Origin of the sequence: Citrobacter sp. U14242 (assembly GCF_046555775.1) — a bacterium.
GTDB lineage: Bacteria > Pseudomonadota > Gammaproteobacteria > Enterobacterales > Enterobacteriaceae > Citrobacter.
In genome coordinates, this window is the sequence record NZ_JBKGLW010000004.1 from 115344 (window position 1) to 172308 (window position 56965).

The 56965-nt window shown below is 51.1% G+C and carries 56 protein-coding genes, 1 pseudogene and 1 riboswitch (1 of these 58 running past the window's edge); of the genes and pseudogenes, 36 read left to right on the plus strand and 21 right to left on the minus strand.

The genetic code is table 11. The features are described from left to right. Both pntB and pntA read right to left on the minus strand, forming a co-directional pair. Positions 1-393, minus strand: the 5' end (the start) of a protein-coding gene (gene pntB, locus ACLJXE_RS07640; protein WP_286630329.1) for a Re/Si-specific NAD(P)(+) transhydrogenase subunit beta. The gene continues 996 nt to the left of window position 1, outside the view; the window shows 393 of its 1389 coding nt (coding positions 1-393); it begins with the start codon at positions 391-393; the stop codon falls past the left edge of the window. A gap of 10 nt (positions 394-403) precedes the next feature. Beyond that, on the minus strand, positions 404-1933 hold the full coding sequence (pntA, locus tag ACLJXE_RS07645) for a Re/Si-specific NAD(P)(+) transhydrogenase subunit alpha (protein ID WP_286630330.1): 1530 nt from the start codon (positions 1931-1933) through the stop codon (positions 404-406). A 525-nt stretch (positions 1934-2458) separates the two neighbouring features. On the opposite strand from pntA, the gene ydgH reads away from it, so the two are divergent. From ydgH to folM, 3 genes are all read left to right on the plus strand, one after another. Next, a complete protein-coding gene (ydgH, locus tag ACLJXE_RS07650; RefSeq protein ID WP_005121175.1) occupies positions 2459-3403 on the plus strand; it encodes a DUF1471 family protein YdgH in 945 nt (314 codons plus the stop codon). Positions 3404-3589: 186 nt separating this feature from the next. Beyond that, positions 3590-4972, plus strand: a complete 1383-nt coding sequence (locus ACLJXE_RS07655; protein WP_286630331.1) for an amino acid permease — start codon at positions 3590-3592, stop codon at positions 4970-4972. A gap of 37 nt (positions 4973-5009) precedes the next feature. Then, positions 5010-5732: a dihydromonapterin reductase gene (gene folM, locus ACLJXE_RS07660; RefSeq protein WP_410750543.1), complete on the plus strand. Its 723-nt coding sequence runs from the start codon at positions 5010-5012 to the stop codon at positions 5730-5732. On the opposite strand, the gene ACLJXE_RS07665 is transcribed toward folM, so the two are convergent. Further along, the gene (locus tag ACLJXE_RS07665) at positions 5729-6064 is read right to left on the minus strand and encodes a GlpM family protein (RefSeq protein ID WP_005121178.1); all 336 of its coding nucleotides are present in this window, start codon (positions 6062-6064) and stop codon (positions 5729-5731) included. The genes folM and ACLJXE_RS07665 overlap by 4 nt on opposite strands. A gap of 126 nt (positions 6065-6190) precedes the next feature. On the opposite strand from ACLJXE_RS07665, the gene rstA reads away from it, so the two are divergent. Further along, a complete protein-coding gene (gene rstA / locus ACLJXE_RS07670) occupies positions 6191-6925 on the plus strand; it encodes a two-component system response regulator RstA (protein WP_410750544.1) in 735 nt (244 codons plus the stop codon). A gap of 234 nt (positions 6926-7159) precedes the next feature. Next, a complete protein-coding gene (locus ACLJXE_RS07675; protein ID WP_410750720.1) occupies positions 7160-8515 on the plus strand; it encodes a cation:dicarboxylate symporter family transporter in 1356 nt (451 codons plus the stop codon). 40 nt (positions 8516-8555) lie between these two features. Here ACLJXE_RS07675 and ACLJXE_RS07680 read toward each other — a convergent pair whose 3' ends face one another. Both ACLJXE_RS07680 and ACLJXE_RS07685 read right to left on the minus strand, forming a co-directional pair. Beyond that, positions 8556-9584, minus strand: a complete 1029-nt coding sequence (locus tag ACLJXE_RS07680) for a HoxN/HupN/NixA family nickel/cobalt transporter (RefSeq protein ID WP_410750545.1) — start codon at positions 9582-9584, stop codon at positions 8556-8558. 121 nt (positions 9585-9705) lie between these two features. Further along, positions 9706-10536: an aminoglycoside phosphotransferase family protein gene (locus tag ACLJXE_RS07685; protein ID WP_410750546.1), complete on the minus strand. Its 831-nt coding sequence runs from the start codon at positions 10534-10536 to the stop codon at positions 9706-9708. A 76-nt stretch (positions 10537-10612) separates the two neighbouring features. Continuing rightward, positions 10613-10674: riboswitch (Fluoride riboswitch) on the plus strand. Positions 10675-10761: 87 nt separating this feature from the next. Here ACLJXE_RS07685 and ACLJXE_RS07690 point away from each other — a divergent pair. The 3 genes from ACLJXE_RS07690 (at position 10762) to tus (ending at position 14736) form a co-directional block, all read left to right on the plus strand. Next, on the plus strand, positions 10762-12054 hold the full coding sequence (locus ACLJXE_RS07690; protein ID WP_410750721.1) for a voltage-gated chloride channel family protein: 1293 nt from the start codon (positions 10762-10764) through the stop codon (positions 12052-12054). A gap of 377 nt (positions 12055-12431) precedes the next feature. Next, a complete protein-coding gene (gene rstB, locus ACLJXE_RS07695; RefSeq protein WP_410750547.1) occupies positions 12432-13733 on the plus strand; it encodes a two-component system sensor histidine kinase RstB in 1302 nt (433 codons plus the stop codon). A gap of 73 nt (positions 13734-13806) precedes the next feature. Then, positions 13807-14736, plus strand: coding sequence for a DNA replication terminus site-binding protein (gene tus / locus ACLJXE_RS07700; RefSeq protein WP_410750548.1), 930 nt, complete (start codon positions 13807-13809; stop codon positions 14734-14736). Here tus and fumC read toward each other — a convergent pair. Both fumC and fumB read right to left on the minus strand, forming a co-directional pair. After that, positions 14733-16136, minus strand: coding sequence for a class II fumarate hydratase (gene fumC / locus ACLJXE_RS07705; protein ID WP_410750549.1), 1404 nt, complete (start codon positions 16134-16136; stop codon positions 14733-14735). The genes tus and fumC overlap by 4 nt on opposite strands. 141 nt (positions 16137-16277) lie before the next feature. After that, positions 16278-17924 carry a class I fumarate hydratase gene (fumB, locus tag ACLJXE_RS07710; RefSeq protein ID WP_410750550.1) on the minus strand — a complete coding sequence of 549 codons (1647 nt, stop codon included), beginning with the start codon at positions 17922-17924 and terminating at the stop codon, positions 16278-16280. A 263-nt stretch (positions 17925-18187) separates the two neighbouring features. Here fumB and manA point away from each other — a divergent pair, with 263 nt between their 5' ends. Both manA and ACLJXE_RS07720 read left to right on the plus strand, forming a co-directional pair. Next, a complete protein-coding gene (gene manA / locus ACLJXE_RS07715; RefSeq protein ID WP_410750551.1) occupies positions 18188-19363 on the plus strand; it encodes a mannose-6-phosphate isomerase in 1176 nt (391 codons plus the stop codon). A gap of 107 nt (positions 19364-19470) precedes the next feature. Further along, the gene (locus ACLJXE_RS07720; RefSeq protein WP_410750552.1) at positions 19471-20979 is read left to right on the plus strand and encodes a YdgA family protein; all 1509 of its coding nucleotides are present in this window, start codon (positions 19471-19473) and stop codon (positions 20977-20979) included. A 57-nt stretch (positions 20980-21036) separates the two neighbouring features. Here the strand turns inward: ACLJXE_RS07720 and ACLJXE_RS07725 are convergent, their stop codons facing one another. Next, a complete protein-coding gene (locus ACLJXE_RS07725) occupies positions 21037-22065 on the minus strand; it encodes a Mal regulon transcriptional regulator MalI (RefSeq protein WP_410750553.1) in 1029 nt (342 codons plus the stop codon). A 169-nt stretch (positions 22066-22234) separates the two neighbouring features. Between ACLJXE_RS07725 and malX the strand changes: the two genes are divergently transcribed. The 3 genes from malX (at position 22235) to add (ending at position 26112) form a co-directional block, all read left to right on the plus strand. Next, positions 22235-23827, plus strand: coding sequence for a maltose/glucose-specific PTS transporter subunit IIBC (malX, locus tag ACLJXE_RS07730; RefSeq protein WP_410750554.1), 1593 nt, complete (start codon positions 22235-22237; stop codon positions 23825-23827). A 10-nt stretch (positions 23828-23837) separates the two neighbouring features. Then, positions 23838-25010, plus strand: a complete 1173-nt coding sequence (locus ACLJXE_RS07735; RefSeq protein ID WP_410750555.1) for a MalY/PatB family protein — start codon at positions 23838-23840, stop codon at positions 25008-25010. A gap of 100 nt (positions 25011-25110) precedes the next feature. Next, positions 25111-26112, plus strand: a complete 1002-nt coding sequence (add, locus tag ACLJXE_RS07740; protein WP_410750556.1) for an adenosine deaminase — start codon at positions 25111-25113, stop codon at positions 26110-26112. Positions 26113-26202: 90 nt separating this feature from the next. Here the strand turns inward: add and ACLJXE_RS07745 are convergent, their stop codons facing one another. Then, complete coding sequence (locus tag ACLJXE_RS07745) at positions 26203-27243, minus strand: oxidoreductase (protein ID WP_286630345.1); 1041 nt, start codon at positions 27241-27243, stop codon at positions 26203-26205. Between the two features lie 241 nt (positions 27244-27484). On the opposite strand from ACLJXE_RS07745, the gene blr reads away from it, so the two are divergent. From blr to gstA, 12 genes are all read left to right on the plus strand, one after another. Then, complete coding sequence (blr, locus tag ACLJXE_RS07750) at positions 27485-27610, plus strand: division septum protein Blr (RefSeq protein ID WP_040233850.1); 126 nt, start codon at positions 27485-27487, stop codon at positions 27608-27610. 298 nt (positions 27611-27908) lie between these two features. Next, on the plus strand, positions 27909-28124 hold the full coding sequence (gene ydgT / locus ACLJXE_RS07755) for a transcription modulator YdgT (RefSeq protein WP_003832804.1): 216 nt from the start codon (positions 27909-27911) through the stop codon (positions 28122-28124). 91 nt (positions 28125-28215) lie between these two features. Next, on the plus strand, positions 28216-28656 hold the full coding sequence (locus ACLJXE_RS07760; protein WP_410750557.1) for a DUF2569 domain-containing protein: 441 nt from the start codon (positions 28216-28218) through the stop codon (positions 28654-28656). A gap of 76 nt (positions 28657-28732) precedes the next feature. Further along, positions 28733-29314 carry an electron transport complex subunit RsxA gene (rsxA, locus tag ACLJXE_RS07765; protein WP_005121199.1) on the plus strand — a complete coding sequence of 194 codons (582 nt, stop codon included), beginning with the start codon at positions 28733-28735 and terminating at the stop codon, positions 29312-29314. Next, complete coding sequence (rsxB, locus tag ACLJXE_RS07770) at positions 29314-29892, plus strand: electron transport complex subunit RsxB (RefSeq protein WP_005121200.1); 579 nt, start codon at positions 29314-29316, stop codon at positions 29890-29892. The genes rsxA and rsxB overlap by 1 nt, the downstream gene beginning before the upstream one ends. Then, positions 29885-31909 (plus strand): electron transport complex subunit RsxC, encoded by a 2025-nt coding sequence (gene rsxC / locus ACLJXE_RS07775; protein WP_410750558.1) that lies wholly within the window; start codon positions 29885-29887, stop codon positions 31907-31909. The genes rsxB and rsxC overlap by 8 nt, the downstream gene beginning before the upstream one ends. Next, complete coding sequence (gene rsxD / locus ACLJXE_RS07780) at positions 31910-32962, plus strand: electron transport complex subunit RsxD (RefSeq protein ID WP_410750559.1); 1053 nt, start codon at positions 31910-31912, stop codon at positions 32960-32962. 9 nt (positions 32963-32971) lie between these two features. Then, positions 32972-33592 carry an electron transport complex subunit RsxG gene (gene rsxG, locus ACLJXE_RS07785; RefSeq protein WP_286630348.1) on the plus strand — a complete coding sequence of 207 codons (621 nt, stop codon included), beginning with the start codon at positions 32972-32974 and terminating at the stop codon, positions 33590-33592. A 2-nt stretch (positions 33593-33594) separates the two neighbouring features. Beyond that, positions 33595-34287, plus strand: coding sequence for an electron transport complex subunit E (locus ACLJXE_RS07790; RefSeq protein WP_410750560.1), 693 nt, complete (start codon positions 33595-33597; stop codon positions 34285-34287). Next, positions 34287-34922, plus strand: coding sequence for an endonuclease III (gene nth / locus ACLJXE_RS07795; protein WP_410750561.1), 636 nt, complete (start codon positions 34287-34289; stop codon positions 34920-34922). The genes ACLJXE_RS07790 and nth overlap by 1 nt, the downstream gene beginning before the upstream one ends. Before the next feature lie 611 nt (positions 34923-35533). Continuing rightward, positions 35534-37039, plus strand: a complete 1506-nt coding sequence (gene dtpA, locus ACLJXE_RS07800) for a dipeptide/tripeptide permease DtpA (protein WP_410750562.1) — start codon at positions 35534-35536, stop codon at positions 37037-37039. 104 nt (positions 37040-37143) lie between these two features. After that, positions 37144-37749, plus strand: a complete 606-nt coding sequence (gene gstA, locus ACLJXE_RS07805; RefSeq protein ID WP_202038721.1) for a glutathione transferase GstA — start codon at positions 37144-37146, stop codon at positions 37747-37749. An 83-nt stretch (positions 37750-37832) separates the two neighbouring features. On the opposite strand, the gene pdxY is transcribed toward gstA, so the two are convergent. The 5 genes from pdxY to anmK form a co-directional block, all read right to left on the minus strand. Further along, a complete protein-coding gene (pdxY, locus tag ACLJXE_RS07810; RefSeq protein ID WP_410750563.1) occupies positions 37833-38693 on the minus strand; it encodes a pyridoxal kinase PdxY in 861 nt (286 codons plus the stop codon). A gap of 63 nt (positions 38694-38756) precedes the next feature. Then, positions 38757-40031: a tyrosine--tRNA ligase gene (gene tyrS / locus ACLJXE_RS07815; RefSeq protein WP_286630353.1), complete on the minus strand. Its 1275-nt coding sequence runs from the start codon at positions 40029-40031 to the stop codon at positions 38757-38759. A 126-nt stretch (positions 40032-40157) separates the two neighbouring features. Beyond that, positions 40158-40814 (minus strand): pyridoxamine 5'-phosphate oxidase, encoded by a 657-nt coding sequence (gene pdxH, locus ACLJXE_RS07820; RefSeq protein ID WP_005127173.1) that lies wholly within the window; start codon positions 40812-40814, stop codon positions 40158-40160. A gap of 59 nt (positions 40815-40873) precedes the next feature. After that, on the minus strand, positions 40874-41203 hold the full coding sequence (mliC, locus tag ACLJXE_RS07825; protein WP_005127174.1) for a C-type lysozyme inhibitor: 330 nt from the start codon (positions 41201-41203) through the stop codon (positions 40874-40876). An 87-nt stretch (positions 41204-41290) separates the two neighbouring features. Next, a complete protein-coding gene (anmK, locus tag ACLJXE_RS07830; protein ID WP_410750564.1) occupies positions 41291-42412 on the minus strand; it encodes an anhydro-N-acetylmuramic acid kinase in 1122 nt (373 codons plus the stop codon). 274 nt (positions 42413-42686) lie between these two features. Between anmK and slyB the strand changes: the two genes are divergently transcribed. Then, positions 42687-43154, plus strand: coding sequence for an outer membrane lipoprotein SlyB (gene slyB, locus ACLJXE_RS07835; RefSeq protein ID WP_003029175.1), 468 nt, complete (start codon positions 42687-42689; stop codon positions 43152-43154). A gap of 48 nt (positions 43155-43202) precedes the next feature. Here the strand turns inward: slyB and slyA are convergent, their stop codons facing one another. Continuing rightward, the gene (gene slyA / locus ACLJXE_RS07840; protein WP_019076732.1) at positions 43203-43643 is read right to left on the minus strand and encodes a transcriptional regulator SlyA; all 441 of its coding nucleotides are present in this window, start codon (positions 43641-43643) and stop codon (positions 43203-43205) included. A 192-nt stretch (positions 43644-43835) separates the two neighbouring features. Between slyA and ACLJXE_RS07845 the strand changes: the two genes are divergently transcribed. The 3 genes and pseudogenes from ACLJXE_RS07845 to ACLJXE_RS07855 all read left to right on the plus strand — a co-directional run bounded on the left by ACLJXE_RS07845 (position 43836) and on the right by ACLJXE_RS07855 (position 46975). Beyond that, positions 43836-44072: a DUF1656 domain-containing protein gene (locus tag ACLJXE_RS07845; protein ID WP_286630355.1), complete on the plus strand. Its 237-nt coding sequence runs from the start codon at positions 43836-43838 to the stop codon at positions 44070-44072. Between the two features lie 2 nt (positions 44073-44074). Next, positions 44075-44938 carry an efflux RND transporter periplasmic adaptor subunit gene (locus ACLJXE_RS07850; protein WP_410750565.1) on the plus strand — a complete coding sequence of 288 codons (864 nt, stop codon included), beginning with the start codon at positions 44075-44077 and terminating at the stop codon, positions 44936-44938. Beyond that, a pseudogene (locus ACLJXE_RS07855) lies at positions 44935-46975 on the plus strand (FUSC family protein). The gene ACLJXE_RS07850 and the pseudogene ACLJXE_RS07855 overlap by 4 nt, the downstream one beginning before the upstream one ends. Here ACLJXE_RS07855 and sodC read toward each other — a convergent pair. From sodC to ACLJXE_RS07870, 3 genes are all read right to left on the minus strand, one after another. After that, positions 46951-47472, minus strand: a complete 522-nt coding sequence (sodC, locus tag ACLJXE_RS07860; protein ID WP_137381276.1) for a superoxide dismutase [Cu-Zn] SodC — start codon at positions 47470-47472, stop codon at positions 46951-46953. The pseudogene ACLJXE_RS07855 and the gene sodC sit on opposite strands and share 25 nt — an antisense overlap. Positions 47473-47553: 81 nt before the next feature. Then, a complete protein-coding gene (locus ACLJXE_RS07865) occupies positions 47554-48450 on the minus strand; it encodes an aldo/keto reductase family oxidoreductase (protein ID WP_202038726.1) in 897 nt (298 codons plus the stop codon). A gap of 49 nt (positions 48451-48499) precedes the next feature. Continuing rightward, a complete protein-coding gene (locus tag ACLJXE_RS07870) occupies positions 48500-48739 on the minus strand; it encodes a DUF1289 domain-containing protein (RefSeq protein ID WP_286630359.1) in 240 nt (79 codons plus the stop codon). A gap of 101 nt (positions 48740-48840) precedes the next feature. Between ACLJXE_RS07870 and ACLJXE_RS07875 the strand changes: the two genes are divergently transcribed. From ACLJXE_RS07875 to rnt, 4 genes are all read left to right on the plus strand, one after another. Beyond that, on the plus strand, positions 48841-49440 hold the full coding sequence (locus tag ACLJXE_RS07875) for a TetR/AcrR family transcriptional regulator (protein WP_410750566.1): 600 nt from the start codon (positions 48841-48843) through the stop codon (positions 49438-49440). 58 nt (positions 49441-49498) lie between these two features. Then, positions 49499-50596: an alkene reductase gene (locus ACLJXE_RS07880; protein ID WP_410750567.1), complete on the plus strand. Its 1098-nt coding sequence runs from the start codon at positions 49499-49501 to the stop codon at positions 50594-50596. A gap of 112 nt (positions 50597-50708) precedes the next feature. Next, positions 50709-51116 (plus strand): lactoylglutathione lyase, encoded by a 408-nt coding sequence (gloA, locus tag ACLJXE_RS07885; RefSeq protein WP_003029198.1) that lies wholly within the window; start codon positions 50709-50711, stop codon positions 51114-51116. Between the two features lie 94 nt (positions 51117-51210). Beyond that, entirely contained in the window at positions 51211-51858 is a 648-nt protein-coding gene (gene rnt / locus ACLJXE_RS07890) for a ribonuclease T (protein WP_137381280.1), read from the plus strand. A 51-nt stretch (positions 51859-51909) separates the two neighbouring features. Here the strand turns inward: rnt and grxD are convergent, their stop codons facing one another. After that, the gene (gene grxD / locus ACLJXE_RS07895) at positions 51910-52257 is read right to left on the minus strand and encodes a monothiol glutaredoxin 4 (RefSeq protein WP_003832760.1); all 348 of its coding nucleotides are present in this window, start codon (positions 52255-52257) and stop codon (positions 51910-51912) included. Positions 52258-52591: 334 nt separating this feature from the next. Between grxD and ACLJXE_RS07900 the strand changes: the two genes are divergently transcribed. Together ACLJXE_RS07900 and sodB are read left to right on the plus strand one after the other, a co-directional pair. Then, on the plus strand, positions 52592-53422 hold the full coding sequence (locus ACLJXE_RS07900) for a C40 family peptidase (protein WP_410750568.1): 831 nt from the start codon (positions 52592-52594) through the stop codon (positions 53420-53422). Positions 53423-53549: 127 nt separating this feature from the next. Then, positions 53550-54131 carry a superoxide dismutase [Fe] gene (gene sodB / locus ACLJXE_RS07905; RefSeq protein ID WP_048211764.1) on the plus strand — a complete coding sequence of 194 codons (582 nt, stop codon included), beginning with the start codon at positions 53550-53552 and terminating at the stop codon, positions 54129-54131. A 39-nt stretch (positions 54132-54170) separates the two neighbouring features. Here the strand turns inward: sodB and ACLJXE_RS07910 are convergent, their stop codons facing one another. Beyond that, a complete protein-coding gene (locus tag ACLJXE_RS07910) occupies positions 54171-55340 on the minus strand; it encodes an MFS transporter (protein WP_286630364.1) in 1170 nt (389 codons plus the stop codon). A gap of 178 nt (positions 55341-55518) precedes the next feature. Continuing rightward, positions 55519-55608, minus strand: a complete 90-nt coding sequence (cydH, locus tag ACLJXE_RS07915; RefSeq protein ID WP_003029209.1) for a cytochrome bd-I accessory subunit CydH — start codon at positions 55606-55608, stop codon at positions 55519-55521. A 297-nt stretch (positions 55609-55905) separates the two neighbouring features. Between cydH and purR the strand changes: the two genes are divergently transcribed. Next, positions 55906-56931: an HTH-type transcriptional repressor PurR gene (gene purR / locus ACLJXE_RS07920; RefSeq protein WP_286630365.1), complete on the plus strand. Its 1026-nt coding sequence runs from the start codon at positions 55906-55908 to the stop codon at positions 56929-56931. Positions 56932-56965: the final 34 nt, after the last annotated feature.

Sequence of the window (56965 nt, forward strand, 5' to 3'; positions counted from 1 at the left end):
GATAAAGATGCCGAGGAACACTTCTGTCAGGTGAATGTTCACCAGGATCGGTTCCAGACCGGTATCGTGATACAGATAGCTGTTGAAACCAACCAGTACGGCTGCCAGACCGACGAAGCTGTGCAGAATCGCCACCAGCTCCGGCATCTCGGTCATCTCGACTCTTTTCGCCAGACGAATACCAATTGCACCACCGATGATCATTGCGACCAGAATCCAGGCGACGTTACCGGTATCCGGGCCAAAAATCGTGGCAATCAGCGCAATCGCCATCCCGGCGATACCATAGTTGTTACCCTGTTGAGACGTTTCGTGTTTGGAAAGCCCCGCCAGACTAAAAATAAACAGGATTGCGGCAACAATGTATGCAGCTGTAACTAATCCTCCAGACATATGTTACCCCTTAGTTTTTCCGGAACATTTTCAGCATGCGCTGAGTCACGGTGAAGCCACCGAAAATATTAATGCTGGCAATAAGCACCGCGATAAAACTCAGGAAACTCACCCAGCCGCCCTGGCCAATTTGTAATAATGCCCCCACGACGATGATCCCGGAGATAGCGTTAGTCACGGACATCAGCGGGGTATGCAACGCATGCGAGACATTCCACACCACGTAGTAACCCACCACGCAGGAAAGTGCGAACACCGTAAAGTGTCCGAGGAACTCTTTTGGCGCGACATCGGCTAGCCAGCCAAACAGAATCACCACCAGCGCCATCAGGGCATATTTGCGCCATGGAGACGCAGGTTTTTTCTCTTCCTGCGGTGCAGGTGCAGCTTTAGGCGCCGCTTGTGGCTGAGCAGAAACCTGGATTGGTGGTGCAGGCCACGTAATTTCACCATCGCGAACCACTGTCACGCCGCGCACCACCACATCGTCAAAATCAACGGTGATGTTGCCGTCTTTCTCTTTGCACAACAGTTTGAGCAGGTTGACGAGGTTGGTGCCATACAATTGTGAAGACTGCGTCGGCAAACGACCCGGCAAATCGGTATAGCCGATAACCTTGACGCCGTTCTCGGTGGTGGTCACCTGATTGGCAACGGTATACTCGCAGTTACCTCCGTTTTGCGCGGCGAGATCGACAATGACACTGCCGGACTTCATCGAATCAACCATCTCTCGCGTGATCAGTTTCGGCGCGGGTTTCCCCGGGATCAGCGCGGTGGTAACGATGATGTCGACGTCTTTTGCCTGAGCGGCGAACAGCGCCATCTCCGCTTTAATAAACGCTTCGGACATCACTTTGGCGTAGCCATCGCCGCTGCCCGCTTCTTCTTTAAAGTCCAGTTCGAGGAACTCAGCGCCCATACTCTGAACTTGTTCTTTTACTTCCGGGCGTGTGTCAAAGGCGCGAACAATTGCCCCGAGGCTGTTTGCTGCACCGATTGCGGCCAATCCCGCCACTCCCGCACCGATCACCATCACCTTGGCAGGTGGAACTTTACCCGCCGCGGTAATTTGTCCGGTAAAGAACCGTCCGAACTCATGTGCAGCTTCAACAATTGCACGATACCCTGCAATGTTGGCCATCGAGCTTAAGGCATCCAGTGACTGCGCACGCGAAATACGTGGCACTGAATCCATGGCCATGACCGTCACATTTCTCTCAGCGAGTTTTTGCAGTAGCTCAGGGTTCTGCGCAGGCCAGAGAAAGCTCACCAGCGTTGTACCCGGATTAAGCAACGGAATCTCAAACGCTTCTGGCGCATTGACCTTCAGGATAATCTCTGACTGCCAGACCGCATTCCCGTCAACAATTTCTGCGCCTGCTTGCACAAACGCCTTATCGTCAAAACTAGCCAGTTGACCTGCGCCGCTTTCAACCGCGACGCTAAAACCCAGCTTCAGCAGCTGCTCAACCGTTTTCGGTGTGGCTGCAACACGGGTTTCATTGGTTAACCGTTCTTTTGGTATGCCAATTCGCATAATGTTCCCTTCCATCTGTATTTTTGATGATGGTTTATCAATGTTCGCAAGAGGCATGCGCACACTCCCGAGAGAGCTCAGTGTTACCTCAATAAAATAAAACAGTAACAAACTCTGTATAACCTACTGAAAATGACGCCTGTGATCTAGCGCCAAAAAACAGTATTTATTATGAAATTTGCAAAACAGGAATGAATTCACTCGCAAGCAGGGATAATGCCCTTTAAATAGCCCACAAAGGCTGATAATTCGCTCAAGCGAAGCGGCAAAACATGATTAAGCGCCACCGTAGAACAATTGATTAACATTAAATTAACTTATGAAATTCAACTGCTTTATCAGTTTTAGCCGCCAAACGCCGAATTTTTAGACATATCACTAAATGTTATCGATGTTGTTAGCATGGGTGGCACGATGAGTGAAAAATCACGCAGACACTGACACAATTTAAATGCAATAATCAGCCACGTTTCTAGTCAATAACAATACCAGTACCTGGTTTGCGCAAGGCGAAGGATTATTTTTATGAAGCTTAAGAACACTCTCCTGGCGTCCGCTCTTCTTTCTGCGACTGCTTTTTCTGTAAATGCAGCGACAGAATTGACGCCGGAGCAAGCAGCTGCCCTGAAACCCTATGACCGCATTGTGGTTACCGGTCGTTTTAATGCTATCGGTGATGCGGTAGACGCTGTATCCCGTCGTGCAGATAAAGACGGTGCAGCCTCCTTTTATGTTGTTGATACCTCAGATTTTGGCAGTGGCGGTAACTGGCGTGTTGTCGCCGATATCTATAAAGCCGACGCTGAAAAAGCAGAAGTCACCAAAAATCGCGTCATCAACGGCGTTATGGAATTACCGAAAGACCAGGCCGTTCTGATTGAACCTTTCGATACCGTTACGGTTCAGGGTTTCTACCGCAGCCAGCCTGAAGTCAATGATGCCATCACCAAAGTGGCGAAAGAAAAAGGGGCTTACTCTTTCTATATTGTACGCCAGGTTGATGCCAACCAGGGGGGTAACCAACGTATTACCGCATTCATCTACAAAGAAGATGCGAAAAAACGTGTTGTTCAAAGCCCTGATGCGATCCCGGCTGATTCTGATGCCGGACGTGCCGCGTTAGCAGCCGGTGGCGAAGCCGCGAAGAAAGTTGAAATTCCTGGTGTGGCAACAACCGCGTCTCCGAGTGCCGAAGTGGGTCGTTTCTTCGAAACGCAGTCAACTAAAGGCGGACGTTACACTGTCACCCTGCCTGACGGTACTAAAGTTGAAGAGCTGAACAAAGCTACCGCCGCGATGATGGTGCCATTCGACAGCATCAAGTTCACCGGTAACTATGGCAACATGACCGAAGTATCTTACCAGGTTGCTAAACGTGCAGCGAAAAAAGGGGCTAAGTACTACCACATCACCCGCCAGTGGTCGGAACGTGGTAACAACATGACCATCAGCGCCGACCTGTATAAGTAACAGACAATAGTAATAATAAAAGGCGGCTTTATGCCGCCTTTATCATTTTTAGTCACAAATCTGCCTATCCCCATTGCATGCGCTGTCTTCTCTCCGTAAAATCCCGCGCCTTAGTGGCTTTCACCATTTTTATGCGGTTTGCCAAAATAATTATTCTCTCACTCTCGTTTTTGTAACTGGATACAAATGGAAAAGAAATTGGGTCTGAGCGCACTGACAGCGCTGGTTTTAAGCTCAATGCTTGGCGCTGGTGTTTTCAGCCTGCCACAAAATATGGCTGCGGTAGCGAGCCCGGCAGCGTTATTGATTGGCTGGGCGATTACGGGGGCGGGGATCCTGCTGCTCGCGTTTGCCATGCTTATCCTGACACGTATCCGCCCGGAACTGGACGGTGGTATCTTTACCTACGCGCGTGAAGGTTTCGGAGAGCTGATCGGTTTCTGTTCCGCGTGGGGATATTGGCTGTGTGCCGTTATCGCTAACGTTTCCTATCTGGTTATCGTCTTTTCCGCACTTAGCTTCTTTACCGATACACCTGCGTTTCGTCTGTTTGGCGACGGAAATACCTGGCAGTCTATTGTTGGAGCATCGGTACTGCTGTGGATCGTGCATTTTCTGGTGTTACGTGGCGTACAGACAGCCGCCAGCATTAATCTGGTGGCGACGCTGGCGAAGCTACTGCCGCTTGGCCTGTTTATCGTTCTGGCATTCATGTTATTTAAGCTTGACACCTTTAGCCTCGATTTTACCGGTGTGAAACTGGGTGTTCCTGTTTGGGAGCAAGTCAAAAACACCATGCTTATCACCCTGTGGGTGTTTATCGGTGTGGAAGGCGCTGTCGTGGTTTCCGCACGGGCGAGGAACAAACGCGATGTCGGACGCGCAACGCTGCTGGCCGTACTTGCCGCGCTTGGCGTATACCTGTTGGTGACCCTGCTTTCTCTTGGCGTGGTCGCACGCCCGGAACTGGCTGAAATCCGCAACCCATCAATGGCTGGTCTGATGGTAAAAATGATGGGGCCGTGGGGCGAAATCATTATCGCCGCGGGTTTGATTGTCTCTGTCTGCGGCGCCTATTTGAGCTGGACGATTATGGCAGCGGAAGTCCCGTTTCTGGCATCCACGCACAAAGCATTCCCGCGTATTTTTGCCCGTCAGAATGCGCAAGGTGCACCATCTGCATCACTGTGGCTGACGAACATCTGCGTACAGGTCTGTCTGGTGCTGATCTGGCTCACAGGTTCTGACTACAATACGCTGCTGACTATTGCCTCAGAGATGATTCTGGTGCCCTATTTCCTCGTCGGCGCATTTTTACTGAAAATAGCGACCCGTCCAATTCATCAGGCTGTGGGTGTCGGTGCATGCATTTATGGCTTATGGTTACTGTACGCGTCAGGTCCGATGCACCTGCTGTTGTCCGTGGTGCTGTATGCTCCGGGGTTGCTGGTTTTCCTTTATGCCCGCAAAACTCACGCGCATGACAACGTATTAAAACGCCAGGAAATGGCTTTGATCGGCCTGCTTCTTGTAGCAGCTGTTCCAGCGACCTGGATGCTGATGGGTTAAATTTTTGACCCATCGTTTGCGACTCATGGAGATCTCGATGGGTAAAAAGCCCGCTTTGCCAATACTTATCACCGGAGGAGGCCGTCGCATCGGTCTCGCCATCGCGTGGCATTTTCTGAATCAAAAGCAGCCGGTGATCGTCAGCTACCGGACACACTACCCGGCGATTGATGGCCTGCAAGAGGCGGGTGCACTGTGTATTCAGGCTGACTTCGCGACCGACGAAGGTGTCCTCGCTTTTGCCAATGAAGTGAAAGCCCGTACAGAAGGTTTACGCGCTATTGTGCATAATGCCAGCGCCTGGGTTGCCGAAAAACCGGGGCTGCCGCTTTCTGACGTGCTGTCCAGTATGATGCAGATCCACGTGAATACCCCTTACCTGCTTAATCACGCGCTGGAAGGACTGCTGCGAGGACATGGGCATGCGGCCAGCGATATTATCCATTTTACTGATTACGTCGTAGAACGCGGCAGCGACAAGCATATTGCGTATGCTGCCAGTAAAGCTGCTCTGGATAATATGACCCGCTCATTCGCCCGCAAACTGGCCCCGGAAGTGAAAGTTAATGCAATCGCCCCCTCGCTAATCCTGTTTAACGAAGGTGACGATGCAGAATATCGCCAGCAGGCGCTGAATAAATCGTTGATGAAAACAGCGCCCGGTGAAAAAGAAGTCATTGATTTAATAGACTACCTGTTTACCAGTTGTTTTGTCACCGGCCGCAGCTTTGCCGTTGACGGTGGTCGCCACCTGCGCTAGTGCAGTTTTATCCAACAAAAGATCAGCAACCACGCGCTCAGGCTCCAGCAAACTACCGAGCCAATGAGCGCGACGGGTAAACGCATAAAACCGGTGAAGTACCACAGTGAAATGAGGTAGACAAAATAGGGAATAATCGACCACATGCTGAATACAATGGTTGTACGTAATGCCTCTATTCCACGCTCACTGGCCACAATATAGTGAGCTATCAGCGCAAAGGTCGGGAACAGTGGAATTAATCCCGCAATATAGTAATTCTTTGTTTTAGCCAGTAAACCAATCAGCACCACTACCAGCGCACCCAGCGCCGCTTTTACTACGAGTCCCATCGTTTTGCCTTAACACATCAATAACATCAGTCCCTAGCATAACGGAAGCGTTCTCGTTTAGAAAAGATTAATGGAAGGAAAAACGATGGCGGTGTATGTTGGCGTTTTATATTCAAAATGAATGATATGAACACCATCGTATTTGTTGAAGATGATCCCGAAGTAGGTTCGCTGATTGCGGCCTATCTGGCCCGGCATGATATTGAGGTTATCGTTGAACCTCGTGGTGATTTGGCCGAAGAGAAAATCCTGCAAGTGCAACCCGACCTGGTGTTGTTAGATATTATGCTTCCAGGTAAAGACGGTATGACTATTTGCCGTGATTTGCGTGGGCGCTGGCAAGGTCCAATTGTCCTGCTGACTTCGCTGGACAGTGACATGAACCATATTCTGGCCCTCGAAATGGGTGCCTGCGACTACATCCTGAAAACCACACCACCGGCAGTACTGCTGGCTCGCCTGCGCCTGCATTTACGCCAAAACGAACATTCAGCCCAGGCTAAAGGGATTCAGACTGCCACCATCACCCCACACACCACACTGCGTTTTGGCGCACTGACCATTGACCCAACGAATCGGTCTGTGCTGCTCGGCGGTGTACAAGTCGCCCTCTCTACGGCGGATTTTGAGTTACTTTGGGAACTGGCAACCCATGCCGGGCAGATTATGGATCGCGATGCCTTGCTGAAAAACCTGCGCGGCGTAAGTTACGACGGTATGGACCGCAGTGTCGATGTTGCGATCTCACGGTTGCGCAAAAAACTGCTTGATAACGCGACTGAACCCTATCGAATCAAAACGGTACGCAACAAAGGTTATCTGTTCGCTCCGCATGCCTGGGACGACGAGTCTCGTCAGTAATTTAACCGGGCTGGCTCCCCAACCAACCGTGTTAATCCGTTACATTGTCACAAAAGCTGTTTGCAGAATAAGCATAAGGATGCCGCTTGAATCAGTTCCACACTTTTTGTGTGGCTGTGAACGGCCTCCCTCCCTATAATCCCCCCGGTCCTGAAACCATGGGGGTTTTGGGGATAGTTCAGAAAACAACTCTTTCCGGCATTTCAGGTGCTGAATGAGGCAAGAGGCTACAATATGTTCGTTACTCTCGCGTATATCGCGATTTTTTTGGTTTGTTCATGGGCAATTTTCAGAATTCATCAAAAAAGCCATTCCCTTTCTAAAAGCGTCTTTATAGCCATTTTCTTGGGCGCTGTCATTGGCATGTCCCTACATCTGATTGCCGCCGACAAGAGTAAAATAGTCATCGACTGGTATAACATTATTGGCAATGGCTATGTGAACTTGCTGAAATTGGTTGCCGTTCCGCTGATTTTTATCTCGATTCTCTCCGCCATCAATAAACTCGAAAACAACGCAGGTATTGGTAAAATGTCGCTAACCATCGTTGGCTGCATGCTGTGTCTGGTGATGATTGCTGGGTTTATTGGGCTACTCACAGCGCATGTGTTAGGTCTCGATGCCAGTGCATTTAGTCATATGCAATCAACGCTGACAGCGGATGATGTGAGCAAAACCACGGCAATTTCCCTGCCTAAACTGATTACATCGTTAATCCCCACCAATGTTTTTCTCGATTTAACTGGAGCAAGAAGCGTCTCTGTTATTGGTATCGTGATCTTCACTCTTCTGGCCGGTATTGCATTATTAAAAGTTAAACAAGACGCGCCAGAAGACGGGAAGAAATTAAGCGTGGGAATTAACGCCATCCAGATTTGGGTGATGAAAATGGTGCGTATCGTTATTGCTCTCACACCCTACGGCGTGATGGCATTAATGGCCGGTGTCTTCTCCGCATATCGGTTGGAACAGTTCGCTAGCCTGTTAGGTTTTATTGCTGCCTGTTATATCGCGATCTTAATGATGTTTATCGTGCATGCGCTGATACTGGTATTCAGCGGCAATAATCCCATTAACTATTTTAAAACCGTCTGGCCAGTATTAACCTTTGCATTTGTGTCACGCAGCAGCGCTGCATCTATCCCGCTGGCTATTTCAGCACAGGAAAAAATGGGGGTACAAAGTACCATAGCCAACATCGCAGCTTCATTTGGCTCCAGCATGGGACAAAATGGTTGCGCCGGGATCTATCCTGCCATCATGGTGGCAATGATTGCGCCGACAATGGGCATTGACCCGCTTTCAATGCACTTTCTCCTCGCCATGTTACCTGCAATTGCGCTGGGGTCTATCGGTGTTGCCGGCGTTGGTGGAGGCGGCACATTTGCCGCGTTGATTGTTCTTTCAACCCTTAATTTCCCGGTGGCGCTGGTGGGGATTTTTATCGCCATTGAACCGATTGTCGATATGGCGCGAACGGCATTAAATGTGAACGGCTCTATGATGTCTGGCGTGGTGGCCAACCGGATGTTGAACAAGCGCATAGTGGGTTCACAATGTGCAAATTCAAATGAGTTAGTAGACCACTAATAAGATCAAAGCCTTCCTTATCACGGAAGGCTTTTTTATGTTAACCGAACGTCAGACCGTCATATTTTTTCCAGCGGTAGTTCAACGCGGAAATAATCCAACAGGCAATAAAGACACCAATAATGGCAAACCCGACGTTGCCCATGTGGTCACTTAAGTTACTGACCGTGTCCCACAACCCGCCCTGTAACGAAAATGCATCAGACAGCAGGCTCAATCCCTCCAGTCCGCCAATAAACAGCGCCACAATCACTGAGGTTCCGGTAATGGTCATATTGTAATACAGCTTACGTTGTGGCTTATTGAATGCCCAACCGTAGGCCTCAACCATCAGAATACTGTCGAGACAATCAATCAGCGCCATACCGCAGGTAAACAGCGCAGGGAATACTAAAATGGACCAGACAGACATCCCGTTGGAGGCGCTTGAAGCCGATATGCCCAATAACGAGATTTCAGTCGCGGTGTCAAAGCCCAGGCCAAATAAGAAACCAACAAAATACATGTGCCAGTCTTTCCCAACCAACCTGAAGGCTGAGCGGAATAGCCAACTCAGCGGACCTGAAACCGTGACATCTTCCGTGGAAAGATCATAAATACCGGTACGTTTCAGATGGCGGAACGCCTTCCAGACCTGACAGAAAATGATGAGGTTAATGGTAGCCAGAATCAGCAGAAATGCGGCAGAAACGGAGGTTCCGATAATTCCACCAATATTCTGAAACCATTCCATATGCTGCTTAAACACGCTGGTGGTCAGAGCAATACCAATGCTTGCCAGCACGACGATGGTAGAGTGTCCCAGAGAAAACCATGCCCCCGTCGTCAGTGCACGTTTGTTTTGCTGCATGAGTTTTCGCGTCGCACTATCTATGGCAGCAATATGATCGGCATCGACTGCATGACGCAAACCATAGCACCACGCGATCAGGCTCAGCGCCAGAAGTGACGTATTATGACTAAACGCGGCGAATGCCCAAAGCCAGGCGACGATGTTTGCTCCGATGAGAAAAACCACCAGCAATATGAGGTTTGGCCGTTTTTTTATTAATGAAAACCACAAAGTCATTATTTCCGGCCCACTCGTTTTGTAATAAACAACACAACATCACCGCCGTTCACTGATAGATTAATAAAACGTTTACCAGCCTAATGATAACGTTTAAGAATTACCAGCCCCGTGTCTTAGATCAACATTGCCTGCTCTCTTCGTCCAGTTCAGCAATCGCTAACTCCGCGACACGCAAGGTTATCGCCGCATTTTCCCCATCCTCCAGAAACCATGCAGAAGATAAACCGCACCATGCAGCTATCCACATCAGCAGTCGCTGTCGTTCAATCCCGGCTATCTCAGAGACAAGTTGCACGCGTTGCTTAAAAATATTTGGGTCTGTCGCGATAGCAACACGGGGATCGGCAAGGTCAGGATTCGTGAATATATTGGCATAATCAAACCCTCGCTCACCCAGTAGCCCCTTGGGATCAATTGCCAGCCATCCTCCCGGACCAAAATCGAGGACATTGCCGTGGTGTAAGTCACCATGCAATACGACGTCATCCTGAGGAGAAGAGAACAATTCGTTTGCGATCTCTGCGCAGCGCCTCATGACTCCACCATAAATTTTCGCCGCAGGGGCAAGATTGCGAAACCAGTGCCGCAGCGGCGTTAATACCGGTGTAGACACATTTGCAGGCCGATGGAGCTGTCGGGCGGTATTGCAAAGAATGCGGCATGCCAGCCCATCCTCCCCCGTTCTGGACATCGCGGATAACGAATCCGCTCCTGTGGCGCGTACCAGCAAGGTCGCGCCATTATCATGAGCCATCACTTGCGCCGCACCGCTGCCATTCCACCACACCATAAGCTCACCACCAGTACGCTCATTTTCATCATCAGTAAGCTTAAGCATGGCTTTCCGGCCCTCTTTAATTGTGGCAACAGGTAATAGCGTTGATGTTCGCGTCATAACCGGATTGCCGTCAGGAATAAGCGCCCATTGGCGAAGCCAGGTTTGAAACATGCATTTTTCCAATGTATTCCCTCATGCTAGCCAGGAGGCTGCGCTCTTTTGCTGAATCGATTCTTGTAGTAATATAGCGCACACAGGGGATGGCATTCCCCCTTGAACCGCCATGTGGCTAATGATGCCTGCTTTATATTCCCGGACCGGGAAGAAGCAGGTGTACGTATTTTTAGCCATGCTGCGCTGTGTGTCCGGGATGATAATTCATCAGAGGATGCGTCAATGCGCTCAAATCACTTTCTGCTCAATAATTCAATAACTGCACTCGGGCAATGGCTTGCCCTTGCGTTGCTCATCGCTGTACTAACCGGTACAGCTTCCGCATTGTTCCTGTTTTCTCTTGACTGGGCCACCACGACCCGAGTCAACCACCATTGGCTTATCTGGTTACTTCCTGTCGCCGGTTTCATTGTAGGATGGATTTATCTGTTGTACGGAAGCGCCGTTGAAGGTGGCAATAACCTCGTTCTTGATGAAATCCACCATCCTCACAGCGTCATCCGCCTACGCATGGCGCCGCTGGTATTTATCAGCACCGTGATTTCTCATCTGTTTGGTGCCTCCGTCGGGCGTGAAGGAACAGCAGTACAAATGGGTGCATCCATCGCCGATCAGTTTACGCGTCTTTTTAGACTGACACCTGACTCCCGACGTCTTGTTCTGATGGCGGGCATCAGCGCGGGGTTTTCATCCGTATTTGGCACCCCGCTGGCAGGTGCAATCTTTGGCCTAGAGGTGCTGGCGATTGGCCGCATGAATTACAATGCGCTTATTCCCTGTATTTTCGCGGCTATCGTCGCCGATCAGACAGGTTTGTTGTGGGGTGTAAAGCATACACATTACGCCATCTCTCAGGTCCCTGATTTCTCCGCATGGACACTGATTGCCGTTATTATCGCCGGTTGCTGCTTTGGTTTTACCGCGCGGATCTTCGCTAACCTCACGCATGCTATCGGTAGCATTATGCAGCGAACCTTTCGTTACGCACCGCTCAGGCCGTTCATTGGGGGACTTGTCGTGGCCGTCGCGGTGTATTTTTTAGCTGCAGATCGCTATATCGGCCTCGGCATTCCGGTGATCGTGGATGCTTTCCAGCAACAGCTGGCCCCCTGGGATTTTCTGGGCAAACTGGTATTTACCGCGGTCTCACTGGGCACAGGTTTTAAAGGAGGGGAAGTCACCCCGCTTTTTTATATTGGGGCCACTCTGGGCAATGCACTTGCACCATTACTGCATTTACCCGTCAGTTTCCTTGCGGGTATGGGGTTTGTCGCTGTCTTTGCCGGGGCCGCAAATACGCCTGTCGCTTCAACACTGATGGCCATTGAGTTATTTGGATCAGAAACTGGAATTTATGCCGCACTGGCCTGCGCGGTTGCCTGGCTGATATCTGGCTATACCGGTATTTATCGTTCTCAGCGTGTTGCCTGCCCGAAACACGGTTTTGTCCCGGAGAACATTAAACTGGCGGATATACCCGCTTTCCGCGCGGCAAATACCCACAAACAGGATTAAATCATTTGGATAGATAAAGAATTCTAAATACACCCGTTTATATAAATGGTTTAGCTGTTGAACCGGCGCAGGATATCGCTATTTTTTCGGCGGGTAGTGTTGTTGTATAAATCGAAAATTTCCCCAGGTGTAGGCTCAGGTAAGCTATTGAGTGACTGGTCTGCGTAGAGTTATCCCCATTGAATGACGCTCCTGTATAGTCGCCTGGTAGCTCATAAGAATGCAGAAATGGTTTATACCGTGTAATCTGCCAGGATAAGTGCGTTGATGGTGGTCGGATTGATATTCACCCCGTGCGTCAGTGGATACGGTGATACCGTCCACCTGCTCCGGGGCAACTGCACATTAGCTAACCTATTAAGTGTTCGGTGATTTGTATGAAAAAGCTGTTTGTGCAGTTTTATCTCTTGTTGTTTGTCTGTTTTCTGGTGATGACCCTGCTGGTTGGCCTGGTGTACAAATTCACCGCAGAACGTGCGGGCAGACAGTCGCTCGACGATTTGATGAAAAGCTCGTTGTATCTGATGCGCAGCGAATTACGCGAAATCCCACCGCGTGACTGGGGGAAAACCCTGAAAGAGATGGATTTAAACCTGTCTTTTGATCTTCGCGTAGAACCGTTGAATAAATACCATCTGGATGCTCCCACCATGCAGCGCTTACGGGAAGGTGATATCGTTGCGCTCGACGATCAGTACACCTTTATTCAACGAATTCCGCGAAGCCACTATGTACTGGCCGTCGGCCCGGTACCTTATCTCTATTTCCTGCACCAGATGCGCTTGCTGGACGTCGCGCTGATGGCCTTCATTGCTATTTCATTGGCCTTCCCTGTGCTGATCTGGATGCGCCCACACTGGCAAGAGATGCTCAGACTGGAGGCCGCTGCGCAGCGTTTTGGTGAAGGGCATCTTAATGAGCGGTTACACTTTGACAGTGGCTCAAGCTTTGAGCGTCTGGGCGTGGCATTTAACCAAATGGCAGACAATATCAATGCCCTGATTGCCAGTAAAAAACAGCTGATTGACGGTATTGCCCATGAGCTTCGCACACCGCTGGTGCGATTGCGTTACCGCCTGGAGATGAGCGATAACCTCACCGATCAGGAATCGCAGGCGCTAAACCGCGATATTGGTCAACTGGAAGCGTTAATTGAAGAATTGCTCACCTATGCTCGTCTGGACCGGCCGCAAAATGAGCTAAAACTCAGTGTTCCGGACCTGCCCGTGTGGCTAACAACCCATCTGGAAGATGTACAAAGCGTCAACCCCGATCATGCGGTACGCCTGCGCCATCTTCAGATCGGCGACTATGGCGCACTGGATATGCGTTTGATGGAGCGTGTGCTGGATAATTTGTTAAACAACGCTCTGCGTTACTGCCAGTCTACTGTTCAAGCCAGCCTGCAACTCAATGGGAGTCAGGCAACGCTGACCGTCGAAGATGATGGACCCGGCATCGCACCCGCTGCGCGCGAGCAAATTTTTGAACCGTTTGTACGTCTGGACCCCAGCCGTGACCGGGCGACAGGTGGCTGCGGACTTGGCCTCGCCATCGTCCACTCTATCGCTCTGGCTATGGGCGGTACGGTGGTTTGTGATGAAAGTGAACTGGGTGGTGCCCGCTTCTCCTTCAGTTGGCCTGTCTGGCATAACATACCTGAATTTTCAGCTGCCTGACCTGCACTGCTCGGTGGTCAGGCTGAGTATCTTATGTTATAAAAAAGTATGTTGTAACTAAAATGGTAAACCTATGGCTCGCTACGATCTCGTCGAACGCTTAAACGGAACCTTTCGCCAGATGGAACAAGAACTGGCACACCTCACCGGGCAATTGCAACAGCAGACACTACTGATTGCTCGCGTGTTCTCTTTGCCGGAAGTGGTGAAAGAGGCAGAACACGCGCCACTGGAAACCATCGACGTTAAACAGCACCTGGGTAAAGAGGCGGAAACCCTGGCACTGCGCCACTATCGCCACCTGTTTATTCAACAGCAGTCCGAGAATCGCAGTAGCAAAGCGGCTGTCCGCCTGCCGGGGGTACTCTGCTATCAGGTGGATACCGGCACACAAGTCGTGCTGGAAGAGCAAATACAACGTATTAATCAGCTTAAAACTACCTTTGAGCGTATTGTCACCGTAGATTCTGGTCTGCCATCGGCCGCGCGTTTTGAATGGGTGCACCGCCACTTACCGGGGCTGATTACGTTGAACGCCTATCGTACGCTAACGGTCGTCAGAGAACCGGCTACCCTGCGATTTGGCTGGGCTAACAAGCACATTATTAAGAACCTGACGCGTGATGAAGTACTGCAACAACTGGAAAAGAGCCTGGCATCACCCCGCAGTGTGCATCCGTGGACCCGCGAAGAGTGGCAGGCCAGGCTTGAGCGCGAATACCAGGACATCGCTGCCCTGCCACAACAGGCAAAATTGAAGATCAAACGCCCGGTCAAAGTACAACCCATCGCCCGTGTCTGGTACAAAGGGCAACAAAAACAGGTGCAATATGCCTGCCCGACGCCATTAATTGCACTAATAAATAACGAAAACAGCATGACGGTACCGGATATCGGAGGATTACTGAACTACGATGCTGACAATGTTCAGCACCGTTTTAAACCTCAGGCGCAACCGTTAAGACTGATTATCCCACGGCTGCACCTGTATGTAGCAGATTAACGATCCGGGCGCAGGCTACCGACCATCAGTTCTGGGCGGACCCAACTGTCGAATTCGGCCTCGGTTAAATATCCCAACGCCAGGGCTGACGCTTTTAAGGTCAGTCCTTCTTTATGCGCTTTTTTAGCAATCTCAGCCGCTTTATCGTAGCCAATATGGGTGTTTAGCGCGGTTACCAGCATCAGTGACTCGTTGAGCAACTGATCAATGCGTTCACGATTGGGCTCGATCCCTGTCGCACAGTGCTCATTGAAGCTTTCCATACCATCAGCCAACAGGCGAACCGATTGCAGGAAGTTGTGGATAACCATCGGGCGATAGACGTTCAGTTCAAAATTCCCTGACGCCCCGCCGATATTAACGGCAACATCGTTACCCATGACCTGACAGCACAGCATAGTCAGGGCTTCACATTGTGTCGGGTTGACCTTACCCGGCATGATGGAACTGCCCGGTTCATTTTCAGGAATAGAAATTTCGCCAATGCCGCAGCGCGGACCGGATGCCAGCCAGCGTACATCATTGGCGATTTTCATCAGCGATGCTGCCAGGCCTTTGAGCGCACCGTGGGCATGTACCAGTGCATCACAGCTGGCTAGGGCTTCGAATTTATTCGGGGCGGTGGCAAAAGGTGCAGAGGTCAACATAGCCAGTTCATCCGCAACCCGCTCGGCATATTCCGGGTGGGTGTTCAGCCCGGTCCCTACCGCCGTACCGCCCAACGCCAGTTCAGCAACGTGCGGCAGACTATACTCGATATGCTTCAGGTTATGTTCCAGCATTGCCACCCAGCCTGAGATCTCCTGGCCCAGCGTCAGGGGCGTCGCATCCTGTAAGTGGGTTCTGCCGATTTTGACAATGTCGGCGAAGGCATGCGATTTTTCACGTAACGTGGTGGTCAACACATTCAACTGAGGGATCAGATGCTCACGCAAAGACAACAGCGCGGCAACATGCATTGCCGTGGGAAAAACATCATTTGAACTTTGGCTTTTGTTGACGTCATCGTTCGGATGTATTTTTCGCTCCATCCCCCGCGCGCCGCCCAACAATTCGCTGGCCCGGTTTGCCAGCACCTCATTCATATTCATATTGCTTTGTGTACCGGAGCCGGTCTGCCAGATAGCCAGCGGAAACTCATCACGATGTTTGTCTGCCAGCACCTCGTCTGCAGCCTGCATGATGGCAGCAGCTTTCTCCGCAGCCAGCAACCCCAAATCCTGGTTAACCTTCGCAGCGGCCCGCTTAGTCAGCGCCAGCGCGTGGATCAGCGAGACCGGCATTTTCTCTGTTGAAATGCGAAAATGCTCCAGCGATCGTTGAGTTTGCGCGCCCCAGAGTTTATCGGCCGGAACATCGATCGCACCCATTGAATCATTCTCGCGGCGTACCGTTACCATTACCTGCTCCTTATATTAACGATTGATTAGGTTATGTTTCGACATTGCCCACTTGCATTGGTCTTATGAGTATTAACGAGGAAAAAACTGTCGTTTGGTGGTTCGTGCGGTAAAAAAAACCGCCCCGTAGGGCGGTTGACGTTACTTAACGCAGCGTGCGCACTGCGACGTCTGAATTTGCTGGAAGAAATCGTTGCCTTTGTCATCCACCAGGATAAACGCCGGGAAATCTTCCACTTCAATTTTCCAGATGGCTTCCATCCCCAGCTCGGGATATTCCACGCACTCCAGACTCTTGATGCTGCCCTGGGCCAGCACCGCCGCTGGACCACCAATGCTACCTAAGTAGAAACCACCATGCTTATGGCAAGCATCAGTAACCTGCTGGCTGCGGTTTCCTTTTGCCAGCATGATCATACTCCCGCCCGCGGCCTGAAGCTGATCAACATAGGAATCCATGCGACCGGCGGTGGTTGGGCCAAGCGAGCCAGATGCATAACCTTCCGGTGTTTTTGCCGGTCCGGCGTAATAGATTGGGTGATCTTTAACATACTGCGGCAAACTTTCGCCGTTATCCAGACGTTCTTTTAGTTTCGCATGCGCTATGTCACGTCCAACGATAATCGTACCATTCAGCGACAAGCGGGTAGAAACCGGATATTGCGACAACTGTGCCAGGATATCTTTCATCGGACGGTTCAGGTCGACACGCACGGCCTCGCCTTCGCCAGCCTGACGCAGTTCTTCCGGGATATATTTGCCAGGATTGTGCTCGAGCTTCTCAATCCAGATCCCTTCACGGTTGATCCTGGCTTTAATATTACGATCCGCTGAACAGGAAACGCCCATGCCAACCGGGCACGACGCGCCGTGACGCGGCAAGCGGATCACACGGATATCGTGTGCGAAGTATTTCCCGCCAAACTGAGCGCCTAAACCAAGGTTCTGCGCTTCAATCAGCAGTTCTTTTTCCAGTTCAACATCGCGGAATGCCTGACCATGCTCGTTACCTTCGGTCGGCAGTTCATCGTAGTATTTCGCCGACGCCAGTTTCACCGTTTTCAGCGTGGCTTCTGCGGACGTTCCGCCAATCACAAACGCAATGTGGTACGGCGGGCAAGCTGCGGTTCCCAGCGTACGCATCTTCTCCACCAGGTAATTTTTTAATTTGCCTGGTGTAAGCAGCGCTTTGGTTTCCTGGTACAGATAGGTTTTGTTCGCCGAACCACCGCCCTTGGCAATACACAGGAATTTGTATTCATCGCCATCGACGGTATACAAGTCAATCTGTGCGGGCAGATTGGTACCGGTGTTCACCTCTTTGTACATATCCAGCGCGGCGTTCTGTGAATAGCGCAGGTTATCTTCGATGTAGGTGTTATAAACCCCACGCGCCAGCGCCGCTTCGTCACCGCCGCCGGTCCAGACATGCTGTCCTTTTTTACCCACGATAATCGCTGTGCCGGTGTCCTGACATGTCGGCAGAATGCCCTTTGCCGCGATATCAGAGTTACGCAGGAATTGCAGGGCGACATATTTATCGTTTTCGCTGGCATCCGGATCACGCAGAATGTCTGCAACCTGCTGCTGATGCGCAGGACGCAACATAAACGATGCGTCATGAAACGCCTGGCGAGCCAACAAAGTTAAAGCCTCAGGCGCAACTTTGACAATCTCCTGACCTTCAAATTCGGCAATAGAAACATGGTCGCTGGTCAGCAGATAGTATTCGGTATCATCCTTTTTGAGGGGAAAAGGATGCTGATAATGAAAGGGTTTGTTTGACATTGTGCTCTCACTTACTGCTCGGTCTGGTTATTCTCTGGGCAGATGTTCCATTGCCCTGCTTCCCTGCCGCAGATCGGGTTGTAGAAGGTATGGCTTTCTGCAACCGGAATTACTCAGGGTATTAAAAGCGAGTCACCATATCCTACACAATTTTTTAACAAAAACTGAGACTAGTACGACTTTTTGCACGTGCAGGTTACTTCGTCCGGGGTTTCTTGGTTTAATAGCCAGAGATTTTTCAACATTGAAACAGGGCATTGATAATGCAAAAACTCATCAACTCAGTGCAACACTACGCCTGGGGAAGTAAAACTGCGTTAACGGAACTTTATGGCATTGCCAACCCCACCCAGCAGCCAATGGCCGAGCTGTGGATGGGTGCTCATCCGAAAAGCAGCTCTCAGGTTCAAGGGCCCGATGGCCACCCCGTTGCTCTGCGCGATGTTATCGAGCACGATAAATCCGCACTGTTAGGCGATGCCGTAGCAAAACGCTTTGGCGAACTGCCCTTCCTGTTTAAAGTGCTCTGCGCCGCTCAACCACTTTCTATTCAGGTCCATCCGAACAAACACAACTCTGAGATAGGATTCGCCAAAGAAAACGCAGCCGGGATCCCAATGGATGCCGCTGAGCGTAACTACAAAGATCCGAACCACAAGCCAGAGCTGGTTTTTGCCCTGACGCCATTCCTGGCGATGAATGCGTTTCGCGAGTTCTCTGACATCGTTGCGTTGTTACAACCGGTTGCTGGCGCGCATCCTGCCATTGCTCACTTTTTGCAGGAACCCGGTGCCGAGCGCCTGAGCTACCTTTTCGCCAGCCTGTTAAATATGCAGGACCAGGAAAAAACGCATGCACTGGCAATACTGAAATCAGCCCTCAACAGCCAGCAAGGCGAACCGTGGCAGACTATTCGCCTTATCGCTGATGTCTACCCGAACGACAGCGGTCTTTTCTCCCCACTGCTGCTGAATGTGGTGAAGCTAAATCCTGGCGAAGCGATGTTCCTGTTCGCCGAAACGCCGCACGCCTATCTGCAAGGTGTGGCACTTGAGGTCATGGCGAACTCTGATAACGTGCTGCGTGCAGGGCTGACACCGAAATATATTGATATTCCAGAGTTGGTGGCCAACGTTAAATTTGTCGCAAAACCGGCGAACCAACTGTTGACCACTCCGGTCAAAACCGGTGATGAACTCGACTTCCCGATCCCGGTTGATGATTTCGCCTTCTCTCTGCACGAACTTTCTGCCGGGGAAGCCGTAATTAGCCAGCACAGCGCGGCGATTTTGTTCTGCATAGAAGGTGAAGCGCTACTGAGCAAAGGCGATCAACGGCTGGTACTAAAACCGGGTGAATCCGCATTTATTAGTGCGAATGAATCGCCAATAAGTGTCAGCGGTGTCGGCCGTTTAGCGCGTGTTTACAACAAGCTCTAGCAAGATACTGATATTTTTAACAACTCTTGCTAAGCTAGTAGAGAGTTAAAAACATGTCACTCCTCCAGGCGTCTTCAAACGCCTGGTTTTATTTTATGGATATCGAAATGAAAAAATCGCTGGTAGCTGCGGGTGTGGTGGTTGCGCTGGGTCTCGTCTGGACGGGCGGCGCATGGTACACCGGAAAGAAACTGGAAACGCATCTCGCTGAGATGGTGACGCAGGCAAATGATCAGATCAAACGCTACTCACCTGAGGCGGGAATTGAACTGAGTTATCAAAACTACCAGCGCGGCGTGTTCAGTAGCCAACTGCAACTGGTAGTGAAACCTATCGCCGGGCAGGAAAACGCATGGCTGAAAGCAGGCCAAACGATCGTTCTGGATGAAACGGTGGATCACGGACCTTTCCCGTTAACCCAGCTTAAGTCATTGAACCTTATTCCTGCTATGGCTTCGGTGAGAACAATACTGGTGAATAATGATGTCACTAAGCCCTTGTTTGATATAGCTAAAGGCGAGTCTCCTTTCGTCATCAACTCCCGAATTAGCTATAGTGGTGACACCCGTTCAGATCTCTCCCTCAAACCGTTGAACTACGAAAAAAGCGACGAAAAAGTGACCTTTAGCGGTGGGGAATTCCAGTTCACTGCAGATAAAGACGGTAACGCGGTTTCCCTGACGGGCGCTGCGCAAAACGGTCAGGTTAATGCAGTCAACGAATACGACCAGAAGGTGCAAATTACCTTTAATAACCTGACAACCGAAGGGTCCAGCAGCGTCGCCAGTTTTGGTGAACGCATCGGCGACCAGAAGCTGTCTCTCGATAAACTGTCAATATCGGTCGAAGGCAAAGAACTGGCCGTGCTGGAAGGCATGGGAATTGATGGTAAATCCGATCTGATTAACGATGGAAAAACCGTGAACAGTCAGCTGGATTACACCCTGAACAGCCTTAAATTACAGGGTCAGGATTTGGGTAGCGGTAAGCTGACGCTGAAAGTGGGTCAGATTGACGGTGAAGCCCTGCATCAGTTCAGCCAGCAGTACAGTGCCCAAACCAAGGCGTTGATGTCACAGATTGATGTCGTCCAAAACCCAGAGCTGTATCAGCAGAAAGTCACGGAAGCGTTCTTTAATGCGCTGCCCATTCTGATGAAGGGTGAACCCGTCATCACCATTGCGCCGTTAAGCTGGAAAAATGCGAAAGGCGAAACAACGTTTAACCTGTCACTGCTGCTCAAAGATCCAACCGCGACCAAAGAAGAACCACAAACGCTGGCTCAGGAAGTGGATCGCTCCGTCAAATCACTGGACGCGAAGCTGACTATTCCTGTGGATATGGCGACTGAGTTCATGACACAGATAGCCAAAATTGAAGGCTATCAGCAGGAGCAAGCCGCGGGTCTGGCTAAACAGCAGGTCAATGGTCTGGCTGCGATGGGGCAGATGTTCCGCATTACCACGATGCAGGACAACACCATCGCCTCCAGCCTGCAGTACACCAATGGCCAGGTAACGCTCAACGGGCAGAAGATGCCGCTGGATGAGTTTGTTGGTATGTTCGGCATGCCGACCCTTGGCGAACCGGATGCGCCGGCAGTTCCACAACAGTAATTCTTCTCTGAACCAAGCCCGATAATACCGCTTATCGGGCTTTTGATCGTCGGCAAGCTACTTCTGCGTGACCAGGCGGGCGGAAAGCGTCAGATTGCGGGAATGGCTGTCATCATTACCAATGCGCTGCAGTATACGTTCAGCCAGGGTATAACCCATTTCGCGTGCCGGGGTACTGGCCCAGATAATGGGAATGTCATCCAGCGAGTTTTCCGCCACATCCGCAAATCCAGCCAGTGAAACTTGTTGTTCAAAATAGCGATCGACGCCAATTTCGCCGCTCTGACGCCCCGCTCTCATCAGACCAAACCAGGCACCAACAGCGGTAGTTTCGTTGTAACACACAACGGCGCTGATCGTCGGGTTGCGCCGTAACAGTGCAGTAACGGCTTCGGCAGCCTGCTTCTGACTGGATGAACATTCCAGAACCCAATCACTATGAAACGGTAAACCGTATTTTAACAGCGTCGCACAATAGCCGCCGACCCGCTCGGTGCGGGTTAAAGAAGAACTCTGTCCACCCAGCCACGCGATTCGCTGGTGACCGTGCCGAATGAGATGCTCAACCAACAATTGCGCTGCCTGCATGTTGTCAGGTCGGACCGTATCCACATCATCCAGGTAACTGGCTCGTGAGGCAAATACGACCGGAATCCCTTTTTCTTCAGCCAGCTGTCGCAGAGCATCACTGCTGTCAGCAGCACCAGCAATGACTACGCCATCCACTCCCTGATTGAGTAGCATCGTGAAACGCTGAGCCAATTGCTCACCGTCTTTACCGCCGTGCAAAAGAAATACCATCCGACCCTGTGCTTCTAATGCTTCCGTCAGGCCTGCCGTCAGTTCAGCATAAAATGGCGCAGACAGATCGCGTACAATCAGCCCGACCACACCACTCTGACCGCCACGCAGCACCGATGCCTGACGATTACGTACAAACCCCAGTTGCTCAATGGCAGCGTTTACCCGCTCCCCGGTTGCGGTGGAGATACGTCCTTTTCCACTCAGCACCAATGAGACTGTACTGACCGAAACTCCCGCAGCCAGCGCAACATCATGGATGGTTATTTTTTTGGCTATAGCCATAAAAACAGAAAACTCCCTGATAACGTGACGGATAAAACGTTTTATCAATCGGTTATAGTTATACGCCCTATCATCATTCGATAATGTGATTTATACCGCACTAAAATTAGGTAAAACGTTTTATCTTCTCGCCATCATTAGTCACCGTGCTTTCACGAGGAGTCGTTAGATGACGACGAGAACCACACCAAAAATAACGTTATGGGAATTTTTCCAGCAGTTGGGCAAAACCTTTATGTTGCCCGTGGCTCTGCTCTCCTTCTGCGGGATCATGTTGGGGATCGGCAGTTCGTTAAGCAGTCATGATGTCTTAACGCTGATCCCCGCATTGGGTAACCCGGTGCTTCAGGCTCTTTTTACCTGGATGAGTAAAGTCGGCTCTTTCGCATTTAGTTTCTTACCCGTGATGTTCTGTATTGCTATTCCTCTCGGTCTGGCGCGCGAGAACAAAGGTGTGGCGGCATTTGCCGGGTTTGTTGGCTACGCGGTTATGAACCTTGCCGTTAACTTCTGGTTGACGGCGAAAGGGATTTTACCTACCACAGATGCGGCAATCCTGAAGGCCAACAACATACAAAACATCCTGGGGATCCCGTCGATCGACACCGGGATCCTCGGGGCAGTCATCGCCGGGATCATTGTCTGGATGCTGCATGAACGCTTCCACAATATCCGTCTGCCGGACGCGTTGGCTTTCTTCGGCGGCACCCGTTTTGTCCCCATCATCTCTTCACTGGTCATGGGGCTGGTTGGGTTAGTTATCCCTCTGATCTGGCCTGTATTTGCGATGGGTATTACCGGGCTCGGCAATATCATCAACAGCGCAGGTGAATTTGGTCCGATGCTGTTTGGTACCGGTGAACGTCTTCTGCTGCCTTTTGGCCTGCACCATATTCTGGTGGCCCTCATTCGCTTTACTGAAGCGGGCGGAACCCAGGAAGTATGTGGTCATAGCGTCAGTGGCGCACTCACTATTTTCCAGGCACAGCTGAGTTGCCCAACCACGCAAGGCTTCTCTGAAAGCGCAACCCGCTTCCTGTCTCAGGGTAAAATGCCGGCATTCCTCGGCGGTTTGCCGGGTGCAGCATTAGCGATGTATCACTGTGCTCGTCCTGAGAATCGACATAAAATTAAAGGGTTATTAATTTCTGGTCTGATTGCCTGCGTTATTGGCGGTACCACCGAACCACTGGAATTCTTGTTCTTGTTTGTTGCCCCAGTTCTGTACGTGATTCACGCCTTGTTGACCGGCCTCGGCTTTACCGTGATGGCGGTGCTCGGTGTGACTATCGGCAACACAGACGGTAACCTGATTGACTTCGTGGTGTTTGGGATCCTGCACGGGTTGTCCACCAAGTGGTATCTGGTCCCTGTTGTCGCGGCCATCTGGTTTGCGGTGTACTACGTTATCTTCCGCTTCGCGATCACCCGCTTTAATCTGAAGACACCCGGCCGTGATGTCGAAGTTGCCAGCAATATCGAGAAAGTGATGGCAGGCACACCCGGTAAATCTGGCTACAATGTCCCGGCAATTCTGGAGGCACTGGGTGGCGCGGAGAATATCGTTAGTCTGGATAACTGCATTACGCGTTTGCGTTTGTCGGTCAAAGATATGTCACGTGTAAATGTCCAGGCACTGAAAGACAACCGGGCCATTGGCGTGGTACAGCTTAATCAGCATAACCTTCAGGTCGTTATTGGTCCGCAGGTCCAGTCAGTGAAAGACGAAATCGCGGTTCTGATGAATACAGTACAGGCATGAGGACAACGACATGTTTGATTTTTCAAAGGTTGTGAACAGGCAGGGAACATGGTGCACCCAGTGGGATTATGTCGCTGACCGTTTTGGCACTGCCGATCTGCTGCCGTTCACCATATCTGATATGGATTTCGCAACGGCTCCTTGCATTCTGGAGGCGCTGACCCAGCGCCTGTCACACGGTGTATTAGGATACAGTCGCTGGAAAAATGACGAATTTCTGGCGGCCATTAGCCACTGGTTTCTAACTCGTCACAATACCCGGATCGATCCTCAATCGCTGGTATATGGCCCCTCAGTTATCTATATGGTCTCTGAACTCATCCGCCAGTGGTCGTCTGCTGGCGACGCGGTCGTTGTCCATACGCCCGCTTACGATGCATTTTACAAGGCTATCGAAGGCAACCAGCGCACAGTGCTCCCCGTCGATCTGGAAAAGCGGAACGACGGTTGGTATTGCGACATGGCAAAGCTGGAGGCAGCTCTCTCAAGGCCTGAGAGTAAAATTCTTCTGCTATGTAGCCCACAAAATCCAACAGGCAAAGTGTGGACACGCGATGAACTGGAAACCATGGCTGACTTATGCCAGCGACATGGTGTAAACGTCATTTCCGATGAAATCCATATGGATATGGTCTGGGGAGACCAACCGCATATTCCGTGGATCAATGTCGCACGCGGCGACTGGGCGCTACTCACCTCCGGCTCCAAGAGTTTCAATATCCCGGCATTAACCGGAGCGTATGGGATCATCGAAAACGCCAATAGCCGCAACGATTATCTCAGTGCGCTAAAGGGACGCGACGGATTGTCTTCTCCTGCGGTGTTGGCACTCACCGCACATATTGCCGCCTATCAGCAAGGTGAGAGCTGGTTGGATGCCTTACGGGATTATCTTGCCGGCAACCTGCATTACGTTGCTGATGAACTTAATACCGCGTTCCCTGAACTTAACTGGCAGATCCCACAATCCACCTATCTGGCCTGGATAGATTTACGTCCGCTCAAGGTTGATGACCAGGCGTTACAAAATGCGCTTATCCACCAGCAAAAAGTGGCGATCATGCCAGGTTCGACCTACGGAGAGGAAGGGCACGGTTTTGTGCGCCTGAATACCGGATGCCCCCGCTCAAAACTTGAAAAAGGCGTTCAGGGATTAATTAACGCTCTGCGCTCTCTGCGCTAACTAAAGTTGCGCAATGAAATTAATCATTGCGCAACATAGATTTTTATCCCAATTTATTCTTATAATACTGCGCACTTTACCTAAAAACATGAGTGCGACCATGATTGATACTTCCCTTCCTTTAACCGACGTCCATCGCCATCTTGATGGGAACATCCGTGCCCAAACGATCCTGGATCTTGGTCGTCAGTTTAATTTAACGCTTCCTGCGCAAACACTTGAAACGCTGATCCCTCACGTGCAGGTGACGTCAACTGAGCCTGATTTGGTCAGCTTTTTGTCAAAGCTTGACTGGGGCGTGAAAGTGCTGGCATCGCTGGATGCCTGTCGTCGCGTCGCATTTGAGAATATTGAAGACGCCGCACGTAATGGTCTGCATTACGTTGAACTACGCTTTTCTCCAGGCTACATGGCTATGGCGCATCAACTCCCCGTCGCAGGTGTGGTCGAAGCCGTTATTGCAGGCGTACGCGAAGGCTGTAAGACTTTCGGCGTTGAAGCCCGTTTAATTGGTATCATGAGCCGTACTTTCGGCGAAGCTGCCTGTCTGCAGGAACTGGATGCACTGTTAGTCCACCGTGATCACATCACCGCCCTGGATTTGGCCGGCGATGAACTTGGTTTCCCAGGCAGTTTGTTCCTGTCCCATTTCAACCGTGCGCGCGACGCAGGTTGGCATATCACGGTTCATGCAGGTGAAGCGGCGGGCCCGGAAAGCATCTGGCAAGCTATCAGAGAACTGGGAGCAGAGCGTATTGGCCACGGCGTAAAAGCAGTCGAAGATCGCGCCCTGATGGATTTTCTCGCCGAGCAGCGTATCGGCATTGAATCCTGTCTGACATCGAATATTCAAACCAGTACCGTCGCCTCACTGACGACGCATCCGCTAAAAACATTCCTTGAGCACGGTGTGCTGGCGAGTCTGAATACGGACGATCCGGCGGTTCAGGGCGTGGATATTATCCACGAGTACACCGTAGCAGCCCCGGCTGCTGGATTGACGCGTGAACAGATTCGCCAGGCGCAAATCAATGGTCTGGAAATGGCGTTCCTGAGCAATGAAGAGAAACAAGCACTGCGTGAGAAAGTCGCCGCAGCGTAGTGGCCTGATTGCCGGATGGCGCTAACGTTTATCCGGCCTACGTTACACTGTAGGTCGGATAAGATGCCCCAACATCCGGCATTGACATTATCAGGCAAGGCACAGTGTCGATCGGTGTTTCGCCGATTCAATGCCCAGCTCAATCAGTTCCATGATTTGAATGGCTTGTCTGGCTGGAACCGGGTTTTCGCCATTACCATTCAGCGCATCACGGATACTCGCATAGTAAGCCGGATAATTGCCTGGAACGGTTAACCAGGTTTCTTCCACCTGCTCATCACCTTCCATGCGTGTCAGTACACCATCACGCATGTCATAACCCCAGTCTTCCTGCGGCAGGCGTTCGCCATTTTTAAGACGTTCCTCTTGTGGGTCCAGACCATACTTCACATAGCTGCCACGCGATCCATGAACGATATAACGAGCAGACTCAGCGGCTGCCAGCATCGTTCCGTGCAGAATCACCCGACGCTGCGGATATGTCAGGATGGCATGGAAGTAATCTGTCGACTGCGCCCCCGGGCGGAGCTGTGCCAGATCGACCGTCAAACTAACGGGTAAGCCAAACAGGTTAATTGCCTGATCTAAAAGATGCGGCGCTAAGTCATACCAGATACCACTCCCCGGACCACCCTGTTCACGCCAGCGGTCACGGACCTGCGGGCGGAAGCGATCGAAATGAGATTCAAAATAAGCCACTTCACCCAACGCGCCATCAGCCAGCAACGCTTTCAGCGTCAGAAAATCACTGTCCCAGCGACGGTTATGGAAGACAGAAAGCAGGCGACCTACGCTTCTGGCCAGCGCATCCAGCTCGCGCGCTTGTGACAGTGTCACAGTAAAAGGCTTATCAACAACCACATGTTTACCTGCTTCCAACGCCGCTTTCGCCAGCGGAAAGTGTGTATCATTGGGTGTCGGGATCACAATCAGGTCGATACTCGGATCGTTAAACAGGTGTTTAGGTTCAGTAACAACGGCCACTGAAGGCCAGTCCGCCTTCACTTTTGTTTCATCACTACTGGACACCGCAACCAGTTCCAGACCCGGAGTGCCCACGATCAGGGGGGCATGGAAAGTTTTACTGGCATAACCGTAGCCGATTAGCCCAACGCGGATGTTGTCACTCATGTTTTTGCCTCTCAATTCAGATCTGGCCTATTTCACACCATAGATAGTAGCGCCACAATAGTTTAATAACCTTTGTACTACAAAGGTTGTTACTTAACTTAAGTCAAACATATGCCACTTAGCGTTAACTTGCCGCGAAAAAGTCATCGAAATCGTTCCCAGTGCTCTTGCTGTATTATTTATTGATAAGTAACATTTGCTACCTGTGTTTATGGATAAATCAAAGCAAATGTCGTCAGTAATGAATCGTCTTATTGAATTAACAGGTTGGATTGTTCTCGTGGTCTCCGTGATCCTGTTGGGTGTTGCCAATCATATTGACAACTACCAACCACCGGAACCCGTCGCTGCAGTACAGAAAAAATAAATAGCCGCAGCCCGTTATAGCCTGGCAGTTAGCTCCGCGATGGTTGCTGGGTAGGGCTGTAAAAGATCAATTTTTGTCAAAAAAAAGCGAATTATGCCGCATCCCGCTCCAGCGCGTATTGCCTGCGATCGTGAAGGGCGTTACCCTTTCCGCAGGCGCTAATAGCGCCTGGTTTCCCACAGGGTTGAAAACTCTTCTTACATTTGCGCGCAAATTCGCGTTTAACCTGTACAACGTTGGTTGTTTTTTAATATTTACTACTCCGTTAGTATTATTTTATTAATATGGATTGCCTTTTATGACTGTTCAGGATTACTTATTAAAATTCCGCAAAATCAGTTCGCTAGAAAGTCTGGAAAAATTGTTCGATCATCTTAACTACACACTGACTGACGATAGCGACATTATCAATATGTATCGCGCTGCAGACCACCGCCGTGCCGAGCTCATTTCAGGAGGTCGCCTGTTCGATGTCGGTCAGGTGCCCAAATCCGTCTGGCATTACGTGCAATAAACAAGAAAGTAGCGCCTGGCGTTAAAAGCTATATAATCATTGCCCCAAAATGAACGGCATGTCTGTTCACGCGCGTAAACCTGGAGATGAAATGACTACAACACCGGCACAACGTATCGGAGGCTGGCTACTTGGGCCATTGGCCTGGCTGTTAGTCGCGTTGTTAAGTGCTTCGCTGGCGTTACTGCTGTATGTCACTGCGTTGGCCACACCGCAGACATTTCACACGCTGAGCGAGCAAAGTACGACGAATTTGCTGCTCTGGGGCGTCTCCTTTATTACCGCTATCGCCATGTGGTACTACACGCTGTGGCTGACTATCGCGTTTTTCAAACGCAGAACCTGTGTGCCAAAACACTATATTATATGGCTGCTGATCTCGGTGTTGCTGGCGATTAAAGCGTTTGCATTCTCTCCTGTTCCGGATGCGTTTGCCGTGCGTCAGCTGCTGTTCCCCTTGTTGGCTGCTGCGCTGCTGGTGCCCTATTTCAAACGCTCGCAGCGCGTTAAGACAACGTTTGTGAACCCGTAATAACCCTACAGTTAACCTGTTGTCGCCTGTTGTAGATTGTCAGATAATAGGCGGCTTTTTTATTTCAGGCCGAAAAATGACTGATTACCTGCTGCTGTTTGTCGGAACTGTACTGGTCAATAACTTTGTACTGGTCAAGTTTCTGGGCTTATGCCCCTTTATGGGCGTTTCCAAAAAACTGGAAACCGCAATGGGTATGGGCCTCGCCACGACCTTTGTAATGACGCTGGCATCCATTTGCGCATGGCTGATTGACACCTGGATCCTCATCCCTCTCGATCTCATCTACCTGCGCACGCTGGCCTTTATTCTGGTCATCGCCGTGGTGGTGCAATTTACCGAGATGGTTGTGCGCAAAACCAGCCCTGCGCTGTATCGCCTGCTGGGGATCTTCTTACCGCTGATCACCACTAACTGCGCGGTTTTGGGGGTAGCGTTGTTGAACATCAACCTCGGGCATAATTTTTTACAGTCGGCGCTGTACGGTTTTTCCGCCGCCGTCGGCTTCTCACTGGTGATGGTTCTGTTCGCTGCCATTCGCGAACGCCTCGCCGTTGCAGACGTTCCTGCCCCGTTCCGCGGTAATGCGATTGCGCTGATTACCGCTGGTTTAATGTCTTTAGCCTTTATGGGCTTTAGTGGTTTGGTGAAGTTGTAATGAATGCTATCTGGATTGCCGTTGCCGCAGTGAGTCTGCTGGGTCTGGCGTTCGGCGCTATTTTGGGTTATGCCTCTCGTCGATTTGCCGTCGAGGATGATCCGGTCGTGGAGAAAATTGATGAAATTCTCCCGCAAAGCCAGTGTGGACAGTGCGGTTACCCGGGCTGCCGTCCTTATGCGGAAGCCATTGGTTGTCAGGGCGAAAAAATCAACCGCTGCGCCCCCGGTGGCGAAGCGGTGATGCTAAAAATTGCGACCCTGTTGAACGTCGATCCGCAACCTATTGATGGTGATGAGCAGGATGCTACCCCCGTTCGTATGCTGGCGGTCATTGATGAAAATAACTGTATCGGCTGCACGAAATGTATTCAGGCCTGCCCGGTCGATGCCATCGTGGGCGCTACGCGCGCCATGCACACGGTGATGAGCGATCTGTGCACCGGATGCAACTTGTGCGTCGACCCGTGTCCGACGCAATGTATCGAATTACGTCCGGTCGCCGAGACACCTGACAGCTGGAAGTGGGATTTAAACACGATTCCTGTACGCATCATTCCTGTGGAACAACATGCTTAAGTTATTCTCTGCATTCAGAAAAAATAAAATCTGGGACTTTGATGGCGGCATTCATCCACCAGAAATGAAGACCCAGTCTAACGGGACACCGCTGCGACAGGTTCCGCTGGCTCCGCGCTTTATTATTCCGTTGAAGCAGCATATTGGCGCTGAAGGTGAACTGTGTGTCAATGTGGGCGACACTGTGCTGCGTGGTCAGGCGCTAACCCGTGGGCGCGGCAGAATGTTGCCCGTGCACGCCCCCACCTCCGGCACCGTTGTGGCCATTGCCCCGCACTCTACCGCGCATCCTTCGGCTTTAGCTGAACTTAGCGTCATCATTGATGCGGACGGCGAAGATCGCTGGATTGAGCGTGACGGCTGGGCAAATTATCGTGCCCACAGCCGAGAGGAGCTCATCGCCCGTATTCACCAATTCGGTGTTGCCGGACTCGGCGGCGCAGGTTTTCCAACTGGCGTCAAATTGCAAGGTGGCGGTGATAAAATTGAAACGCTGATCATCAACGCCGCTGAATGCGAACCTTACATTACCGCTGACGACCGCCTGATGCAGGATTGTGCCGCCCAGGTGGTGGAAGGTATCCGCATCCTGGCCCACATTTTACAACCGCGCGAGATTCTGCTGGGCATTGAAGATAACAAACCACAGGCCATTTCCATGCTGCGTGCGGTGCTGGCGGACTCACACGACATCAGCCTGCGCGTTATCCCGACCAAATACCCTTCCGGCGGGGCAAAGCAACTGACCCAAATTCTGACCGGGAAACAGGTCCCGCACGGCGGGCGTTCCTCGGATATTGGCGTTCTGATGCAAAACGTGGGGACTGCCTATGCTGTCAAGCGGGCCGTTATTGACGGCGAGCCAATCACTGAGCGAGTGGTCACGCTAACGGGCGAAGCAGTCAGTCGCCCGGGCAATGTTTGGGCACGATTAGGTACACCTGTTCGTCACCTGCTCAACGATGCAGGTTTCTGTCCTTCTGCTGACCAGATGGTGATCATGGGCGGTCCGCTGATGGGCTTTACCCTGCCCTGGCTGGATGTTCCTATCGTGAAGATCAGCAACTGCCTGCTTGCGCCCTCTGCCAGTGAAATGGGTGAACCGCAGGAAGAAAAAGGGTGTATTCGCTGTAGCGCTTGTGCCGACGCCTGCCCTGCCGATCTTCTGCCGCAGCAACTTTACTGGTTCAGTAAAGGCCAGCAGCATGATAAAGCGACAACCCACAATATTGCTGACTGCATTGAATGCGGCGCATGTGCATGGGTATGCCCAAGCAATATTCCGCTGGTACAGTACTTCCGCCAGGAAAAGGCTGAGATTTACGCCATCAGTCAGGAAGAAAAACGCGCAGCAGAAGCAAAAGCACGCTTTGAGGCCCGACAAGCCCGACTTGAGCGTGAAAAAGCGGCACGTCTTGAGCGGCATAAAAGCGCAGCTGTACAACCTGCAGCGAAAGATCATGATGCCATCGCTGCCGCACTGGCTCGCGTAAAAGAGAAACAGGCTCAGGCTATGCAGCCGGTTGTAATCCAGGCGGGTGAAAAACCTGATAACAGCGCAGTGATTGCCGCACGTGAAGCGCGAAAAGCGCAGGCTCGCGCCGCACGCACTGAAAATCCGTCAAAGGATGAGGACAGCAGCGCGAGTACGGATCCACGCAAAGCCGCCGTCGAAGCCGCGATTGCCCGCGCTAAAGCCCGGAAGCTCGAGCAACAGGCCGCCACGGAATCTGTCGAACCGGTTGACTCGCGCAAAGCTGCCGTTGAAGCCGCGATTGCCCGCGCTAAAGCCCGGAAGCTTGAGCAACAAGCCACCACAGAACCCACCGAACCGGTTGACTCGCGCAAAGCTGCCGTTGAAGCCGCGATTGCCCGTGCTAAAGCCCGGAAGCTCGAGCAACAGGCCGCCACGGAATCTGTCGAACCGGTTGATCCGCGCAAAGCTGCCGTTGCGGCCGCGATTGCACGCGCTCAGGCCAAGAAAGCCGCACAGCAGCAGGTTGTAAACGAGGAATAAATGGTATTCAGAATAGCTAGCTCCCCTTATACCCATAACCAGCGTCAGACATCACGTATCATGATGTGGGTTCTTATTGCTGCATTGCCAGGGATTGCCGCTCAATTGTGGTTCTTCGGCTGGGGTACATTGTTCCAGATAGCGCTGGCGTCAGCGAGTGCCATCGCTGCCGAAGCGGGCGTGCTTAAACTACGTAAACAGCCAGTGGCCGCGACCCTGAAAGACAATTCCGCCCTGCTCACAGGGTTGCTGCTTGCCGTCAGTATTCCCCCCCTGGCTCCGTGGTGGATGGTGATTCTGGGTACCGTCTTTGCCGTTATCATTGCCAAGCAATTGTATGGCGGTCTTGGGCAGAACCCATTTAATCCAGCAATGATTGGTTATGTCGTTCTGTTGATCTCCTTCCCGGTGCAGATGACAAGCTGGCTACCACCGCATGAAATTGCCGCTACGTCGCCCGGATTTTTTGATGCTTTAAACGTTATCTTTACCGGACATACCGCGGTCGGCGGCGATATGAACACGCTCCGTATAGGGATCGACGGCATCAGTCAGGCAACACCTCTGGACACCTTTAAGACCTCCCTGCACGCGGGACACACTGTTGAACAGGTGATGCAGTATCCGATTTACAGCGGCATGCTCGCGGGTGCGGGTTGGCAGTGGGTTAACCTTGCCTGGCTTGCGGGCGGCATCGTGTTGTTATGGCAAAAAGCAATTCGTTGGCATATCCCGGTTAGTTTTCTGCTGTCGCTTGCCGTTTGTTCATCGTTAGGCTGGTTTTTCTCTCCTGCGTCGCTGGCATCTCCGCAGTTGCATCTGCTTTCCGGTGCCACCATGCTGGGCGCATTCTTTATTCTTACCGATCCCGTTACGGCATCAACAACCAACCGTGGTCGCCTGATTTTTGGCGCGCTTGCGGGTCTGTTAGTCTGGCTGATTCGTAGTTTTGGGGGATATCCTGATGGCGTGGCCTTTGCCGTGTTACTGGCAAATATCACCGTTCCGCTGATTGATTATTACACCCGTCCTCGTGTGTACGGACATCGCTAAGGACAACGCATGCTGAAAACGATTCGTAAACACGGTATCACTCTGGCACTGTTTGCCGCGGGCTCTACAGGGTTAACGGCGGCGATTAATCAGTTAACCAAGTCTACCATTGATGAACAAGCAGCCCTTCAGCAAAAGGCGCTGTTTGATCAGGTACTGCCTGGCGATCGCTACAATAACAATCTGCCTGAAAGTTGCTATCTGGTGAATGCTCAGGCATTAGGTAAAGGTACGCATCGTGTCTATATTGCCCGCCAGGACGACCGTCCGGTTGCGGCAATTCTGGAGGCCACGGCACCCGATGGTTATTCCGGTGCAATTCAGCTGCTGGTTGGTGTCGATTTCAACGGTACTGTGCTGGGTACGCGGGTGACGGAACATCATGAAACACCAGGCCTCGGTGATAAAATTGAATTACGTCTGTCTGACTGGATCACCCATTTTAGCGGTAAAACGATTAGTGCGGAGAACGACCCGCACTGGGCCGTGAAAAAAGATGGCGGCGATTTTGATCAGTTCACCGGCGCGACCATTACGCCCAGGGCCGTGGTTAATGCTGTGAAACGTGCAGGCCTGTTTGCGCAGACGCTGCCTGCACAACTTCCTCAACTTAGCGCCTGTGGAGAATAACCATGAGCGAAATTAAAGACGTCATTGTTCAGGGACTTTGGAAAAATAACTCCGCCCTTGTACAGTTACTCGGCATGTGCCCGTTGCTGGCCGTGACCTCTACCGCAACCAATGCCTTAGGTCTGGGGCTTGCAACTACGCTGGTGTTGACCCTAACAAACCTGACTATTTCAGCGTTGCGCCGCTGGACGCCACCCGAAATTCGTATTCCGATCTATGTCATGATCATCGCCTCCGTGGTGAGTGCGGTACAAATGCTTATCAATGCCTACGCCTTTGGCCTGTATCAATCACTGGGTATCTTTATCCCCTTGATTGTGACCAACTGCATTGTCGTTGGCCGTGCTGAAGCCTTTGCCGCGAAAAAGGGCCCCGCTTTATCCGCGCTCGATGGCTTTTCTATTGGCATGGGGGCGACCGGCGCCATGTTTGTTCTCGGATCGCTGCGTGAAATAATCGGTAACGGTACATTGTTCGACGGTGCAGACGGACTGCTGGGCAATTGGGCCAAAGTCCTGCGCGTGGAGATCTTCCATACTGACACGCCATTTCTGCTGGCCATGTTACCGCCGGGGGCATTCATTGGCCTTGGGCTGATGCTGGCTGTTAAATATCTGATTGATGAGAAGATGAAGAAACGTCGTGCCGAGGCCGCTATGGCAGAAGACCCGATGGGTGAAACAGGGAATGTGTAATGAACAAAACGAAACGGCTGGAAATACTGACGCGCCTGCGTGACAACAATCCGCATCCCACTACCGAACTCAACTTTACGTCACCGTTTGAGCTGCTGATATCAGTGTTGCTTTCTGCGCAGGCCACTGATGTCAGCGTTAATAAGGCCACAGCAAAGCTGTATCCTGTCGCTAATACGCCTGCTGCCATGCTCGCGCTCGGTGTTGAGGGGGTTAAGTCGTACATCAAGACAATTGGTCTGTTCAACAGTAAAGCAGAGAACGTGATTAAGACCTGTCGTATCCTGCTGGAACAGCATAATGGCGAAGTACCGGAAAACAGAGCGGCACTGGAAGCGCTGCCGGGCGTTGGTCGTAAAACGGCCAATGTGGTATTGAATACCGCCTTCGGCTGGCCAACGATTGCCGTAGATACCCATATTTTTCGGGTCTGTAATCGTACACAATTTGCCCCGGGTAAAAACGTAGAACAGGTCGAAGAGAAACTGCTGAAAGTCGTTCCCAGTGAATTTAAAGTCGATTGTCATCACTGGTTAATTCTTCATGGTCGCTACACCTGCATAGCCAGAAAACCACGCTGCGGGTCGTGTATTATCGAAGATCTTTGCGAATTCAAAGAGAAAGTCGATATCTGACAAAATGGGGCCATAACGCAGGCCCCCATTTCATAACGATTAGTTATGCACTTCTCAATCGTTCATTTCCCGACAATGATGCCGTACCTTCCAGCATATCTAATGTAATATTCTTGTGAACTAACACCTGAGCAGGTTAATCGTTTTTTTAATAGTAGAAATTTCTATCCATTCGTGATCAAGATCACTATGATAACATTTTGTAACATATTTATTATTCTGTAGTTAAAATGACAATCAGATGACCTGACAGACTCGTTTCGATACAAAACATTACACTGCCTATTTTTAAGATAATGGCCTATATCACTACCTTCACGCCAAAATAGCAGAACATATCGCCACATTCCCATTTTCACCCTATTCTGACAGTGTAAAAATCTGCCATTCTTCAAATGAAGAAATTTAACGCTGGATAACATTTCTCAGCCCCGACGATTTCACCACCTGAGTTATATGTAACAGATTATTACAAACCCCTTGTCTGAATGGGCAAGATAGTGAACATTACTTGCCGTTTCCCCTCCCACTATAACAATCGGACGGATGAACTTGACTCATCACGTACCAGAACACCCCCGTTGATATGGGATGTAAAAAAAGAGGTAAAAGTGTCTACTGCAAACAATAAACCAACAGAAAGCGTCAGTTTAAACGCCTTCAAACAACCAAAAGCGTTCTATCTCATTTTCTCAATTGAGCTGTGGGAACGTTTTGGTTATTACGGCCTGCAAGGGATTATGGCCGTCTACCTGGTGAAGCAACTGGGTATGTCAGAAGCGGATTCCATCACTCTTTTCTCCTCCTTTAGCGCCCTGGTTTATGGCCTTGTGGCTATTGGTGGCTGGTTAGGTGATAAAGTTCTGGGCACAAAGCGTGTGATTATGTTGGGTGCTATTGTCCTGGCCATCGGTTATGCACTGGTTGCATGGTCTGGTCACGATGCGGGTATTGTTTATATGGGTATGGCGGCCATCGCGGTCGGTAACGGCCTGTTTAAAGCAAACCCATCCTCTCTGCTTTCTACCTGCTATGCCAAAGATGACCCGCGTCTTGATGGTGCATTCACCATGTACTACATGTCCGTCAACATCGGTTCATTCTTCTCTATGCTGGCAACACCGTGGCTGGCAGCACGTTACGGTTGGAGCACCGCGTTCGCCCTGAGCGTCGTGGGTATGCTGATCACCGTTGTTAACTTCGCATTCTGCCAGCGTTGGGTTAAACAGTACGGTTCCAAGCCTGACTTTGAACCCATCAACTTCCGCAACCTGCTGCTGACCATTGTTGGTGTTGTGGTTCTTATCGCTATCGCGACATGGCTGCTGCACAACCAGGGCATCGCACGTATGGTTCTGGGTGTTATCGCCATGGGTATCGTGGTTATTTTTGCGAAAGAAGCGTTCTCTATGCAGGGTGCTGCGCGTCGTAAGATGATCGTCGCCTTTATTCTGATGCTGGAAGCCATTATCTTCTTCGTGCTGTACAGCCAGATGCCGACGTCCCTGAACTTCTTTGCGATTCGTAACGTTGAACACTCTATTCTGGGTATTGCTTTCGAACCAGAACAGTATCAGGCACTGAACCCGTTCTGGATCATCATCGGTAGCCCAATTCTTGCCGCTATCTATAACAAGATGGGCGACACTCTGCCAATGCCGACCAAGTTCGCTATCGGTATGGTGCTGTGCTCAGGTGCATTCCTGATCCTGCCGCTGGGTGCGAAATTCGCGACCGATGCGGGCATCGTTTCTGTGAACTGGCTGATCATCTGCTACGGTCTGCAAAGTATTGGTGAGTTGATGATTTCTGGTCTGGGTCTGGCGATGGTGGCACAGTTGGTTCCACAGCGTCTGATGGGCTTCATTATGGGTAGCTGGTTCCTGACAACTGCAGGTGCAAACATCATCGGTGGCTACGTGGCTAACATGATGGCTGTTCCGGAGAATGTGACCGACCCATTGATGTCCCTCGAAGTCTACGGTCGCGTGTTCCTGCAGATTGGTGTTGCTACCGCAGTTATCGCCGTTCTGATGCTGCTGACTGCGCCGAAACTGAACCGCATGACGCAAGATGACGACGTCAGTGAGAAAGCCTCTAAGGCCGCAACAGCGTAATTCTCAGGGAAACTTAATTTCAGGCCGCTAACTGTTGTTAGCGGCTTTTTTTTTGTTCCAGGTAGCACTACCATACGGTATACCTCAGCCAAAAGGAGTTACCGATGAAACTGTTCTACAAACCGGGCGCTTGTTCTCTTGCTTCCCACATCACACTTCGTGAGAGCGGTAAAGATTTCACGCTGGATGGTGTTGATCTGATGAAGAAACGTCTGGAAAACGGCGACGATTTTTTCGCGGTAAACCCGAAAGGACAAGTTCCCGCGCTGTTGCTGGATGACGGTACACTACTGACCGAAGGCGTCGCCATCATGCAATATCTGGCAGATACCGTTCCAGACCGTCATCTCCTGGCCCCTACCAGCAGTCTCTCCCGCTACAAAACTATCGAATGGCTTAACTATATCGCGACAGAGCTACATAAAGGTTTTACCCCTCTGTTCCGCCCGGATACACCAGAGGAGTACAAACCAACCGTTCGTGCATTGCTTGAGAAAAAAATGCAGTATGTGAACGAATCGCTGAAAGACAACCCGTGGATTTGCGGCGCACGCTTCAGCATTGCTGATGCCTATCTGTTTACCGTACTGCGTTGGGCGTATGCGGTTAAGTTGAATATGGCAGGATTAAGCCATATCGAGGCGTATATGACGCGCATGGCTGAGCGTCCGGCAGTTGCCGCAGCGCTTAAAGCGGAAGGATTAAATTAATTGGCGTTGCCGGGTAGCGCTTGCGCTTACCCGGCCTACAGACAAACGTAGGCCCGATAAGCGTGAGCGCCATTGCACCTTGATTACAACTGAGTGGCGCTAAAGTAGTGTTCTGGTTTCGCGATACGATCCTGTGCGGCAACCACCTGCAGTTCATACTCCTGCATCTCTTTGGTGGCGATCATAATTTCGTACACCGCCGCAGTCACATGCTCCAGCGCCTGCTGCAATGAAGCCCCCTGCAACAGTTTAACCAACAGCAAGCCACTGGTGACGTCACCAACACCAACCGGTTGGCGTGCGCCAAAATCGACAAGTGGACGGCTGATATGCCACGCCTGTTCAGCGGTGACCAACAGCATCTCAAAGCGATCTGCGCTGATACCTGCACGGGCAAGATGCTTAACCAGAACAATTTCCGGTCCCTGAGCAATCAGTTCACGGGCAGCTATCACCGCCTCATCAACATTGTTAACCGCATGTTCGCACAGAATTTCGAGTTCAATCAGATTTGGCGCGATAATGTCGCTGGCCGGAAGTGCATGACGAACATGAAATTCCGCAACGCCAGGCGCCACGATGCACCCTTTTTCAGGATGCCCCATCACTGGATCGCAAAAGAATTTCGCCTGAGGATTTGCCGCTTTCACTTTGCGCACAATACCCAGAATATGCTCGCCCTGCTCTGCGGATCCCAGATAACCACTCAGCACCGCATCGCAGGTCTGAAGTTTATCGATATCAGCAATGCCCTGAACAATTTCAGTCAGGTGACTGGGCGGCATAACACAGCCGGTCCATTTACCGTACTGCGTGTGGTTAGAAAACTGAACGGTGTTGAGCGGCCAGACATTCGCGCCAAGACGACGCATCGGAAATTCGGCAGCACTGTTGCCGGCATGGCCAAAAACAACGTGGGACTGGATGGCGAGGATATTCTTCATTTTACTTACCACAACCCTAAAAAATAAAGGGGCGTAGTTTCCCACGCCCCTGCTGGCTTTGACTTATTTCCAGCAAATCAGACAGTAGTTCTTTTTGCCACGGCGCAGTAAGGTGTAGCGGCCGAACAAAATATCACTTTCCTGGAAGAAATATTCCGGGTCAGATTGTTTCTCACCATTAATGGTGACCGCATTAGACGCAATGGTCTTACGCGCCTGACCGCGCGAAGGCTGCAGTTCAGAATCCACCAGCGCCTGCATCAGGTCGGCACCCTTGTCCATTTCGATCATGGGTACACCATCCTGCGCCAGCTGTTCGAAGTCCGCTTCGCTCAGGGAGGCCAGGTTACCATTGAACAGGCTTTCGGTAATGCGTTTCGCCGCCACTAAACCTTCTTCGCCGTGAACCAGACGCGTGACCTGCTCAGCCAGAACATACTGGGCACGCGGTGCTTTACCGCTGTTCTTATCTTCTTCTTCCAGCGCATTGATCTCTTCAATGTCCATAAAGGTGAAGAATTTCAGGAAGCGATAGACGTCCGCATCAGCCGTGTTGATCCAGAACTGGTAGAACTTGTATGGACTGGTTTTCTTCGGATCCAGCCAAACTGCGCCACCTTCCGTTTTACCGAATTTGGTACCGTCAGCTTTAGTGATCAGCGGAACCGTCAGGCCAAAGACCTGATTCTGATGCAGACGTCGGGTCAGATCGATACCAGAGGTAATGTTACCCCACTGGTCAGAACCCCCAATTTGCAACGCCACGCCGTGCAGTTTATTCAGGCAGGCAAAATCATAACCTTGTAGCAGGTTGTAAGAAAACTCGGTAAAGGAGATCCCCTGATCGTCACGGTTCAAACGCTGCTTCACCGCTTCTTTGTTGATCATCTGGTTTACGGAGAAGTGTTTGCCGATATCACGCAGGAAAGTCAGTACGTTCATACCGCCAAACCAGTCGTAGTTGTTCGCAGCAATCGCCGAGTTGTCGCCACAGTCGAAATCGAGGAACGGTGCAACCTGTTTGCGGATTTTATCCACCCACTCTTGCACGGTATCTTCGGTATTCAGTTTACGCTCGGCGGCTTTAAAGCTCGGATCGCCAATCAGACCCGTTGCACCACCTACCAACGCAACAGGCTTATGGCCTGCCTGCTGGAAGCGTTTCAGGCATAACAATGGAACCAGATGCCCCAAATGCAAGCTGTCAGCGGTAGGATCGAAGCCGCAATAGAGCGCGATCGGGCCTTGCGCCAGTCGCTCTGCTAACGCTTCCTCGTCCGTCACCTGGGCCACCAGCCCCCGCTCTTGCAATTGTTTAATCAAGTTACTGCTTGCCATCAAAATCTCCATGTATAAAACGACTGCACCTTTGCCGGTACACGACTTTTCGCCTGATGCGAAAGAGACATAGAATAAAGCGCCGGATTCATCAGCACCAGCGCTTAAAACAAGAATTTTGCATCTTTAGGGGGCCAGACGGTCAATTTTCCACGCGTCATCTTCACGTTGGTATAAAAAACGGTCGTGCAGACGGTTTTCGCCACCCTGCCAGAACTCCATTTGTTCAATGCTCACGCGAAAGCCGCCCCAGAAACTCGGCAACGGAACTTCCCCTTGCTGAAACTTCTGCTTCAACTCAAGAAATTTACTTTCCAGAATTCCGCGAGCGGAGATCCGACTGGACTGCTTAGAAACCCAGGCGCCAATCTGACTATCGCGCGGGCGACTGTGGAAATATTTTACCACCTCAAGCGTGGACAAGCGTTCGGCCTTGCCGATGACCATCACCTGCCGTTCCAGCGTATGCCAGGGGAATAACAGGCTGATACGCGGGTTGTTTTCGATCTGGTGCGCCTTACGGCTACCCATGTTGGTATAAAACACCAGCCCTTTGTCATCATAATGTTTGAGCAACACGATTCGCTGGTACGGTTGACCGTTTTCATCGACAGTTGCGACGACCATAGCGGTAGGGTCTGCCAGTTTGGCATCACAGGCTTGCCCCAGCCAGCGCTCAAACAGCGCGAGGGGTTCGGCGGGAAGATCGCGGCGGCGAAGACCGCCTTTCGTGTATTCACGGCGCAGATGCGCGATTTGCTGCAATTCGTCGTTATCAGACATGATGTTGGGCTACGGATTGTCAGTGGGTGACGCTATTGTGCGCCGCCCTGCTGGAAATCTCAACGCTTCGGGTTCTGTAACTGACAGTTATTCAGCACAATTCTGTCTCGTTTATATACCGTCGCGCTGTCGCCTTTAGACCAGAAGACGTAGATACCATCTGTGTAGCGTGCACCCGATGCCGACACGCCCTGTTTGAGATTCAATAGCTGATTATCATAAACAAAGCTCGCAACCTGTCGGGTATTATTCAATTTTACGGTAAGCGGTTTTTCATCACAGCGATATTCGAGCGTATCCGTTTGCATACGCTCGACAAATTGGTTGTACACACTACAACCGGTAAGCAATACGGGCAGACACACTAATAACAGTTTTTTCATAGCCATATCCTGAAGACTTTCCTGGTCCCGGAGGGCAAAAACACCCTCCCTAACATCCCTAGTTTATCGGTATACCGCCTGGAATAATTTCAGTTAACTCTGAGTTCGCGGATTGGCGGGGAAAATAGCCCCTAAAACGCTGGGCTCAGATGCGCCGGTCACAGAAGGCAGGTTCCCCGGCAGTCCCGCAAGTGTACGCCACGCCAGCCAGGCAAAGGCTAACGCTTCCATATCATCACCACTGATCCCAGCGTCATCGGTGGAGGTCACTTCCGTACCTGGCAGCAGCGCCGCCAGACGCATCATAAGAAGTGGATTGCGACTACCGCCGCCACATACCATTAACCGTTCACACCCACCGCTCAACAGGACCTGCTCTGAAATCGTCACTGCCGTCAGTTCAGCCAAAGTCGCCTGTACATCTCGTGGGCTAATTCCCGGAAACTGCGCCAGATGGCGTTCAATCCAGCCATAATTGAAATACTCACGCCCCGTACTCTTTGGCGCTGGTGCAGAAAAATACGGGTCGTTAAGCATCGTTTGTAACAGCGGCAGAATCACTGTCCCCGAACAGGCCCATTGCGCATCTTTATCATAAGGCTGGCCACATTGCCGCCAAATCCAGGCATCCATCAGCATATTGCCCGGACCGGTGTCATATCCCCGAACCGGTTGTTTTGGTATGAGCAGTGACAGATTGGCAATACCACCAATATTTAACACCATCCGGCGCTCCGTTGGATGCGCCAACAACGCCTGGTGAAAAGCAGGAACCAGCGGTGCCCCCTGTCCGCCTAACGCGATATCGCGCCGACGAAAATCGCCGACCACCGTTATCCCGGTACGCGCAACAATCTGGTTGTTATCACCAATTTGTAGCGTGTGTGGCGCGATTCCTGTCGGTTCATGCCACACGGTTTGCCCATGACAGCCGATCGCGACAATATCCTGCGGTTTTAATTTTTCCTGCTGCAGCAACGCATTCACCGCATCGGCGAACAAACGCCCCAACTGCGTGTCCAGTTGACCGTATTGAGAAAGCGTCAGTTGCTGCCCCTGGCAGATATCCAGAATAGCCTGTTTTACATGTACGGGGATGGGCCATGTCAGACTTGCCTGCTGCGCAACCATCGTTTCATCTATCGCCGCCAGCACAACATCCACACCATCAAGGCTGGTTCCAGACATCACTCCGATAAAACGGCCTGATTTCATACGTCATCCTTTTAAGCAAATTAGCCTTGACACTCCACCATAAAGTGTCGACTAATTCCATGCTTCCTTGATGATTTTTGCGGGGTAATCTTTTCAGTAACCTCTAAATTCCATCAACGAGATGAATGATTCGTTTATACTCGGTTAACCCGATTTCAGTTAAGATTTTCATATTGTTCCAGTAGAACATGTGACCTTAGACTCACAAATGCCATATAATTTAGCCATGAGGAGTGCTTTATTAGCGTTTCGTGGTGGCAAAGGAGATTTGTAAATGATTAAACGTGTGCTGATTGTTTCATTAATGGGCGTATCTTTAGCGGGCTGCGTTAACAATGATAGCCTTTCAGGTGATGTGTATACCGCATCCGAAGCGAAACAAGTTCAGAACGTTACCTACGGTACGATTGTTCATGTTCGTCCGGTGCAAATCCAGGGTGGTGACGACGCAAACGTGATTGGCGCTATTGGTGGTGCTGTGCTGGGTGGGTTCCTCGGTAACACAGTAGGCGGCGGTACCGGTCGTTCATTAGCGACAGCGGCAGGTGCGGTTGCCGGTGGCGTAGCAGGCCAGGGCGTACAAGGCGCGATGAATAAAACCCAGGGCGTAGAACTGGAAATTCGTAAGGATGACGGCAATACCATCATGGTGGTTCAGAAGCAGGGTGCGACCAAATTCTCTGCGGGTCAGCGCGTTGTTATGGCTAACAATGGTAGCCAGGTTACCGTGTCTCCACGTTAATCGAATTCACGTGTGGTCAGCCTCTGGCCACACGTCGTTTTGATCGCTTTAGCCCTGCGACTGCAGTTCAATGATATTGTGTTCCAGTCTGGCGACCAGTTTTATCAGCAGATCAATTTCCTCAGCAGAAATCCCTTCCAAAATTTCGCCGCGCGTTTTGTTGATAACCGCTTCCATATCAGCAATCAGCGGTTCGGCCTTCTCCGTTAATTTAATTCTCTTTGCCCGACGATCGCTGGCGCAAGTCTGTCGTGAAATGAGTCCCTTTTCTTCTAACTGGTCGAGCGTACGCACCAATGAAGGCTGCTCAATACCAATCGCTTTAGCCAGTTGAATCTGTGATTGATCCGGTGGCAACTGATGAATGTTGTGCAGCGTAACCCAATGCGTCTGCGTCAACTCCAGAGGTTTCAGGCGATGGTCAATCAGAGCACGCCAAATGCGCACCAACCGTGCCAGATCAGAACCTAATGGCGATTCCAATTTCATCTCCTTATAATTAGCTTGCTAAGTTATTGTGCTGATTTTAGAATAGTGTGCAGCATTTGTATTCCCAAAACAAATGTATTGCCAAATTTGCTTACCGGATGACATTTTTTCAGACATTCTGCGTTACAGAGACACATTGTCCCTTTTTTTGCTAAACCTATAGCAACGCTCTTTTCGCCAAGGATTTTGCCCGTGAAGTTTATGTTTAATGCAACAGGATTGCCCCTACAAGATTTAATGATCGGAGCATCTGTCTACTTCCCCCCTATTTTCAAGGCGTTTGTTACAGGATTTATCCTCTGGCTGGTTGTTCATCGCCTGCTACGCGACGGGATCTATTCTGGCGAAATCTGGCATCCCCTGCTAATGGATCTGTCCCTCTTTACGCTTTGCGTGTGTCTGGCCTTTGTCATGTTGATTGCGTGGTGATTATGTCGCTTAAAACCCTTAAATACTTCTCCACTATTATAGTCGCTTCCATTGCCGTCCTCGCCGGATGGTGGATGTGGAATTACTATATGCAATCGCCCTGGACGCGTGACGGAAAAGTCCGCGCTGAACAGGTCAGCATCACACCGCAAATCTCTGGCAGCATTAGCGAACTCAACATTAAAGATAATCAACTGGTTAGCAAAGGTGATATTCTTTTTGTTATCGACAAGACCCCTTTCCAAATTGCTGAGCTGAACGCACAGGCTCAGTTGGCCAAAGCGCAGTCCGATCTGACCAAAGCCAATAATGAAGCCAAACGCCGCCGCAATTTGTCGCAAAATTTCATCTCTGCAGAAGATTTGGACAGTGCACTGCTCAATGTAAAAGCCATGCAGGCGACCGTTGCCGCCGCCCAGGCCAGTTTGCGCCATGCTCAGTGGCAACTGGCGCAAACGGTAGTCAAAGCTCCGGTCACAGGCTGGATCACCAATCTATCAACCCGTACCGGAGACTACGCCTCAACGGGTAAACCTCTGTTTGCTCTGGTCGACAGTCACTCTTTTTATGTCATGGGGTATTTCGAAGAAACCAAGCTACGCCACATTCAAGACGGGGCACCTGCACTAATCACACTTTACAGTGGCAATATTAAGTTACAGGGTCACGTTTCCAGCATTGGTCGCGCCATTTATGATCAGAGTGTGGAAAGCAATTCCGGTCTGGTTCCTGACATCAAACCAAACGTTCCGTGGGTTCGTCTGGCGCAGCGGGTTCCCGTTCGTATCGAATTTGATACCCTTCCGCACGATGTGACGCTGGTTTCAGGGACAACCTGTAGCGTGTCCATCGGTCAGCAAAAATGAAACTACCCCGCCTGACACCAGCCAGTCTGCCGTGGTTTAAAGCCACGGGTGCACAGTGGCGTTACGCGCTGCGTAATACTATTGCGATGTGTCTGGCGTTAACCTTCGCCTATTACCTGGATCTGGACGAACCCTACTGGGCGATGACATCAGCAGCGGTGGTCAGTTTTCCAACCGTTGGTGGCGTGATCAGCAAAAGCCTGGGGCGTATAGCGGGCAGTTTACTTGGTGCAACGGCCGCGTTGATTATAGCTGGCCATACCCTCAATGAACCCTGGCTGTTTCTGTTGAGCATGTCAGTCTGGATCGGCTTTTGTACCTGGGCGTGCGCGCATTTCACCAACAACGTGGCCTACGCTTTTCAACTGGCAGGCTATACAGCGGCGATTATTGCGTTTCCAATGGTGCATATTACAGAGGTTACGCAACTGTGGGATATCGCCCAGGCACGAGTGTGCGAAGTCATCGTCGGGATCCTCAGTGGCGGCTTGATGATGATGATCCTGCCCAGTACATCCGATGGCACCACGCTGCTGACCGCATTGAAAAACATGCATGCACGTTTGCTGGAGCATGCCAGTTTACTCTGGCAGCCAGAAACCACAGATGCTATCCGCACCGCCCATGAAGGTGTGATCGGTCAAATCCTGACAATGAATCTGCTACGTATTCAGGCGTTCTGGAGCCACTACCGTTTTCGCCGTCAAAATACCTTACTCAATGCGTTGTTACACCAACAATTGCGATTGACCAGCGTCATTTCCAGTCTGCGGCGGATGCTACTGAACTGGCCAAATCCTCCGGCTAATACCCGGTATGTCATCGAGCAGTTGCTGACCGCGTTAGTCAAACCTGATACCGACAGCTACGCCATCTCGCGGATTATCGCCCCGCTGTGCCCTGTCGATCAGCATGACTATCGGCACGTCGCCTTCTGGCAGCGTCTGCGCTATTTTTGCCGTATCTATCTGAAAAGCAGTCATTATCTACGCTTACTGGAAAAGGGTGTCACGGCTGATCGTATCAATGTTGAGCGCACGCCGGGTCTTGCCCGTCATACCGATAACGCGGAGGCTCTCTGGAGCGGATTGCGTACCTTCATTACGCTGATGGCAATCGGCGCGTGGAGCATTGGTGCACAATGGGAGTCAGGCTCCGGGGCTCTGACGCTTGCCGCCATCAGTTGTGTGTTGTATTCCGCCGTAGCGGCCCCATTCAAATCACTCTCTTTACTGATGCGCACGCTGGTCCTGCTGTCACTGTTCAGTTTTGTGGTGAAATTCGGCCTGATGGTACAAATTACCGATCTCTGGCAGTTCATTCTGTTTCTCTTCCCGCTGCTTGCCACCATGCAGTTGCTAAAATTACAGATGCCCAAACTGGCGGGGCTTTGGGGACAGCTGATTGTCTTTATGGGATCGTTCATCGCGGTGACCAATCCTCCCGTCTATGATTTTGCAGGTTTTTTGAATGACAATACGGCGAAGATCACTGGCGTCGCGCTGTCGTGGTTGGCTTTTGCTATTCTAAGGCCCGGTTCTGATGCGAGAAAAAGCCGCCGTCATATTCGCGCGTTACGACGTAACTTTGTCGATCAGCTTAGCCGTCATCCTTCACTCAGTGAAAATGAGTTTGAGTCACTGACCTATCATCATGTCAGCCAACTCAGCAACAGCCAGGATGCACTGGCGCGACGTTGGTTACTCCGCTGGGGAGTGGTGTTACTAAACTGCTCACACGTAGTATGGCAACTTCGCGTCTGGGAGGTGCGATCAGATCCGCTGGCGCGCGTCAGGGATGTGTGTATCTCACTGTTACGCGATGTGATGAGTGAACGTGGCGTGCAGCAACGTCCGCTGAATGCCACGCTTAATGAACTCCAGCGCATCTGTGATGCACTGGCCCATCATCATCAGCCCGCAGCGCAGGAGTTATCGGCCCTTATCTGGCGACTACACTGCTCACTTTCACAACTTGAGCAAGCGCCGCCACCGGGCACGCTGAGTCGCTGATTACTTGATTACACCACAGGCGTAGCGCGCCCCTCCGCCGCCAAGCGGTTTCGGTTGATCGGACATATTATCGCCACCAACGTGGATCATCAGCGCTTTACCTTTAATTTCATCAAGTGATTTCAACCGGGGGGCTGTCACTGCCGTCGTGGCATTCCCTTCGTTATTTACCACCAGCAATGGCAGGTCGCCCATGTGGCCTGCGCCTTCCGGACCTTCATGCTTGCCAGTTTTATGCGGGTCATAATGACCGCCAGCCGATTCTGCTGCCGAGGCTTTCCCCTCTTTAATAGCGGGTTGGCAACTGCCATTAGCATGCACATGAAAACCATGTTCACCCGGCGGCAGTGCTTTAAGATCGGGCGTAAACTCCAGCCCTTTTGCGGATTCAGCAATGGTGACAGTACCAATTTCCTGGCCAACGCCCTGCGACGTCACCAGATTCATCACCACTTTCTCACTGGCAGCCTGTGCACCTGCACAGGCCAGTAACGTGATGATGGCTAAACTCAAACGTTTCATACAACCTCCGTTATCCAGGTGTCTGACTGATAAGTGTAATCCAGTGACACAAATTTGAACGACGGAACGCTGAATACGTGATTAAGGCACGTCGTAACCAAGAGCCGCTTTACGAATACGGAACCACTGCTGACGAGACATGTTCAATGACTCTGATTCAATTGCAGCACGCACACGTTCGATTTTACCCGAGCCAATAATCGGCAGTGGCTGCGACGGCAGACGCAGGATCCACGCATACACCACTTGTTCTATGGACTGCGCGTTCAGTTCTTCTGCTATCACGGCCAGCTCATTGCGCAGCGGCTGGAAGGCGTCATCATTGAACAGGCGCCCGCCTCCCAGGCAAGACCAGGCCATTGGGCGGATACGCAGCTGTTGCAGCTGATCTAACGTCCCATCCAACAGGAGCGGTTGATGCACCGGTGAAATTTCGACCTGATTGGTTGCCAGGGTAAAGGGTAATCGCGATTGCAGCAGTGAAAACTGTGCTGGCGTGAAGTTAGAGACACCAAAATGGCGCACCTTACCGCTATGATGTAATGTCTTGAAAGCTTCCGCCACATCGTCTGCATCCATTAACGGATCGGGCCGATGGATCAACAGCAGATCAAGACGATCGGTCGCCAGCAGCTTCAGCGACTGCTCGGCACTGGCAATAATATGGGCGCTGTCAGTGATGTAATGACCCAGCGCATTTTCCTCTTTCGCCGTCGTGGCAATACCGCATTTGGTCACAATCTGCATTTTTTCACGCAGGTGCGGCGCCAGTTTCATCGCCTCGCCAAACGCTGCCTCACACTGGTATCCGCCATAAATATCCGCGTGATCGACTGTCGTGACACCCAGATCGAGATGTTCCTCAATAAAGCTGACTAGCTGACGCGCGGACATATTCCAGTCCATCAGGCGCCAGTACCCCATCACAAAGCGCGAAAATTCCGGGCCTTGCGGCGCAATAGTAATACGCTGAACCATAGCAGCTTCCTTATAAGTGAATGTGCATCGAGTATACGCAATTACGCGTTTAAAAGAGTGAAGGTTGTTGCGGTTCTTCCGGCGGGTTGGGTTTGCTTGCGCGCAATTTACGCATCAGTCGCTGGCGACAAAGCCGCAGTACCTCTTGCTTTTGGGCATCGCTCATTTTCTGCCAGTTAAAACGCTCATCCCGACTGCGAAAACATCCACGACAAAAACCGCGATCGTCAGATTGACATATACCGCGGCATGGGCTCTGGACGGGAAAAAACTCCAGCTGTTCGGCCACATCCCCTCCTTTTGTAAGATTGATATACCTATTGAAGACGGTAACTGAAAATCTGGCAAGCGCTATTGCATTAGACCGACTGGTCTATTACACTCCTCGGCATGAACAAAGTAACTGAACACGATACACGCGAACATCTTTTGGCGACCGGCGAGCGACTGTGTATGCAGCGCGGTTTCACCGGTATGGGTTTAAGCGAGCTACTGAAAACCGCAGAAGTTCCCAAGGGTTCGTTTTATCACTATTTTCGCTCAAAAGAAGCGTTCGGTGTGGCGATGCTGGAGCGTCATTACGCGGCCTATCATCAGCGACTGGCTACGCATTTTGAGACGGGCGCAGGGAACTACCGTGACCGTATTCTGGCCTACTATCAGGAAACCCTGAACCAGTTTAGCCAGCACGGCATCATCAGTGGCTGTTTAACCGTGAAATTGTCTGCCGAAGTGTGCGATCTTTCCGAAGATATGCGTACAGCCATGGACAAAGGCGCCCGACACATTATTACGCTGCTGGCGCAGGCGCTGGAAAAAGGTCAGGCGAACCATTGTCTGTCGTTTGTTGGCGAGCCTTTGCAGCAGGCGCAGGTGTTATATGCGCTGTGGCTGGGAGCCAACCTGCAGGCCAAAATGTCGCGTAGTGCCACGCCGCTGGAAAACGCGCTGGCTCACGTTAAAACCATCATTGCAGCGCCTGCCGTTTAACAGGCGTTTTTATTTACCCAATTACTAGACGACCGGTCTATTCATACCTGGAGTTAATATGTCATCTGATAAATTGTTTTCCCCGCTCAAAGTGGGTGCGATCACCGCGGCAAACCGCGTCTTTATGGCCCCGCTGACGCGTCTGCGTAGTATCGAACCTGGCGACATTCCTACTCCGCTGATGGCCGAGTACTATCGTCAACGCGCCAGTGCAGGTCTGATCATTAGTGAAGCTACACAGATTTCAGCGCCGGCGAAAGGTTATGCCGGAGCACCAGGTTTGCACAGTGATGCACAAATTGCTGCGTGGAAAAAGATTACGGCGGCTGTACACGCTGAGCAGGGCCATATTGCCGTTCAACTATGGCATACCGGGCGTATCTCCCACTCCAGTCTGCAGCCAAACGGTCAGGCTCCGGTTGCCCCGTCCGCCATCAGTGCCGGAACCCGAACGTCTCTGCGCGATGAAAATGGACTGGCCACACGTGCCGATACCTCAATGCCGCGTGCGCTGGAAACCGAAGAAATCCCTGGCATCGTGAATGATTTCCGCCAGGCAATTGCCAATGCGCGTGAAGCCGGCTTTGACCTGGTTGAGCTGCACTCTGCTCACGGTTACTTACTGCACCAGTTCTTGTCGCCAACTTCGAACCAGCGTACCGATCAATACGGCGGTAGCGTTGAAAATCGCGCGCGTCTGGTGCTGGAAGTCGTCGATGCAGGTATTAAAGAATGGGGTGCCGATCGTATTGGTATCCGTGTTTCCCCTATCGGCTCGTTCCAGAACGTCGACAACGGTCCGAATGAAGAAGCTGATGCTCTGTACCTGATCGAACAATTGGGCAAGCGCGGCATCGCTTATCTGCATATGTCCGAGCCAGACTGGGCGGGTGGCGAACCGTATTCAGACGCGTTTCGCGAGAAAGTTCGCGCACGTTTCCACGGTCCGATTATTGGTGCGGGTGCCTATACGCCAGAGAAAGCCGAATCACTGATCGAGAAAGGTCTGATCGATGCTGTTGCCTTTGGTCGTGCTTACATTGCTAACCCGGATCTGGTTGCACGTCTGCAGCGTAAGGCCGAGCTCAACCCACAGCGTGCGGAAAGTTTCTACGGCGGTGGAGCTGAAGGCTATACCGATTATCCTACCCTGTAACGTCCTGAGAATTGCCAATCGATTTCTAATCGTTCATTGATAGCGGCGTTATAACGCCGCTATACTAAAACAACATTTTGAATGTATTAGCCATTTTTGAAGGGGAAGAAAGATGCGTTTACTTCATACCATGCTGCGTGTGGGTGACCTGCAGCGTTCTATCGAGTTTTATACCAACGTGTTGGGCATGAAGCTGCTGCGTACCAGCGAAAATCCTGAATACAAGTACTCTCTGGCATTCGTCGGATACGGCCCTGAAACCAGCGAAGCCGTGATCGAACTGACCTATAACTGGGGCGTTGATAAGTATGAACTGGGTACCGCATATGGTCACATTGCCCTGAGCGTAGATAATGCGGCAGAGGCCTGTGAACGTATTCGTCAAAACGGCGGTAACGTGACGCGTGAAGCGGGTCCGGTAAAAGGCGGTACGACGGTCATCGCGTTTGTTGAAGATCCAGATGGCTATAAAATTGAGCTGATCGAAGAAAAAGACGCCGGCCGCGGTCTGGGCGACTAACCTCTCCTCGGGTGCAGATCGTCTGTGCCCGTAGTTTTATACTCATCATTTTGCCATAATACGCGCTGCAATTTTCCCGTATTAAGAGACCCAGATGTCCGATAACGCTCAACTTTCCGGTCTGTGTGACCGTTTTCGTGGTTTTTATCCTGTCGTCATTGATGTCGAAACAGCAGGATTTAATGCCAAAACCGATGCGCTGCTTGAGATTGCCGCCATCACACTGAAAATGGATGAACAAGGCTGGCTGATGCCGGACATGACGTTACATTTCCACGTTGAACCGTTTGAAGGGGCGAATTTACAACCCGAAGCGCTGGCATTTAACGGCATCGACCCGAGCAACCCGCTGCGTGGCGCCGTCAGCGAGTACGACGCGCTGCATGCCATCTTTAAAATGGTGCGTAAAGGTATCAAAGATAGCGGCTGTAATCGGGCGATCATGGTGGCGCACAATGCGACATTCGATCACAGTTTTATGATGGCAGCGGCAGAACGCGCCTCACTGAAACGCAATCCGTTTCACCCCTTCGTCACCTTTGATACGGCAGCATTAAGCGGCCTGTCGTTGGGGCAAACAGTACTGTCAAAAGCCTGTCTGGCTGCAGGAATGGAGTTTGATGGGACTCAGGCGCACTCGGCGCTGTATGACACAGAACGGACAGCCGTTCTGTTCTGCGAAATTGTTAACCGCTGGAAACGTCTCGGCGGCTGGCCTCTGCCAGTGCCCGAAGAGGCGTAACGGCGGCATAAAAAAAGCGACCTGCTGAGGTCGCTTTTTTATTTTTGCTGGTTACTCAGCGTCCGGCTCTTCGGTTTTGTATTTCGCCGCAGTTTCTTTAATCAACTGCTGCAACTCACCGCGCTGGTACATTTCAATTAAAATGTCACAGCCGCCTACCAGTTCACCATCAACCCACAGCTGTGGGAAAGTCGGCCAGTTGGCATATTTCGGCAGCTCGGCGCGAATATCCGGATTCTGCAGAATATCAACATAAGCAAAACGTTCACCACAGGCGGACAACGCCTGCACAGCCTGAGCAGAGAAACCGCAGCTTGGCAGTTTTGGGGAACCTTTCATGTACAGGAGAATCGGGTTTTCAGCGATCTGGCGCTGGATTTTTTCGATAGTGGTGCTCATTATCTTGCTTCCTTAAACTTCTTTTACGGCAGTAGTCTGACATTGTAGCGGGTCAGGCAGGTAACGGAAAATAACATTTTCATTACGCGATATTATTTTATCGCCTGTCGTTAAAAGTTGCATTCACAATCTCATTTATCCGCGTAAAGCCTGGGGATTTGATTATCTGTTCACCAATTACGCCTTGAATTGCTGTTTTTTTTTGCGGTCGGTTACGAAACGTAGTTTTAAACGAAAAAAGCTATTAACTTTCCCTCTTTCTATAGATTAGAATCGTCAAGTTTTGAAAATCACACGCAGGCACGATAGACCTGCCTTACCAGAGGACTGCTCAGTGGCGCGGATAAACCGAATCTCGATCACGCTCTGTGCTTTGCTTTTTACCACACTGCCTTTTACGTCAGTGGCCCATGCTTCCAGGCAGGCCAGGACGACACCTACCGCTTCCCACACCGTCAAGACGGTAGATAAAAAGAAAAGCGCAACAACCAGCCAAAAAGCAACAAAAACCAACAAGAAAACAGCGACAAAAAACACCAGTAAAACCAGTACGAAAACGGCCTCCTCTTCCAAAAAACGCACAACGACTCCGGCAAAATCGACGAAAACAGCAAACCGTCGCAGTAAAACAGCGGCAATACAAACCCCCGCCGTCACCTGGACTGAAAAATGTACCCCGCGCAAAGGTCATAAGCCGCGTTGTGTAAAAGTGAAGACGACTGCACCAACAGCCGTTGCGGATGTACATAAAGTGAAAGTGCAGAAAGCGACCAAAGCCGCCATGTCTACCCTGATGAACCAAATCGGTAAACCTTACCGTTGGGGTGGTACATCACCCAGAACCGGTTTTGATTGCAGCGGGCTGGTTTATTACGCATACAAAGATCTGGTGAAGTTCCGCATTCCGCGTACCGCCAATGAAATGTATCACCTGCGCGACGCTGCGCCGATTGAACGTGGTGAACTGAAAAACGGTGATCTGGTCTTCTTCCGCACGCAAGGTCGCGGTACCGCCGACCACGTTGGCGTCTATGTCGGCAATGGTAAATTTATCCAGTCTCCACGCAGCGGCCAGGAAATCCAAATCACCTCCCTGAGCGAAGACTACTGGCAACGCCACTACGTGGGCGCTCGCCGTGTGATGACGCCGAAAACAATTCGCTAAAAACTTACCCTGCAGAATATGCTGTAGGGTAAGTTCTTCTTTTGCATAACCTTTCAATTTGCTACCCTATCCTTACTCACAATGAGGCTATTGTGTGTACTCAATATAAATAATAAGGAGAGAAGCAATGTCGTTCGAATTACCTGCATTACCGTATGCCAAAGATGCTCTGGCACCGCACATTTCTGCCGAAACGCTGGAATACCACTATGGCAAACACCATCAAACTTACGTGACCAATCTGAATAACCTGATTAAAGGCACCGCGTTTGAAGGTAAATCACTGGAAGAGATCGTACGTAGCTCTGAAGGTGGTGTATTCAATAACGCAGCACAGGTATGGAACCACACGTTCTACTGGAACTGCCTGGCACCAAACGCAGGTGGCGAGCCGACCGGTAAACTGGCCGAAGCGATTGCTGCCTCCTTTGGCAGCTTTGCAGACTTCAAAGCACAATTCACCGACGCCGCTATCAAGAATTTCGGTTCTGGCTGGACCTGGCTGGTAAAAGGAACGGATGGCAAACTGGCTATCGTGTCCACCTCCAACGCAGGTACACCGCTGACGACTGACGCGACGCCTCTGATGACCGTTGACGTGTGGGAACATGCCTACTACATCGATTATCGTAATGCCCGTCCTGGCTACCTGGAACACTTCTGGGCACTGGTGAACTGGGAATTTGTTGCGAAAAACTTCGCAGCATAAATGACAACGCAGAAGGGGTTCCCTTCTGCGTTTTTGTTTTTAATTCGTTGCGTTGCAGACTTCTTCCGCTTGTTTCCTTGCCGAGACAAAGACCAGCAGTAGCGCAAGACCCGCCACAATCGCCCCCATTACCGGTACGAAACTGTAGCCCAATCCTCCGGAAATTACCGCCCCACCAGCAGCCGCTCCCAGGGCATTCCCCAGATTAAACGCGCCAATATTAACTGACGATGACAATCCAGGTGCCTCGCTGGCAACGCGCATCACACGCATCTGCAGCGGCGGAACCACCGCAAACGTTGCTGCGCCCCACACCACCATACTCACGGCCGCACCCAGCTCATTACGAGCCAGGAAAGGTATTGCCAGCATAATAATCATTAGCAGCAGCAAAAAGCCTTTCAGCGTACCGTTAACCGAACGGTCAGCCAGTTTCCCCCCCAGATAGTTACCGATAGAGAACCCAACGCCAATCAGCACCAGCATACCGGTGACAAACGCCGGCGTAGCATGAGTAATGCTATGCAGCACGGGTGAGATGTAGGTATAAAGCGTAAACATCGCCCCGGCCCCCAGAACGGTCGTCAGTAACGCTGACACCACTTGTGGACGCATTAACACCGCCAGTTCTTTGCGCACATCAGGGCGCTCACCAGCCCCACCTTTCGGTAACGAGAAGAACAGACTGACCATTGCGATAACACCCAGTCCCGCCGTCGCCATAAAGGACATACGCCAGCCGATGGTTTCCCCAAGCCAGGTTGCCGCGGGAACACCGCCAATATTGGCGATAGTTAACCCCATAAACATAGTCGCAACGGCGCTGGCCTGTTTATGTTTGGGGACAACGCTTGCTGCCACAACCGAACCGAGGCCAAAAAATGCCCCGTGGTTAAGACTGGTCAAAATGCGCGACAGCATCAGCGTCGTGTAATCCGGAGATATCGCCGAAAGCACATTACCCAACGTAAAAATGGCCATCAGGAAGATAAGCGCATTGCGACGCGCACGATGGGACAGCAGTAATGTCATCAGCGGTGCGCCAACCATCACGCCTACCGCATACGCGCTGATTAACATCCCAGCGGCCGGAATTGAAACATCCACACCTTTGGCAATGACGGGTAGCAATCCCATGGGAGAAAATTCTGTCGTTCCAATGCCAAACGCACCTATCGCCAGCGCCAGTAAAGGATAATTTATTTTCATCTATCGACTCCGTAACGTCGAGCCTTGGCACGACACATCATAAGAGTCAAAAGCATGACATTGATCGCAAAATTAATAAAGTTAACAAAATTGCAAAAGACTTTTGCTTATTGGCAAAAAATAGGACGGAAAAGACAAGCAGAAAGGGTGAGGGAGAGCAAACTCCCTCGGGGGGAAATCAGTGCAGTGCTGCAGTCAGGCCACCCGCGACAATCAGGCCCAGAACAATTATGGTCGTCACTAACGAAAATTTCAGATCGGTGCTCATCAAGTTTTCTCCTTTTTATTCCCACACAAAAAGTGATATTGCGCATTTTTACACACTTGAAAGCAAAAATCTCTCACGATTTATATTGATAACTGCTTTTAACTCTTCCCCTTTTCGTTAAGATCAGACAAAATTCCACGCTTACTTGATTAGCGTACCGGCCATTGACCCCTTCCTGACGTTCCGTGTCGTTTTCCCGGCGTGCCGCAACCCCGACGTTGCGTTGAGGGTGTGTGAAGGCAAACGTTTACCTGGAGTATTCTCAGGAGCTTAGGATATGGTCTGGAGTGAGATGTAATGGCAACTATTAAAGATGTAGCGAAGCGAGCAAACGTTTCCACTACAACCGTATCACACGTAATTAACAAAACGCGCTTTGTCGCAGAAGAAACGCGCAACGCTGTCTGGGCAGCGATTAAAGAACTGCACTACTCCCCCAGCGCAGTGGCACGTAGCCTGAAGGTGAATCACACCAAATCGATCGGTTTGTTGGCAACCAGCAGTGAAGCTGCCTATTTTGCCGAAATTATCGAGGCTGTTGAGAAGAATTGTTTCCAGAAAGGCTACACGCTGATTCTGGGCAACGCCTGGAACAGTCTTGAAAAACAGCAGGCATACCTGTCTATGATGGCGCAAAAGCGCGTAGATGGCCTGTTGGTAATGTGTTCAGAGTATCCGGAATCACTGCTTTCCATGCTCGAAGAGTATCGCCATATTCCAATGGTGGTCATGGACTGGGGCGAAGCAAAAGCCGACTTTACCGATACCGTCATTGATAACGCTTTCGAAGGTGGTTACATGGCGGGCCGGTATCTGATTGAACGCGGTCATCGTGAGATCGGTGTGATCCCGGGTCCCATGGAGCGTAATACCGGCGCAGGCCGCCTGGCTGGCTTCATGAAAGCGATGGAAGAAGCGCTGATTAAAGTTCCCGAAAACTGGATTGTACAGGGTGATTTCGAACCTGAATCCGGCTACCGCGCTATGCAACAAATCATCTCCCAGTCGCATCGCCCAACCGCCGTATTCTGTGGTGGCGATATTATGGCGATGGGTGCGCTGTGTGCCGCAGACGAGATGGGACTGCGCGTGCCGCAGGATATCTCAGTTATCGGTTACGACAACGTGCGCAACGCTCGTTACTTCACCCCTGCGCTGACCACCATCCACCAGCCAAAAGATTCACTTGGTGAAACAGCTTTCAACATGCTGTTAGACCGTATCGTGAATAAACGTGAAGAATCGCAGTCAATCGAGGTGCATCCACGTCTGGTAGAACGTCGTTCCGTTGCCGACGGTCCATTCCGCGATTATCGTCGTTAAGCCCGTTATGTGGGTAATGCCGTTCAGAAAGCAT

What these genes read in the sequence shown, in the direction of transcription:
- pntA (WP_286630330.1), bottom strand. Translation starts at nt 1,933, where the DNA reads ATGCGAATTGGCATACCAAAAGAACGGTTAACCAATGAAACCCGTGTT.
- ydgH (WP_005121175.1), top strand. Translation starts at nt 2,459, where the DNA reads ATGAAGCTTAAGAACACTCTCCTGGCGTCCGCTCTTCTTTCTGCGACT.
- ACLJXE_RS07655 (WP_286630331.1), top strand. Translation starts at nt 3,590, where the DNA reads ATGGAAAAGAAATTGGGTCTGAGCGCACTGACAGCGCTGGTTTTAAGC.
- folM (WP_410750543.1), top strand. Translation starts at nt 5,010, where the DNA reads ATGGGTAAAAAGCCCGCTTTGCCAATACTTATCACCGGAGGAGGCCGT.
- ACLJXE_RS07665 (WP_005121178.1), bottom strand. Translation starts at nt 6,064, where the DNA reads ATGGGACTCGTAGTAAAAGCGGCGCTGGGTGCGCTGGTAGTGGTGCTG.
- rstA (WP_410750544.1), top strand. Translation starts at nt 6,191, where the DNA reads ATGAACACCATCGTATTTGTTGAAGATGATCCCGAAGTAGGTTCGCTG.
- ACLJXE_RS07675 (WP_410750720.1), top strand. Translation starts at nt 7,160, where the DNA reads ATGTTCGTTACTCTCGCGTATATCGCGATTTTTTTGGTTTGTTCATGG.
- ACLJXE_RS07680 (WP_410750545.1), bottom strand. Translation starts at nt 9,584, where the DNA reads ATGACTTTGTGGTTTTCATTAATAAAAAAACGGCCAAACCTCATATTG.
- ACLJXE_RS07685 (WP_410750546.1), bottom strand. Translation starts at nt 10,536, where the DNA reads ATGTTTCAAACCTGGCTTCGCCAATGGGCGCTTATTCCTGACGGCAAT.
- ACLJXE_RS07690 (WP_410750721.1), top strand. Translation starts at nt 10,762, where the DNA reads ATGCGCTCAAATCACTTTCTGCTCAATAATTCAATAACTGCACTCGGG.
- rstB (WP_410750547.1), top strand. Translation starts at nt 12,432, where the DNA reads ATGAAAAAGCTGTTTGTGCAGTTTTATCTCTTGTTGTTTGTCTGTTTT.
- tus (WP_410750548.1), top strand. Translation starts at nt 13,807, where the DNA reads ATGGCTCGCTACGATCTCGTCGAACGCTTAAACGGAACCTTTCGCCAG.
- fumC (WP_410750549.1), bottom strand. Translation starts at nt 16,136, where the DNA reads ATGGTAACGGTACGCCGCGAGAATGATTCAATGGGTGCGATCGATGTT.
- fumB (WP_410750550.1), bottom strand. Translation starts at nt 17,924, where the DNA reads ATGTCAAACAAACCCTTTCATTATCAGCATCCTTTTCCCCTCAAAAAG.
- manA (WP_410750551.1), top strand. Translation starts at nt 18,188, where the DNA reads ATGCAAAAACTCATCAACTCAGTGCAACACTACGCCTGGGGAAGTAAA.
- ACLJXE_RS07720 (WP_410750552.1), top strand. Translation starts at nt 19,471, where the DNA reads ATGAAAAAATCGCTGGTAGCTGCGGGTGTGGTGGTTGCGCTGGGTCTC.
- ACLJXE_RS07725 (WP_410750553.1), bottom strand. Translation starts at nt 22,065, where the DNA reads ATGGCTATAGCCAAAAAAATAACCATCCATGATGTTGCGCTGGCTGCG.
- malX (WP_410750554.1), top strand. Translation starts at nt 22,235, where the DNA reads ATGACGACGAGAACCACACCAAAAATAACGTTATGGGAATTTTTCCAG.
- ACLJXE_RS07735 (WP_410750555.1), top strand. Translation starts at nt 23,838, where the DNA reads ATGTTTGATTTTTCAAAGGTTGTGAACAGGCAGGGAACATGGTGCACC.
- add (WP_410750556.1), top strand. Translation starts at nt 25,111, where the DNA reads ATGATTGATACTTCCCTTCCTTTAACCGACGTCCATCGCCATCTTGAT.
- ACLJXE_RS07745 (WP_286630345.1), bottom strand. Translation starts at nt 27,243, where the DNA reads ATGAGTGACAACATCCGCGTTGGGCTAATCGGCTACGGTTATGCCAGT.
- blr (WP_040233850.1), top strand. Translation starts at nt 27,485, where the DNA reads ATGAATCGTCTTATTGAATTAACAGGTTGGATTGTTCTCGTGGTCTCC.
- ydgT (WP_003832804.1), top strand. Translation starts at nt 27,909, where the DNA reads ATGACTGTTCAGGATTACTTATTAAAATTCCGCAAAATCAGTTCGCTA.
- ACLJXE_RS07760 (WP_410750557.1), top strand. Translation starts at nt 28,216, where the DNA reads ATGACTACAACACCGGCACAACGTATCGGAGGCTGGCTACTTGGGCCA.
- rsxA (WP_005121199.1), top strand. Translation starts at nt 28,733, where the DNA reads ATGACTGATTACCTGCTGCTGTTTGTCGGAACTGTACTGGTCAATAAC.
- rsxB (WP_005121200.1), top strand. Translation starts at nt 29,314, where the DNA reads ATGAATGCTATCTGGATTGCCGTTGCCGCAGTGAGTCTGCTGGGTCTG.
- rsxC (WP_410750558.1), top strand. Translation starts at nt 29,885, where the DNA reads ATGCTTAAGTTATTCTCTGCATTCAGAAAAAATAAAATCTGGGACTTT.
- rsxD (WP_410750559.1), top strand. Translation starts at nt 31,910, where the DNA reads ATGGTATTCAGAATAGCTAGCTCCCCTTATACCCATAACCAGCGTCAG.
- rsxG (WP_286630348.1), top strand. Translation starts at nt 32,972, where the DNA reads ATGCTGAAAACGATTCGTAAACACGGTATCACTCTGGCACTGTTTGCC.
- ACLJXE_RS07790 (WP_410750560.1), top strand. Translation starts at nt 33,595, where the DNA reads ATGAGCGAAATTAAAGACGTCATTGTTCAGGGACTTTGGAAAAATAAC.
- nth (WP_410750561.1), top strand. Translation starts at nt 34,287, where the DNA reads ATGAACAAAACGAAACGGCTGGAAATACTGACGCGCCTGCGTGACAAC.
- gstA (WP_202038721.1), top strand. Translation starts at nt 37,144, where the DNA reads ATGAAACTGTTCTACAAACCGGGCGCTTGTTCTCTTGCTTCCCACATC.
- pdxY (WP_410750563.1), bottom strand. Translation starts at nt 38,693, where the DNA reads ATGAAGAATATCCTCGCCATCCAGTCCCACGTTGTTTTTGGCCATGCC.
- tyrS (WP_286630353.1), bottom strand. Translation starts at nt 40,031, where the DNA reads ATGGCAAGCAGTAACTTGATTAAACAATTGCAAGAGCGGGGGCTGGTG.
- pdxH (WP_005127173.1), bottom strand. Translation starts at nt 40,814, where the DNA reads ATGTCTGATAACGACGAATTGCAGCAAATCGCGCATCTGCGCCGTGAA.
- mliC (WP_005127174.1), bottom strand. Translation starts at nt 41,203, where the DNA reads ATGGCTATGAAAAAACTGTTATTAGTGTGTCTGCCCGTATTGCTTACC.
- anmK (WP_410750564.1), bottom strand. Translation starts at nt 42,412, where the DNA reads ATGAAATCAGGCCGTTTTATCGGAGTGATGTCTGGAACCAGCCTTGAT.
- slyB (WP_003029175.1), top strand. Translation starts at nt 42,687, where the DNA reads ATGATTAAACGTGTGCTGATTGTTTCATTAATGGGCGTATCTTTAGCG.
- slyA (WP_019076732.1), bottom strand. Translation starts at nt 43,643, where the DNA reads ATGAAATTGGAATCGCCATTAGGTTCTGATCTGGCACGGTTGGTGCGC.
- ACLJXE_RS07850 (WP_410750565.1), top strand. Translation starts at nt 44,075, where the DNA reads ATGTCGCTTAAAACCCTTAAATACTTCTCCACTATTATAGTCGCTTCC.
- sodC (WP_137381276.1), bottom strand. Translation starts at nt 47,472, where the DNA reads ATGAAACGTTTGAGTTTAGCCATCATCACGTTACTGGCCTGTGCAGGT.
- ACLJXE_RS07865 (WP_202038726.1), bottom strand. Translation starts at nt 48,450, where the DNA reads ATGGTTCAGCGTATTACTATTGCGCCGCAAGGCCCGGAATTTTCGCGC.
- ACLJXE_RS07875 (WP_410750566.1), top strand. Translation starts at nt 48,841, where the DNA reads ATGAACAAAGTAACTGAACACGATACACGCGAACATCTTTTGGCGACC.
- ACLJXE_RS07880 (WP_410750567.1), top strand. Translation starts at nt 49,499, where the DNA reads ATGTCATCTGATAAATTGTTTTCCCCGCTCAAAGTGGGTGCGATCACC.
- gloA (WP_003029198.1), top strand. Translation starts at nt 50,709, where the DNA reads ATGCGTTTACTTCATACCATGCTGCGTGTGGGTGACCTGCAGCGTTCT.
- rnt (WP_137381280.1), top strand. Translation starts at nt 51,211, where the DNA reads ATGTCCGATAACGCTCAACTTTCCGGTCTGTGTGACCGTTTTCGTGGT.
- grxD (WP_003832760.1), bottom strand. Translation starts at nt 52,257, where the DNA reads ATGAGCACCACTATCGAAAAAATCCAGCGCCAGATCGCTGAAAACCCG.
- sodB (WP_048211764.1), top strand. Translation starts at nt 53,550, where the DNA reads ATGTCGTTCGAATTACCTGCATTACCGTATGCCAAAGATGCTCTGGCA.
- ACLJXE_RS07910 (WP_286630364.1), bottom strand. Translation starts at nt 55,340, where the DNA reads ATGAAAATAAATTATCCTTTACTGGCGCTGGCGATAGGTGCGTTTGGC.
- cydH (WP_003029209.1), bottom strand. Translation starts at nt 55,608, where the DNA reads ATGAGCACCGATCTGAAATTTTCGTTAGTGACGACCATAATTGTTCTG.
- purR (WP_286630365.1), top strand. Translation starts at nt 55,906, where the DNA reads ATGGCAACTATTAAAGATGTAGCGAAGCGAGCAAACGTTTCCACTACA.